The organism is Pseudomonas farsensis, from assembly GCF_014268805.2.
Classification (GTDB): domain Bacteria; phylum Pseudomonadota; class Gammaproteobacteria; order Pseudomonadales; family Pseudomonadaceae; genus Aquipseudomonas; species Aquipseudomonas farsensis.
The window spans coordinates 807,672-864,882 of record NZ_JABWRF020000002.1 but is presented as its reverse complement, the minus strand read 5'-3'; the positions used below and the strand labels follow the sequence as shown (position 1 = coordinate 864,882).

Here is a 57,211-nt window from a genome sequence, read left to right as displayed (position 1 = left end):
CACCGAACTCGTCTTCAAGCGCCTTGAGCGGCTCGTCCAGCAATACCTCGCCGCCTTCGTGGCGCAAGGTCACGTACTTGTGATCGGCAATGAAGTAGATCACCTGCGGCAGCGGGATCAGCTCGATGCCCTTGCGGGTGCGCGCGCTGATGTGGCTGCGCGGCTCGCCACCGCCATCGGCGGCAGGCCGGGTAAGCGCCGCCAGCTGGGTGCGGTTGGGTTTTTCGGCGCGGCGCAGCGCATCGCGCAGGGTCTGCTGCTGGATGGGCTTTTCGACGTGGCTCAGGGCGCTTTCGCTGAACGCCTGGCTGTCATGTTGATCGCCGGTGCAGAACACCAGAGCCGGCGGTGCTTCGCGCTCGCACAGGCGTGCGGCCACTTGCAGCCCGTCCAGGCCCGGCAGGCCGATATCCAGCAGGACCACATCGGGCTTGAGGCTCTCGATCAGGGTCAAGGCCTCCTCGCCATTGGTGGCGCTGGGCTCAAGTACCGTATAGCCCTCAAGCTCGCGCAGCAGTTGCCTCAGGCTTTCGCGGGCTTGGGGTTCGTCATCAACGATCAGGACATTCATAATTGCGCTGGATTCCTGAGTGAGTCTCGCACGGGTGTAGCGTAGACAGGTGTAGGGGACCGTAACGCGGTCACGCTCTAGACCCGTGCGAAGGCCAAAGATTCACTGGCCTGGCAGATTCAGCGCCAGCCCATTGTCCAACTGTAGACGGTCCGTGGAACACTGCCGTTCAATCGCAGAATATCCTTGGCACCCTTGTTACCAGACGATTCTCACGACCGGCGCCCTGCGGCGGCGGGCTCAACCCTGCTATTATCGGCGCCACTTTTATCCGTTCGCGCCTTCCAAGAGTGAATCCATGAGCACCGACAAGACCAATCAGTCCTGGGGCGGCCGCTTCAGTGAGCCCGTCGACGCCTTCGTCGCCCGTTTCACCGCCTCGGTCGACTTCGACAAGCGCCTGTACCGCCACGACATCATGGGTTCGATCGCCCACGCCACCATGCTGGCTGAAGTCGGCGTACTCACTGCCGCCGAGCGCGAAACCATCGTCGATGGCCTCACTACCATCCAGGGTGAAATCGAGGCCGGCAACTTCGACTGGCGCGTCGACCTCGAAGACGTGCACATGAACATCGAAGCACGCCTGACCGACCGCATCGGCATCACCGGTAAAAAACTGCACACCGGCCGTAGCCGCAACGACCAGGTGGCGACCGATATCCGCCTGTGGCTGCGCGACGAGATCGACCTGATCCTCGCCGAAATCACCCGCCTGCAACAAGGCCTGCTGGAGCAGGCCGAGCGTGAAGCCGAGACCATCATGCCCGGCTTCACTCACCTGCAGACCGCCCAGCCGGTTACCTTCGGCCACCACCTGCTGGCCTGGTTCGAAATGCTCAGCCGTGACTACGAGCGCCTGGTCGACTGCCGCAAGCGCGCCAACCGCATGCCTTTGGGCAGCGCCGCGCTGGCTGGCACCACCTACCCGATCGACCGTGAGCTGACCTGCAAGCTGCTGGGTTTCGAAGCCGTGGGCGGCAACTCGCTGGACGGCGTGTCGGACCGCGACTTCGCCATCGAATTCTGCGCGGCGGCCAGCATTGCCATGATGCACCTGTCGCGCTTCTCCGAAGAGCTGGTGCTGTGGACCAGCGCGCAGTTCCAGTTCATCGACCTGCCTGACCGCTTCTGCACCGGCAGCTCGATCATGCCGCAAAAGAAAAACCCCGACGTACCGGAGCTGGTACGCGGCAAGACGGGCCGGGTATTCGGCGCCCTGACCGGCCTGCTGACCCTGATGAAAGGCCAGCCACTGGCCTACAACAAGGACAACCAGGAAGACAAAGAGCCGCTGTTCGACGCCGCCGACACCCTGCGCGACTCGCTGCGCGCCTTTGCCGACATGATCCCGGCCATCAAGCCGAAGCACGCAATCATGCGCGAAGCGGCCCTGCGCGGTTTCTCCACCGCCACTGACCTTGCCGACTATCTGGTACGCCGTGGCCTGCCGTTCCGTGATTGCCACGAGATCGTCGGCCATGCCGTGAAGTACGGCGTCGATACCGGCAAAGACCTGGCCGAGATGAGCCTGGAAGAACTGCGCCAGTTCAGCGACCAGATCGAGCAGGACGTGTTCGCCGTCCTGACCCTCGAAGGCTCGGTCAACGCCCGCAACCACATTGGCGGCACTGCACCGGCCCAGGTGCGCGCGGCGGTGGTACGCGGCAAAGAGCTGCTGGCTTCGCGCTAAGCGGCTATGGGGCTGGCGAGCAAAGCTGTGCCGGCCTCATCGCAGGCTATCGCCAGCTCCCACAGGGATCTGCGCCACACCTCAATATTGGGGCTGTACGCGGCTTCTGTGGGAGATTCTATGGTTTTGTACAAGCCTGTTCCCGCCAGATATATCTCCTTGTGGCGAGCGGGCTTGCCCCGCGTTGGGCTGCGCAGCAGCCCCTTGGGTTTTCAGGGCTGCTGCGCAGCCCAACGCGGGACAAGCCCGCTCGCCACAACTGTCTATCATTTCCCATAGGATTAGGTCCAACCAGCAATGTTGCGGTTGCGCATGGCCTCTGTGGGAGCCTGCGATGAGGCCAGTACAGGCTTGCTCTGCACCTCGGCCCGCTCCCACCGCAGGAGCGGGCTTGCCCCGCGATTTCTTCTGGCCTTAACGCTTGCCGCTCTTGATCAACTCAAGAAACACCGGCATCGCCGCTTCCTTGTCGGCCACGATCCGCGCCATGTGCGGGTTCTTGCCTAGCAGGTCCAACAGCGCTTTGGCCTCAGGGAAGTCTGCCAACCAGTCGACACCCAGCACCTTCTTGCCCACCAGGCACGCAAGGTCGACCGAGAAGCAGAACATCAAGTCGGCAATCGTCATCTGCTCGCCAGCAACGTAGGGCGCAAAGCGGCCATTGCGCTTGAGCGTGGCAAAGCCTGCCAGCAGGTCCGCCCGCGCCCGTTCCTTGATCAGCGGGTCGACCGCCATACCAAAGAACGCCTCGGCGTAGCAGGTACGCGCTGGCAACTCGATATACAACTCGATTTCCCGCAGCAGCTCACGCACCTTGGCCTGGCCGAAGGCGTCGGCAGGCAGCAGCGCCTTGCCCGGTTGGGTCTGCTCGATGTAGTCGAGGATCACCCCGGTTTCGCTGAGAAAGCCATGCTCGGTCTCCAGCACCGGCACCTTGCCGCGCGGGCTGAGCGCGACCGACTGCGGCGAAGAGCCGCCGTAGAACAGCACTTCTTCGAAAGGCAGGCCTTTTTCCAGCAGGGCCAACTTGACCATGTTGTAGTAGTTGCTGACCGAGAATCCATGAAGCTTGAGCATTGAACAGCCTCCAGGCCGTGTGGGGATGGCCCGGCTGTTATAGCCGCCTGGCCCGCCGCTGACCAGCACCATGCCCGACGTCAATGGCCAGGCATTGCCGCCACGGGCGTGGCAAACTGTGTGCCTCAACACAGGAGTAGCGCCATGAGCGAGCAGCACGACATCGACGACAACGATGAAGAAGCCTTTACCGAGTCCACCCTGACCCAGGCGATCGAGAACCAGATCGAAAGCGGCGAACCGGCAGCGGCCAAGGCCACTTTCAACAAACTGACCCTGGTCGGCTACGAGCGTGAAGACATCCTCAACCTCATGGCCCACGTGCTGGCCATCGAGATCGACGCCATGCTCGATGAGGACCGTGCGTTCAACACCGCCTGGTACGAGGAGGCCCTGCGGGCCCTGCCCGAACTGCCACCTGAGGCGGATCAAGGCAATATCGAATAAGCATGACTACACTCCTGACTTCCATCCTTGTCTGGAAGTCAGGAGCCGTACCATGTCCTTCACCCCCGAACTGATCGCCGAACTCGAAGTGCTTGCACTGTTCAACCTGGACAGCCACCAGGAAGGCATCAAGGTCCACAGCAACGCCTCCCCTGCCCTGGTCGCCGCTGCCCAGCGCCTGCATGACAAACAACTCACCGATCAGCCCGATGGCGGCTACCTGACCAGCCTGGGGCTGGATGCCGCGCAAAACGTCCAACAAGTACTGACCATCCTCAAAGCTGCACAGCCTGCCTGACACTGCCCCACGGCCCCGTCCCTGCGTGCCGGCGATGGGGCCTGTTGCAGCGCTGAAAAAATGACGTCAAAAACCCTCGCGCTACTTATCCGACCTGTCCACTCAGGCTAAACTCGCCACAGCTTCCCGGCCTGCCTGAGTGCGCAATGAACCACCCCCACGAAATCCGTCCCGATATCGAGCAGGGCATCGACCGCAAGGAGCTGTCGCGCCTACGCGCGCGCTTTCTCAAGCTTAACCAGGGGCGTTTGCAGCGGGCCATGGGCGGGTTGTCAACGCGCCAGCAACAGGTACTGACGCTGTTGCCGCTGTGCCTTCACGTCAACCACCCGCTGCTGCCGGGCTATGTCTCCGGCAGCACCCCCGCCGGGGTGGCGGGTTTCGAGCCGGATGCCGAGCTGCTGGCCGAAGCCCAGCGCCTGACCCGTTCGTTCACCTACAAACCGCGCCACGGCAACCCACCACAACCCATCCACGGGCTGTTCCTGATGGGCAGCATGGGCACCCTGGCGCAGGCCGAACAGAGCGACATGGACTTGTGGGTGTGCCACGCCCCCGACCTTGGCGAACAAGCGCTGAACGAGCTGCGCCGCAAGTGCCAACTGCTCGAAGCCTGGGCAGCCAGCCAGGGCGCAGAGGCGCACCTGTTTCTGATCGAGCCGCGCAGCTTTGTGCAGGGTGAGCGCGACAGCCAGCTCAGCTCCGATGACTGCGGCACCACACAACACTATCTGCTGCTCGATGAGTTCTACCGCACCGCACTGTGGCTGGCCGGGCGCACGCCGCTGTGGTGGCTGGTGCCGGTGTACCAGGAGCACAACTACCACGCCTACACCCAGACCCTGCAGGCCAAGCGCTTCATCCGCGCCCGCGACGACCTCGACCTGGGCCACCTGGCGCACATCCCGCCCGGTGAATACGTAGGCGCAGGGCTGTGGCAACTGTTCAAAGGGCTGGACTCGCCCTACAAATCGCTGCTCAAGCTGCTGCTGACCGAAGTTTATGCCAGCGAACACCCCGCCGTTCGTTGCCTGAGCCTTGACTACAAGAAGGCGGTATTTGCCAACCAGCTCGACCTCGATGCGCTGGACCCTTACGTGATGGTGTACCGGCGCATCGAGCACTACCTGCAGCAGCGCGGCGAACACGCCCGCCTGGAACTGGTGCGCCGCAGCCTGTACCTGAAGGTCAACAAGAAACTCAGCGGCCTGGGCCGTGGGCGCAGTGGCAGCTGGCAACATCGCCTGCTCGGGCGACTGGTCGATGAATGGGGCTGGGACGAGCGCCAGCTGGCGCTGCTCGACAGCCGCAGCCAGTGGAAGGTACGCCACGTCACCGCCGAACGCCGCGAGCTGGTCGCCGAGCTGAACCAGAGCTACCGCTTTCTGGCGCAGTTTGCCCGTCGCCTGAACGCCAACAGCCGCGCCGATCAACGCGACCTCAACGTACTGGGCAGGCGCCTTTACGCCGCCTTCGAACGGCGCGCCGGCAAAATCGAGGTGATCAACCCAGGCATTGCCCCGGACCTGGCCGAAGACACCCTGACACTGGTGCAGTCGCCCAACCGCAAAGAGCCTGGCACCCACTACTGGAGCCTTTACAACGGCAACCTCGGGGTCACTGAGCTGGAATACACCAGCCCGCTCAAGCGCTGCCGCGAACTGTTGGAACTGCTGGCCTGGGCGCATCGCAATGGCGTGATCGACAACAGCACCCGCATCGCCCTGCACCCTGGCAGCAGCGACCTTAGCGAATTCGAGCTGTTCAACCTGATCGGCAGCCTGCAACAGGTCATTGCGCTGCCGCTGGGGCCCGTCAGCGAGGTCCGCCTGCTGCAACCCAGCGTGGCGGACGACATCCTGTTGCTGGTCAACGTTGGCATCGACCCGCTGCGCCATCACCGTGACCTGAACATCCTGATGACCACCGAGCGCACCGACTCGCTGAGCTATGCCGGCGTGCGCGAGAACCTGGTGCTCACCCTCGACCAGGTCACCGTCAACAGCTGGAACGAAGTGCTGGTGCAGCGCTTCGACGGCGAGCACGCGCTGGTGCGCTGCCTGCGCGACTTCCTCAACAGCCTGGGCACCCGCAGCCACCGCCCACGGGTCAGCGTGCGGTGCTACTGCCATAACCGCGCACCGGCCATCAGCCAACGGGTTGAGGACATCTTTGCCACGGCGCAGTCGCTGCTCGATCAGAATCTTGACCATCGCTACCTGCTGCAGGTAGCGCAGCACACCCATGTGCTCGAATTGCTGCAGGGCCAGGTCACCCTGACCACGCTGGCCAGCCACGACGAAACCGTTGCTGCACTGGGCGAGGAGCGCAATACCTACAGCCCGCTGCATCTGGATGGCAATGCCCTGCAGGACTACGACTTGCCGCTGGTTCTGGAGCAGGGCCAGCCGGGGTGCATCCAGGTGTTCTACCGCCTGCTCGATGGCTGGGCCGACCTGTACGTGCTCGATGAACACAACACGTTATGGCAGCAACGCCTGCCCCTGCAGGACGAGCAGCACCTGCTGCTGCCACTGCAGCGTTTCTTGCAGTCGACCGTGATGCGCCGTGACGCCCAGCTACCGCTTGATAGCCTGCAACAGGCTGCGCTGCAGATTACCTATCAGCAGTTGCTGCCCAACGGCATCGGCAAGGCGCGCAGCCTGGAGCCGCGCCCAGTCCCCCAGGAAAGCCCCAGCCAACCGTACTACGAGGTGCAGGCGATTCTGCAGACGGGCGCCGCAGAGGCGGTGCATGTCACGCTGTACTGCGACCAACAGGAATATTCCCAGCTCGAACACGGCGACCAGCTTTACCGCCTGGTCGCGCGGCAGATTCTCGACCAGCGTCGCAGCGCTGGCAGCTACCGCTGTTACATCACCGACCTCGACCTGTCCGAGTTGCTCGGTGACGAGGTGGGCTCTACCAGCCTGTATCTGCGCTACAAGCGCGAACTGGAGCAGGCCCTGAACGATGCCGTCGACCAGGCCGAGCGCCTTTGAGCCCGCGGGGCGAGCCTTCCAGGTTCATTACCCCGCCCCAACCCCGCACCCTCGCACCTCCTAACCGAGAGGAGTGTGCAACATGAATAAAGCGAACTGGATGGGCAGCATCCCGGACCTGGGCCGCCTGAAGATCCATGAACTGATTCTGCCCGGCAGCCACAACGCGGGGATGGACACGCAGGTCAACGGCGTGATCGCTCAGGAGCTGACCCAGGACGTCCCGTGCATCGAGCAGATCCGCGGCGGCGTGCGGGTACTGGACCTGCGCGTGCGGGCCTATACCGAGTACACCCCGGATCAGCCTTACCGCTACCAGCTTTACCACCTGAGCAGCTCGGGGCGGACATTGTTTGGCGACGTGCTCAACGAGCTGAAAGCGTTCTACCAGGACCCGGCCAACGCCAAAGAAATCGTGATCCTCGACCTGCAATTATTTGACCGCTTCTGGAAAGCGGAGCATGGCTGGCTAAGGGACGCCATGGAGAAGTACTTTGGCCATATGTTCATCCCCCTGTCGCTGTGCGAGCTGACCCTCACTGAGTTGTGGAGCCAACACCCTGGCAGGAACATCGTGGTGGCATACAACCACTATGACCGCGGCATCCACTGGCCAGGCGTGCGCCAGGTGTGGATCGGCGAAAACACCCCGTCGACCGCCGCGCTCAAAGCCTACCTGGACAAACAGCTGCCGGTGGCCACCGAGGCGGGTGAGCTCAGCGCGATCCAGTGCGCCAAATACAACATTGCCGAGCTGGGCCGGGCCGACGACTTCAGCGACAAGATCGATGAGTGGTTCCACTCGCAGGACCTGAACAGCTATATCCAGCGTTTTCGAATCATCCACACCGACTGGACGCTGCGCAGCCGTATCGTCGACAACTGCATCCATGCCTGCCAACTCAAGGCCGAAGACGCCGCGCCGGAGGCCTGACTGGTTCAGAGGTCGAAGTCGCCTGCGGCTTCTGGCTGATACTCGACAGCAAGCAGTTGCAACTTGAGGGTCTTGCCCCCTGGCGCCGGCCAGTCGATCTGTTCACCGACCGATAGCCCGAGCAGTGCGCAGCCGATCGGCGCCAGTACCGACACCTTGCCTTCAGCGCCTGCGTCTTTGGGGTAAACCAGGGTCAAGTGGTAGTCCTTGCCGCTGGCGATTTCGCGGCAGTGCACGCGCGAATTCATGGTTACCACGCCTGCTGGTACCTCTTCGTGGCCGACGACCTGCTCGGCACGATCCAGCTCCTCCTGCAAGGCGAGCACACCCGGCGTGCTTTCATCGAGACGGTCGAGCAACTGCTCGAGACGCTGTACATCCAGGCGGGTGAGGATGAGGGAAGGCTTGGTGCTCATGGTCCAGTCAGACTCCTTAGAACGTGCGGTTTTCCTGAGGCAGATAAAGCAAAACCCCGCCCAAGGGCGGGGTTTGTGAATGCTTTGGCGTCGACGACGCAGAACCCGACACTACCACAGCGGGGCAAATACTCAAGCCCACACGGTATTTGTGGCTAAGCCTGCGAGCGCGCCTGCAACGCCTGGGCCTCGCGGCAGATCTGCCGCCGCCGCTCGTCGTCGGCCGCCCGCCATTCGCGGATATGCTCGACATGCCGGTGGCAACCGGTGCACACCTTGTGTTCATCGAGCCGGCAGATGCTGATGCACGGTGATGGCACCGCAGGGCTGACATTGCTGTAGAGCGGCTTGGCTGGCCGAGGGGCGGTGGTCATCTCAGATCTCGTCGAAATCCAGCTTTTCGCCGGCACGTTCCCAGACGATGCGCTCAAGCATCTCGCCCAGCAGCTCATCGCTCTTCTCGCAGGTCCACTTGCCGCTTTCTTCGTCGTAGTCGAAGTGGAAGCCGCCGGAGCGATCGGCCAGCCACAGCTGACGCAGCGGCTCCTGGCGGCTGAAAATCAGCTGGCTGCCGTTCTCGAACTTGATGGTCAGGACACCCGCCGAGTTCTCCATGTCCAGGTCCATGCCGCTCTCGTCGAACAGGTCTTCAAGGGCCTGTTGGGTCGCGTCGACCAGGTCATGGAACCGCGCTTCACTCAAACTCATTGCTGGGGACCTCGAATAATGACTGCACACATGCAAGCCAGGCACGATAAGGGCGAAACCGCAAAGCCACAAGTCTTGAGCTGCACGCCGCCCGACGGGGCGGCCCTCGCATAGGCAATCGGGTGGTCGCTCGGTATACTCCGGCGTAATACTGCATATTTCTAAGGATTTCACCCATGAAGCGCCTGATTTCCTCCCTCGCGGCGCTGGTCGCGGTTGCCTGCCTCGTTTCGGCCTGCGGTCAGAAAGGCCCGTTGTACCTGCCAGAAGACGGCAAGGACGGCAAAGGCCCGAGTTCCTCGCGTCAGCACCAGCATGCGCACCCCGCCGCTGCCCAACCGCAGGACGATGCGGAACAAGAGCAGCCCGAGGAATAAGGAAGTCCAATGGACGCATTCAACTACCGCGGCGGCGAGCTGTTCGCGGAAGGGGTGGGCCTGGCGGCCATTGCCGAGCGCTTCGGCACCCCCACGTACGTGTACTCACGCGCCCACATCGAGGCGCAGTACCGCAGCTACACCGACGCACTGCAAGGCAGCGAGCACCTGGTGTGCTTCGCGGTCAAGGCCAACTCCAACCTCGGCGTGCTGAACCTGCTGGCCCGCCTGGGCGCAGGGTTCGATATCGTTTCCGGGGGTGAGCTGGAGCGGGTGCTGGCCGCCGGTGGCCGCGCTGACCGCGTGGTGTTCTCAGGCGTCGGCAAAACCCGTGAAGACATGCGCCGCGCGCTGCAAGTGGGCGTGCACTGCTTCAACGTCGAGTCCACCGACGAGCTCGAACGCCTGCAAGTGGTCGCCGCCGAAATGGGCAAGGTGGCCCCAGTGTCGCTGCGGGTGAACCCGGACGTCGATGCTGGCACCCATCCGTACATTTCCACCGGGCTCAAAGAGAACAAGTTCGGTATCGCCATTGCCGATGCCGAAGACATCTACGTGCGCGCCGCGCAGTTGCCGAACCTTGAAGTGGTCGGCGTCGACTGCCACATTGGCTCGCAACTGACCACCGTCGAGCCGTTCCTCGATGCCCTGGACCGCCTGCTGGACCTGATCGACCGCCTTGGCGAATGTGGCATTCACCTGCGCCACCTCGACCTCGGCGGCGGCGTGGGCGTGCGCTATCGCGACGAACAACCGCCGCTGCTGGCCGACTACATCCAGGCCATCCGCGAGCGCGTGGGTGATCGCGACCTGGCGCTGGTCTTCGAGCCTGGGCGCTACATCGTCGCCAATGCCGGCGTGCTGCTGACCCGCGTCGAGTACCTCAAGCACACCGAACACAAAGACTTTGCCGTGGTTGACGCAGCCATGAACGACCTGATCCGCCCGGCCCTGTACCAGGCCTGGATGGGTGTCAGTGCCGTGCAGCCGCGCGAAGGCGAAGGCCGCAGCTACGACATCGTCGGGCCGATCTGCGAAACCGGCGATTTCCTCGCCAAGGAGCGCACGCTGAACCTGGCCGAGGGCGACCTGCTCGCCGTGCAGTCGGCGGGCGCCTATGGTTTTGTCATGAGCTCGAACTACAACACCCGTGGCCGCTGCGCCGAAGTGCTGGTCGATGGCGACCAGGCCTTCGAAGTGCGCCGCCGCGAAACCATTGCCGAACTGTTCGCCGGCGAAAGCCTGCTGCCGGAGTGAACCCATGCTGCTGCGTTTCACCAAGATGCACGGGCTGGGCAACGATTTCATGGTCCTCGACCTGGTCAGCCAGCACGCGCACATCCAGCCCAAGCATGCCAAGCAATGGGGTGACCGCCATACCGGTATCGGCTTCGATCAGCTGCTGATCGTCGAAGCGCCGAACAACCCGGAAGTCGACTTCCGCTACCGCATCTTCAACGCCGACGGCTCTGAAGTGGAGCAGTGCGGCAACGGCGCGCGCTGCTTCGCCCGCTTCGTGCTGGACAAGCGCCTGACCGCGAAAAAACGCATCCGCGTTGAAACCAAAAGCGGCATCATCGAGCTGGATGTACGCAACGACGGGCAGATTTGCGTCGACATGGGGCCGCCGCGCTTCGTGCCGGCCGACATTCCGTTCGTGGCCGATGAACAGGCCCTGAGCTACCCGCTTGAAGTGGACGGCAAGGTCTACCCGATTGCCGCAGTCTCCATGGGCAACCCCCACTCGGTGCTGCGCGTGGATGACATCCACGCAGCGCCAGTGCATGAGCTGGGGCCGAAGATCGAGCACCACCCGCGCTTCCCGCAGCGGGTCAACGCCGGTTTCATCCAGGTAGTCGACCGCCATCGCGCCAACCTGCGGGTGTGGGAACGTGGCGCGGGGGAAACCCAGGCCTGCGGCACCGGCGCCTGCGCCGCTGCGGTGGCGGCCATCGCCCAAGGCTGGATGGATTCACCCGTGACCATCGACCTGCCAGGCGGGCGCCTGAGCATCGAATGGGCTGGCCCCGGCCATTCGGTATTGATGACCGGCCCGGCTGTCCGCGTTTTCGAAGGACAGGTTCGTCTTTAAGCGAGTATCTGCCATGACCGATCAGCCCAAGGTTGTACCCGAGCTCGACGCCGATGCGGTGGTCGCCTACCTGCGCGCCCACCCACGTTTTTTTGCCGAGCATGACGAGCTGCTGCTGGAGCAGCGCATCCCCCACCAGCGCGGCGACAGCGTCTCGCTGGTGGAGCGCCAGCTGACACTGCTGCGTGAGCGTAACATCGAGATGCGCCATCGCCTGTCGCAACTGATGGACGTGGCACGCGACAACGACCGGCTGTTCGACAAGACCCGCAGGCTGATCCTTGACCTGCTCGACGCCAGCAGCCTCGAAGAAGTGGTCATGGCCGTCGAAGACAGCCTGCGCCAGGAATTCCAGGTGCCCTTCGTCAGCCTGATCCTGTTCGGCGAAAACGCAGCGCCAGTCGGGCGCTGGGTGCCCGGCAGCGAAGCGCAGCAAGCCATCGGCGGGCTGATTGGCGGCGGCAAGACTGTCAGCGGCAGCCTGCGTGAGCATGAGCTGGCATTCCTGTTCGGCGACGGGCAGCACAAGGAAGTGGGCTCCAGCGCCGTGGCGACCCTTGAATACCAGGGGCTGCATGGCGTGCTGGCGATTGGCAGCCGCGACCCGCAGCACTATAAAAGCAGCGTTGGTACGCTGTTCCTCAGCTATATCGCCGAAGTGCTCGGCCGCGTAGTGCCGCGCTTCACCAACACGCTACGTTCGGTGCGCTGATGGAACGCCAACTGGACGCTTATTGTGCGCACCTGCGCAACGAGCGCCAGGTGTCCGACCATACCTTGCAGGCCTACCGGCGCGATTTGCTCAAGGTCATCGAGTTCTGCACCAGCCAGCACATCGCCGGCTGGGAGGCGCTGCAGGTGCAGCAGTTGCGCCAGCTGGTCGCCCGTCAGCATCATCAAGGCCAGGCATCGCGCAGCCTGGCGCGCATGCTGTCGGCGGTGCGCGGCTTGTACCGCTACCTCAACCGCGAAGGCCTGTGCCAACACGACCCGGCCACGGGTTTGTCGCCGCCCAAGGGTGAGCGGCGCCTGCCCAAGGTGCTCGACACCGACCGCGCCCTGCAACTGCTCGATGGCGGCGTGGACGACGACTTCATTGCCCGCCGCGACCAGGCCATCCTCGAACTGTTCTACTCCTCGGGCCTGCGCCTGTCAGAATTGACCGGCCTTGATCTTGACCAGCTCGACCTTACTGGCGGCCTGGTGCAAGTGGTCGGCAAGGGCAGCAAAAGCCGCGTGCTTCCGGTTGGGCGCAAGGCCCGCGAGGCCCTGCAGGCCTGGCTGCGCCTGCGCGGTATCGCCGCCCCCGTGGACGGCGCGGTGTTCATCACCCGGCAAGGCAAACGCCTCAGCCCACGCGCTATTCAGTTGCGGGTCAAGACTGCCGGTGAGCGCGAGCTGGGCCAGCACCTGCATCCGCACATGCTCCGCCATTCCTTCGCCAGCCACCTGCTCGAGTCGTCCCAGGACTTGCGCGCGGTGCAAGAGATGCTCGGCCATGCCGACATCAGCACCACGCAGATCTACACCCACCTGGACTTCCAGCACCTGGCCGCGGTGTACGACAGCGCCCACCCTCGGGCCAAACGCAGCAAAGGCACCGACTCATGAGCATTCAGCTGATCACCTTCGACCTCGACGACACGCTGTGGGATACCGCACCGGTGATTGCCAGTGCCGAAGTCGTCCTGCGCGACTGGCTTGCCGCCAATGCGCCGGTACTGGGCGGGGTGCCGGTTGAGCACCTGTTCGCTATCCGCGAGCGCCTGGTGCAGGCCGAGCCTGGCCTCAAGCACCGTATCAGCGCGCTGCGTCGGCGCGTGTTGTTCCATGCCCTTGAAGAGGCCGGGTACAGCGAGAAACAGGCGACTGAGCTGGCCAACGAAGGCTTTGAAGTGTTCCTGCATGCCCGCCACCAGGTCGAAGTGTTCCCTGAAGTGCAGCCGGTGCTGGAGGCCCTGCGCCACAGCTACAGCCTGGGTGTGGTCACCAATGGCAACGCCGATGTGCGCCGCCTGGGGCTGGCGGACTACTTCCGCTTTGCCCTCTGCGCCGAAGACCTGGGCGTTGGCAAACCGGACCCTGCGTTGTTCAAAGAGGCGCTCAGGCTTGGCCAGGTGCAGGCCGGCGGCGCGGTGCATATTGGCGACCACCCCGGCGACGATATCGCCGGGGCTCAGCAAGCCGGGCTGCGTGCGGTGTGGTTCAACCCGCAGGGCAAGGCCTGGACCGCTGAACGCGCCCCGGATGCCGAGATCCAGCGCCTGTCGCAATTGCCCGAGCTACTCGCCCGCTGGCACTGAAACGCGAAAGCGGGCTGGCCCAAGCCCGGAAAAGCGCCCACAAAAAAGCCCGCAGCGACGGCGGGCTTTTTTGCATTCAGCCACTTAGATAGGGCGGCTGCCGTACTTGTTGTCAGGCTTCTTGGGCGGGTCAGCGACCACATTGGCCTCGACTTCCTGCACCTTGCCGCCGCGCGAAAGGAATTCCTCCATCGCCCTGGCCAGTGCATCACGCTCTTTCTGCTTGGCTTCGATGCTCGGCATGTCATCTACCGAAACAGCCGCCTTGGACTTGCCCTTGGCCGCAGGAGCCGGGCTGCTGTCGTCATCGCCGGAGTCTTCAGCGCTATCGTCAGCTGCAGCTTCCAGACCGTCATCAGCCTCGTCATCGTCGCCTACTTCGAGGTCGTCGTTTTCCAGATCGTCGTCGCTCATGTTCTACCTCATGACTTGCGAAAGCAGGTTGGTTATAGACCCGTGCAGCCGTAGACCGGCTGCTACTGGTGAAAATTCAACTGGCCGTGGGTTGGCCATTAACTGGGCTGCCCGCCTCGGGATATGAGGCCGGGACCCTACAGGCCCTGCTTCGCACAGGACCTGGCCGTAAATACGCCCTGCTGGCCACAGGCTACTGCAAGCCTAGCAAAGGGTAGCGAAGTGTGTGGCTACGCGTGCAGCACTCTTCGGCGCGCATTCTAGCGCGCCCGCAGAAAAAGCAAAGCACCACAAACGCCCTATTGGTTGTAAGTTTTTGGCCGAGGTTGCGATAAGGCCATAGAAACCGTTTGCCCGCTACGAAACAGTAAATAACAGGCAAAAAAATGCCCGGCGAGCCGGGCAAGTTTTTTTAGCGTGGCAGTTACAAGTTGTAACCGCGCTCGTTGTGCTGAGCCAGGTCGAGGCCGACCGCCTCTTCTTCTTCGTTGACCCGCAGGCCCATCACCACATCCAGCACCTTGAGGATCACGTAGGTGATGATGGCGGTGTAGACCACAGTGAAGATCACGCCCTTGGCCTGAATCCAGAACTGCGCGCCAATATCGGTGACCGCGCCGAAGCCGCCCAAGGCAGGCGCTGCGAACACACCGGTGAGCAGTGCGCCGACGATGCCGCCGATACCGTGCACACCGAAGGCGTCGAGCGAGTCGTCATAGCCCAGCTTGCGCTTGAGGCTGGTGGCGCAGAAGTAGCAGATGATGCCCGAGGCCAGGCCGATCACCAGGGCGCCCATCGGGCCCACGGTGCCAGCTGCCGGGGTGATTGCCACCAGGCCCGCAACCACACCCGAGGCGATGCCCAGGGCGCTGGGTTTGCCGTGGCCGATCCACTCGGCGAACATCCAGCCCAGAGCGGCGGCGGCAGTGGCGATCTGGGTGACCAGCATGGCCATGCCGGCAGTGCCGTTGGCGGCAGCGGCAGAGCCTGCGTTGAAGCCGAACCAGCCGATCCACAGCATCGCGGCGCCAATCAGGGTGTAGCCCAGGTTGTGCGGCGCCATCGGCGTGGTCGGGTAGCCTTTGCGCTTGCCCAGTACCAGGCAGCAGACAAGGCCCGCGATACCGGCGTTGATGTGCACCACGGTGCCACCGGCGAAGTCCAGTACGCCCCAGTCCCACATCAGCGCGCCGTCACCGCTCCAGACCATGTGCGCGATAGGCGCATAGACCAGCACGAACCAGATGCTCATGAAGATCAGCATGGCCGAGAACTTCATGCGCTCGGCAAAGGCGCCGACGATCAGCGCGGGGGTGATGATGGCGAAGGTCATCTGGAAGGTGATGAACACCGCTTCCGGGAACAGCGCCGTGGCGGAGGTCAGGCTGTCAGGCGTGACGCCGTTGAGGAACGCCTTGCTCAGGCCGCCCACGAAGGAATTGAAGTTGAGCACGCCCTTTTCCATACCGGTGGTATCGAAGGCCAGGCTGTAGCCGAAAATCACCCACAGGAGGCTCATCAGGCCGGTGATGGCGAAACACTGCATCATCACCGAGAGCACGTTCTTGGAACGCACCATGCCGCCGTAGAACAGGGCAAGGCCCGGGATGGTCATGAACAGCACCAGCGCCGTGGCAGTGAGCATCCAGGCGGTGTCACCGGAGTTCAGCGCCGGGGCAGCTTCCTCGGCCAGGGCCAGCCCTGGCATTGCGAGGGACAATAGGGCTCCTAGCCCTGCGATCTTACGCAGAGTCATGTTGTTTTCTCCTGGGGCGTTGGGGTTTGGTGAGGCTTTTTTTGTTGCGCTTAGATCGCGTCGGTATCGGTTTCGCCGGTACGGATGCGGATCGCCTGCTCCAGATTGACCACGAAGATCTTGCCGTCACCGATCTTGCCGGTGTTGGCCGCCTTGGTGATGGCTTCGATTACCCGATCAAGGTCTTTGTCGTCGATGGCGACATCGATCTTCACCTTGGGCAGGAAATCGACCACGTATTCGGCGCCGCGATACAGCTCGGTGTGACCCTTCTGCCGGCCGAAGCCTTTGACTTCGGTCACGGTGATGCCCTGCACGCCGATTTCCGACAGCGACTCGCGCACGTCGTCCAGCTTGAACGGCTTGATGATGGCAGTGACTAGCTTCATGAAACTCTCTCCCGATTTGGTGGACTTGCCCCAGGAAAACAAACCCGTCTCAAGTCTAAGCGCAGCGCCTGGCTTTGTAACGCATCGTCGGCTCCATCCTCCCCGCCGACATGCATCGCGGCTGTGGCGAAGGGCCTTGCGCACCGCATGCTGTCGATGGACTGCATCAGTGCACGGCTCGAACAGGTCATTGCAGAAACCTTGCCACATCGCGCAAAGGCCCCAAAAACAAGTAGTTGCGTAAATCACTCAGGCTTGGCCAGTCGCCATCAGCGAAAACCTGCACCGTTTCGGTGCGCGACCTTTGGCCACGCTGCGCAAAAAGCGTGCAGGCCAAAGCCGCATGACCTGCGTGTTACACTGCCGGCCTTTCCAACGATCAGCGGATAGCCAGACATGCTCGCGCCCAAAGCCTTTCTCGATGCCCTGAGCGACCAGGCCTCGCGCCTGTTCAACAGCGACACCGCACAGCCCCGCGCCGAACTCGAAAGCCAGTTCAAGGTGTTGATGCAGGGCGCGTTCAGCAAACTCGACCTGGTCAGCCGTGACGAATTCGACAGCCAGATGGTCGTGCTGGCCCGCACCCGCGCGCGCCTTGAAGCGCTGGAAAAACAGTTTGCCGAACTGGAGGCACGGATGGCGCCGCCTGCTGCGGAGTCAGTCCTCGCCGAGCGTCAGGAAGACCGCCCCCCTGCAACTGAATGACACCGGCTGCCTGGGTATCGCAACTCGCGATGTTGCAATGTGCTCCAGGCGCCTGATGCCTTCGTCAACGCACCGGGCGCACACGGCGGGTGCCGAAATACACCCCGGCGGCCAGCCCAGCCAACGCCAGAATCGGCAGCGCGATCACAATTAGCCTGATCGAGTCGTTGTTGGCCTGTATTACGCGCTGGTACAGGCCATCGTCGTAAAGCACCTGCCCTTCAAGGGTGGCGAGCTCACGGATGATCACTTGGTCTGCGTGTGGTTCGACAACCAACCTTACTGGAGTGCCCTTGCGCAGGCCGGCCGCGTGGAAGGCTTGTGTGTTGGCGTACACGGGCCTGACCTGGCTGGCTGAGTCACCTGGCAGGGTGAACCGCACGCCAAACTGGGTCAGGGAGCGGTCCGGTTTCCAGGACGAACCATTACTGTTGACCGTTGCGCCCAGCCCGACCCAACTGGCCGGCTCCGGTGCTCGATAGGTCTGCCAGGTCACCAGGTATACACCCGCAACCAGCAGGGCAGTGAGGGCAAAGGACCAACAGCCAAGGGCCTTTGTTTTGCTGGGGAGGTGCCGGTGGGCACTGAGCAGATGCAGCATGGCATTCCTTGGCTGAATGGGCGCACAGGGTTTGAGCGCCCGGACTTTGACAAGATCCGCACCCACCTACTCTACCTTGAAGCGGCAGGCTTGCCAGGCGATACATGCAACTTTGGGAACCTTCCTACAAACAACTCCCAACATTAAACAAGATGAAACTTTCTTAAGTAACACCTTGCCTGTTGACTTACCCGCTATGCTCTCATAAAGTTCACCCGCCCTTGAAACGGGCCTTTATTAATTCTACGAAGAATTCAATGGACACAGTATCTAGTCGCTGCCTGGCCGCTCACTGCTGCCAGGCACCTGAATCAGAACGCCAGGCCCGCCCCCAAGGCCGGTCAAGCCACGCTAGAGCCTGATGCTCCGCCGTAGCTTGCCGCCCCGGGTGCCAGCCCGGCAGGAGGCAAGCTCATGAACTACATCGCAGACATCTGCCGTCGCCTGCACGCCCGCCTAGCGGCGCTGCAAGCCACGCGGCCCAAGGCCTCTGCGCCTAACCCCACATGCCTTCCAGGTGGCTCGCGACTGCGCGCCACCTGGCTGTCGTCGCCTGGCCATCACGGCCCGCGCCTGCACTGGCAGCAAGACGACAGCCAAAAACCACCGAGTCGCTGGGCCGGCCTGTTGTGCTTCGGCTGACCGGTACGGCGCTATTCGAAACCTGACAAACCCACCTTCAAGGCACGGGCTTTTATTATTAAAAGCCTGACGGCAATTTATTACCCATCACTTATCGGGGCAATTAAACCCATGGACTCAGCCAGTAGAAAGTTCGCTGCCGAGAATAACCCCGGCCTTCGCCAGCGAACGGACACATGCCGGAATAACTTGAATTCAAACCGATCGAAAGATCGCGGTTCGACGCACGTCCATTAATTGGCTTTGTGCGCCGCACCGCCTCCTGCGGCAGGAGCACAGCCAATGACCGTAAAAGAACGCAACACCCACACCACCGAAATGCACGCCGCCCGCGAAGCACGCAACGGCCTGGGCGTGACCTTCGCCAACCTCGACACCAGCGAACGGGGCCTGACCGACCACGAAGCCGCCAAGCGCCTGCTGCGCGACGGCCCAAACGAAGTGGCCCATGACCAGCCGCTGCCCGCTGTCGTGCAACTGTTGAAGGCCCTGCACAACCCCTTCATCTATGTGCTGCTGACGCTCGCGGCCATCAGCTTCGTGACTGACTACTGGCTACCGCGCCGAGCGGGCGAGCTGGACGACATGGACCTGACCAAGGTGATCATCATCCTCAGCATGGTCAGCGTCAGCGGCCTGCTGCGCTTCTGGCAGGAATACCGCTCGGCCAAGGCTGCCGAAGCCCTCAAGGCCATGGTCCGCACCACCGCCACGGTGCTGCGCCGCCAGCGCCACGACTGGCCATCGCGCCTGTGCGAGGTGCCGATGAACCAACTGGTAGCCGGCGATATCGTGCAACTGAGCGCCGGTGACATGATCCCCGCCGACATCCGCCTGATCGAGTCCCGCGACCTGTTCATCAGCCAGGCCGTGCTCACCGGCGAAGCGCTGCCGGTAGAGAAATACGACACCTTGGGCAACATCGCGCAGAAGTCAGCCGCACACAGCGGGCAAGACAGCGCCAACCTGCTCGACCTGCCCAACATCGGTTTCATGGGCACCAACGTGGTCAGCGGCCGCGCCCGGGCCGTGGTGGTCGCAACCGGCAAGGGTACCTACTTCGGCTCGCTTGCCAAGGCCATCTCCGGCTCGCGCAGCCAAACTGCTTTCGACCGTGGGGTGAACAGCGTCAGCAGCCTGTTGATCCGCTTCATGCTGGTGATGGTGCCGGTGGTGTTCGTGCTCAACGGGGTGGTCAAGGGCGACTGGAGCGATGCCTTCCTGTTCGCCCTGGCGGTAGCCGTGGGCCTGACGCCCGAAATGCTGCCGATGATCGTCAGCGCCAACCTGGCCAAAGGCGCAGTGGCCATGGCCCGGCGCAAAGTGGTGGTGAAACGCCTGAACGCCATCCAGAACTTCGGTTCGATGGACGTGCTGTGCACCGACAAGACCGGCACCCTGACCCAGGACCGCATCATCCTCGAACACCACCTCGGCGCCGACGGCCTCAGCGACCCGCAACTGCTCGAACTGGCCTGGCTCAACAGCCATCACCAAAGCGGTGTAAAAAACCTGATGGACCAGGCCGTGCTGCGCTTCGCTGGCGAAAGCCAAGGCTTCCAGGCGCCGCTGGGCTTCGCCAAGGTCGATGAACTGCCCTTCGATTTCCTGCGCCGCCGCCTCTCGGTGATCGTCAGGGACCCTCAGGGTGAACACCTGCTGGTGAGCAAGGGCGCCGTCGAAGAAATGCTCGCCATTGCCACCCATGTGCAGCGCGGCGGCGCGTGCGTGGCCCTTGATGATGTGCAGCGCGAGCAACTGCTGGCCACCGCCCGCCGCTACAACCAGGACGGTTTCCGCGTGCTGCTGGTCGGCACCCGCGCCATCGAAGCCCACCAGCACAAGGCGCAGTACCACACCGATGACGAGCAAGGCTTGGTGATTCGCGGCCTGCTGACCTTCCTCGACCCACCCAAGGACAGCGCCGGCCCCGCCATCGCAGCTCTGCGCGACATGGGCGTGCAGGTAAAAGTGCTGACCGGCGATAACCCGGTGGTCACCTGCAAGGTTTGCCGCGAAGTCGGCCTGGAGCCGGGCGAGCCGCTGCTGGGCCAGGACATCGAACGGTTGGACGATAGCCAGCTCAGGGCACAGGTCGAAAGCCGCAGCGTGTTCGCCAAGCTCACGCCCTTGCAGAAGTCGCGCGTGCTCAAGGCACTGCAAGCCAATGGCCACACGGTCGGGTTTCTCGGCGACGGCATCAACGACGCCCCAGCCCTGCGCGACGCCGATGTGGGTATTTCAGTGGACAGCGGCACCGACATCGCCAAGGAATCGGCCGATATCATCCTGCTGGAAAAAAGCCTGATGGTGCTCGAAGAGGGCGTGATCAAAGGCCGCGAAACCTTCGGCAACATCATGAAGTACCTGTGCATGACCGCCAGTTCCAACTTCGGCAATGTGTTCTCGGTATTAGTGGCCAGCGCGTTCATCCCCTTCATGCCCATGCTGGCGATCCACCTGCTGCTGCAGAACCTGCTGTACGACTTCTCGCAGCTGTCGCTGCCCTGGGACCGCATGGACAAGGAGTTCCTGGACCAGCCACGCAAATGGGACGCGCGCAATATCGGCCGTTTCATGCTGTGGATCGGGCCAACCTCGTCGATCTTCGACATCACCACCTTTGCGCTGATGTGGTACGTATTCGCCGCCAATAGCGTCGAAATGCAGGCGTTGTTCCAGTCGGGCTGGTTCATCGAAGGGTTGCTGTCGCAGACGCTGGTGGTGCACATGCTGCGCACCCGGCGGGTGCCGTTCTTCCAGAGCACCGCAGCACTGCCGGTGATTCTCGCCACCGGGTTGGTGATGTGCCTGGGTATTTATATTCCGTTCTCGCCGCTGGGGGCGATGGTCGGGCTGGTGCCGCTGCCGTGGGACTATTTCCCATGGCTGGTGGCCACCCTGCTCGGCTACTGCGTGGTGGCACAGGGCATGAAGACCTTGTACATCCGCCGCTTTGGGCAGTGGTTCTGAACGGTAGGTGCTGATGGTCACCACAGGCCGGGGCCAACCTGCCCCGGCTGCATCGCAGGCGCTGATGACGCGGAATATCAGGCTGTTGTGGTGAGCGGGCTTGCCCCGCGTTGGGTTGCGTAGCAACCCCAGCCATGAACAACGCGATGCATCTAACGCGCTTTTGATGCGGGTTTCAGGGCTGCTTCGCAGCCCAACGCGGGGCAAGCCCGCTCGCCACAAGAAGGTTTCCGCTCGCCCCCCTAAGCCCCCCACCCGAAACTCCGTGACTCACTTTCTGGAAAGCCCGACAGCCCAGCCAATCTATGCTTTGCCCTGCCGCAGGAAGCGGCTTCATTTCTGGCCAACACGGAGTGCCCAATGTCCCTCGCCCTCGTTCACAGCCGCGCCCAGGTGGGCGTGCTGGCGCCCGCCGTCAGCGTCGAGACTCACCTGGCCAACGGCCTGCCCGCGCTCACGCTGGTCGGCTTGCCGGAGGCCACGGTCAAGGAGAGTAAAGACCGCGTACGCAGCGCCATCGTCAACTCTGGCCTGGACTACCCGGCGCGGCGGATTACCCAGAGCCTGGCGCCGGCAGACCTGCCCAAGGACGGTGGGCGCTATGACCTGGCGATCGCGCTGGGCATCCTCGCGGCCAACGGCCAGGTGCCAGTGGCGGCGCTTGAAGACATCGAATGCCTCGGTGAACTGGCGTTGTCGGGGGCGGTGCGGCCAGTGAATGGCGTACTGCCCGCTGCGCTTGCGGCACGCGATGCCGGGCGGGCGCTGGTGGTGCCGCGCGAGAATGCCGAAGAGGCAAGCCTGGCCGGTGGCCTGGTGGTGTACGCGGTGGGGCATCTGCAAGAGCTGGTCGCTCACCTGAGCGGCCAACTGCCGCTGCCGCCCTTTGCCGCCAACGGCTTGCTGCTGGAGCAACGGCCTTACCCCGACCTCAGCGAAGTGCAGGGCCAAAGCGCCGCCAAGCGTGCCTTGCTGGTGGCCGCTGCCGGTGGCCACAACCTGCTGTTTACCGGCCCGCCAGGCACCGGCAAAACCTTGCTCGCCAGCCGCCTGCCGGGGCTGCTGCCGCCGCTGAACGAGCGCGAAGCGCTGGAGGTGGCAGCCATTCGCTCGGTCAGCGGCAGCGCGCCGCTGGACAGCTGGCCGCAGCGCCCCTTCCGCCACCCGCACCACTCGGCCTCGGGGCCGGCACTGGTGGGTGGGGGCAGCCGCCCGCAACCCGGTGAAATCACCCTGGCGCACCATGGCGTGCTGTTTCTCGATGAGTTGCCGGAGTTCGAACGCCGGGTGCTGGAGGTGCTGCGCGAACCGCTGGAATCGGGCGAAATCGTTATTGCACGGGCCAAGGACCGGGTGCGTTTTCCGGCGCGCTTTCAGTTGGTGGCAGCGATGAACCCCTGCCCCTGCGGCTATTTTGGCGACCCCAGCGGCCGCTGCCGCTGCAGCCCCGAGCAGATCCAGCGTTACCGCAACAAACTGTCGGGCCCGCTGCTGGACCGCATCGACCTGCACCTGACCGTCGCCCGCGAGAACACCGTGCTCGGCAACCAGCCCAGCGGTGAAAGCAGCGCCAGCGTGGCCCAAGTGGTGGCTGAGGCGCGGGAGCGCCAGCAATGCCGCCAGGGCTGCGCTAACGCCTTTCTCGACCTCAAAGGCTTGCGCCGCCATTGCGCGCTACCGCAAGCCGATCAAACCTGGCTCGAAACCGCCTGCGAACGGCTGACCCTGTCACTGCGCGCCGCCCATCGCCTGTTGAAGGTGGCGCGAACGCTTGCCGACCTGGAGCAGCTCGATGCCATTACCCGCGCGCATCTGGCCGAGGCGTTGCAGTATCGGCCGGGGTCTTGAGTGCAGGTGGTAGCAGCAGGAGGGCCGCCACCAAGGCCACACAAGCGCCGACCACAAATGGCGATGCCGCGCCGAGCACCGGCAACGTTGGCACCAGCGTGCGGTCGAGCGAGCGGCTGGCGAACAGCTCGGCCCAACCTTGGCATACCGCACCCGCCAGCACCGCCACAGCAGCCACCACCCACGGGCTGCGGTGCAGGCGCATGGCAGCGCATACCCCGCCAATGAACAAGCCTGGTAGCCCGTAAGTGACCAAGCCGCCAAGCATCAGCAGCATGGCCAGGCTGCTATAAATGGCCACCGCTTCGATAGGCCTGCCCGTGAGCGGCGCCGCCAACAAGCCACCAAGCACCGCCGCGAGCCCTGTCAGGGATGGCGCGCACACAAAACCCAGCACTACCCGCCGAGTTGGATAACGCCGCGGCATCATTCACCTGCTGCCGGCAACGACGATGGACGCGGCAATAGCCAAAACCCCATCACCAGCGCCACGCCAGCGGCAAGCACGGTCGGGGTGGCCTGCTCCAGTACCGGCAGCGTCGGGATCGCCCTGTCGGTATCGATCAGGATGCGAAGCAATTGGCCCCACCCATAGCCCACAGCGGCGCCTACCAGGCTCAGGCCAGCCAGCGCGGCCAGGGTGCGGCGCAAGCGCAGCACCACGCACATCACCCCGATCAACCCGGCAGGCAGGCCGTAGTACAACAGGCCGAACAGCATGAACAATGTGCCGAAGTTGAAATAGAACGATGGCTCTTCAGTGGTACCGGTGGTGACCAAGGACGCCAACAGATCGCCTACTACCAGGGCCAACCCCATCAGCGCCGGGGCGAAGACGAACCCGGTGATCACCTTGCCACGCGGGTAACCGTTTTTGCTGGTCATGGCACACACCCTTGCCCGGACGAATAGTTGAGCAGCTTGCAGCCATATTTGATGCGGGAATCGTAATTCAGGATTTCAATGCCGCCGGGCATGGTCTGGTAGTCCTGAAGGGCGCCCTTGACCAGCCCGTTATCGGAATTGGTCATATCCTTGGACCTGTTCACGAACCAGGTGCGGTCCTTCAGATACTTCTCATGCACCGGCTGCAATACCCGCTGCTCGTTCTTCAACTGATTGATGTCCCACTGCACGGGGTCTGCGCCATTGTTGTACAACGACTTGAAGTTGTCGAAGCCTGCCTCGATCAGCGCGGCGCCCGCAGCCTCCCGCCATTCATAGATTTTCGGCGCATGGTAGCCGGTCAATGCCACTGCGCCGCCAAGGAACGTCAGCGACGAACCGTGCCCGTCCGCACCAAGCCCCGTCAAGCTCGCACGCGATACCAGCTCTGCGCCATAGAACCATTTGGCCCCGGAGCCGAGGTTGAACTCGTACTTGTCGCTGGCACCGAAGAAGTCGGCGCGGTTGTCGATGCTATTGACGTAAAGCGGGAAGACGTCCTTGGCATCCTTACCGTTGTACAACTGGTCGAAGGTGGCACCCGAAGAGCGGCCAACATCGCTGTTCATGTAGTCCCAGGCATCCTGCATGGCCACATACTTGATCGCCGTGGTCATGGCATTACGGCAAGCATCACTGCTCGGCGCCACAGTGCACAGGGACTTCATTTCTTTATCGAGCATCTTGCTCAGCGCTTCGGCATCATTGATTGCCTTCTCTTTCTGCGCCTGGGTCGAGCAGGTATCACCGGCCAGGCACGCTTTGACCTCGTCCATTTTCTGGTGAGTGAGGTAGTTGTACTGGGTCGAGTTGGCCGCAACCCAAGCGCCAGTCTGCAGGTTCTTGGGATCGTCGCCCTGGGTTGACGCCACCAGCACGCCGATCACCTGGGAGTTCATGGTCAACAGGCCTTTGCGTTTGGTGTCGTCCATGTCGGCATATTGCTTGGCCAAGGTATCGACCAGCGCCTCGTTGACCCCAGCTGCCAGCGCACCGGTGCGGAAGTCGCCACCGGCCGCTTCTGCCGCCAGGCCGCCCATTACCGCGTGCATGGCGACCTTGCTGACGCTGCCGTTCTTGATGTCCCAACGGTCCGGGCTGCTGACATCGCCGATCAGGTTGAACCCGGCCGCAGCAAAGCTGTTGGCCAGGCTGCTGCGCAGCGCATCACTGAACGAACTGTCGCCGCCCAATGCACGGTCGAGCACAGTCGAGGTGCCGTTTTGCAGCAACTGGTTGCCGGCAAAGCGGCCCATGCCTTCAAGCGATGCCAGGCCGCCAACAGGCGCCACCGGCGCGGTGTCGGGCACAACGCCTGGGGCGCCGGTTTCGGTGCCGAGCCAGCTGTCATACACCCCAGCGGTCAGGCCGGCGGTGATGCCGGTGACCAGGTAGCCCCGCACCGCATCCTTGGACGTGACGTCCTTGAGCACCAGCTCCAGGTTGCCCTTGTTGTTGATGGTGCTGACCGCAGCGCTGCCGGCAGCCGAGGAAATCACTGCCGTGGCCGCCACGTTGGCCCAGCCGGCAGCAGTGGTCGCGGTGGCCGCTGCCCATACCGAGGTGGTGGCAGCGGCGGTCCCGGCGGCCGTGCCAGCTGCGGTACCTGCGGCAGCGGCGCCTGCGGTTGCGCCCGCGGTTGCCCCACCGGCACCGGCCGCACCGGCTACCAAGCCGCTGGCCGCGCCTGCGGTGAAGTAGGCGACCACAATGGCGATCACCATTGCCGCTGCGCCGCCGAGGCTGGAATTGTTGTACTTGAACGAGTCGTGGACTTCCTTGACCCGCTTCCAGTCAACATCGCCGCGCTGCTCCATGTCCTTGAGCCAGCCCATGCTTGGGTCAGCCTGCACCATCGCGTCGATGGTCTGGCTGACCGACTGCTGGTTGACCTCCTTGAGGTCGATGGAAAGGCCGTCGACCGCCTTGACGATGATGTCGCCTCGGGCGCCAAGCTGGCTCTGCAGCACGGTTTCGTCGGTGTTGCCCTTGCCCTTGGAGGACTGCCAGACCACGCTGCTCTTGCTCTTCTCGTGGCTTTCCTGGTCGAGGTCCTTGACCGCCTCGAAGGTGATCGCGCCGCCGCTGTCGAGCAGCAGCCCACCGCCACTCTGCAAGTTGGCGCGCTGGTAGCGCTGGTCGCCGCCGCTGGCCAGCACCAGGTCGCCACCCGTGGTGATCTGGCTGCCCACTGCACGCACTTGGGTGACTTCGTCGCGGCGGGTCTTCTTGCTGCCCCAGGAGCCTTTCTTCTTCATGTCGTAAAGGTGGTAGGTGGTGTTCTGCCCCGCCAGCAGCTCCAGTTGCTTGCCGGCATACAGGTACGCTTCGTTGCCGGCTTTGAGCTGGCTGGCCATCACCAGCAGGTTGCCATCGGCGAGCACGCCAAGGTCGCCACCGGCTTCGATGACGGTCGCTTGCTGCTGCAGGCTGCTGTCCTGGCGCTCGACCTTCTTGCCGCTGCGCTTGTAGCGGTACTCGCTGCTGTCTTCGTTGGCGGCAGCGGCGAGGGTGATGTCCTTGCCGGCGCCCAGGGTCACGTCGCCACCGGCCTTGACCTTGCTGGCGATGATCGCCAGGTTTTCTGCGGCGCTGGCGGCCAGGTTGCCACCCACACTGACGTCGCTGCCGTGCTGCGTGGTCTGGGTGCTGTTCCAGTAGTGGCGCTTGTCCTGGCGCAGGCGATTTTGCTCTTCGACCGCCGAGGTGATGATCAGGTCGCCGCCCGCCTTCAGCTCTGCGTTGCCGCCCGCCTGCAAGCGCGAGCCGACGTTGAGCAGGTCGCCACCGGCCTGCAGCTTGAGGTCGTTGCCGGCCTCGATCACCGACGCCTTGCCGACCACGCTGGTGGTCTGCGCGTAGCCTTTGCCGCTGAGGGTCTGCTGGCTGACGCTGCGCTCGTTGATGATGTCGCCGGTAATGGCCACGGCGCTGACGTCCTTGCCGCTGATAACACCGGCCTGGGCGTTGTGGATGCTTTGCGTGGCCAGCAGTTGCAGGCGCTGGTCGGCCTGCATCAGGCCGGTGTTGAGGATGCCGCTGGCGCTGGCGTCGAGGTTGGCGCTGGCGCGCAAAGTGCCGCTGTTGCTCAGCGAACTACCGCCGATCAAGGTCAGGTTCTGGCCCTGCATCAGCGCGCCGGTTGGCGCCAGGCGGTCACCGGCCTGGGCCAGGTATACCACCGGGGCCAGCACGCGCTGGCCGTTCACTTCGCGCTCTTCGAGCCAGACGATATCGTGGGTCAAAGCCGCGACCTGCTCGGCCGACAGGCCCACGCCCAGCGCCAGGTTCAGCGCCTCCTTGCTGGCCACGGCGTTGTCCATCAGGTAGCGGAACTGCTCCTCGTCATTCTTGAAGCCATCGAGCAGGCGCTTGCCGGTGCGCGCGGCCACCGCCTGTTCGATCAGGCGCTGTTCGTACAGGCCGTCGCCCAGGCGGCGTTGCGCCTGATCGGGGTCGAAGCCCAGTTGGCCGAGCATGTAGTCGGAGCTGACAAAGCGGCCCAGGTCGGCGAATGCCGGGTTGGTTTCTACCAGGTAGTTGTGGCCAGGGTTCTGCACCACCTGGAACAACCCATGCTCGCCACCCGGCAGGCTGAAGCCCGGCAGCCCCAGCGGGTCGACCGCCTGCTGCGCGGTGTCAGCAGGCAACTGCGGGTTGAGGCGAACCACCAAGGTGTCGGTGGCGCTACCCACGCCTGCGTCCAGGCCTTTGCCGCTGCCGTCCTGCGGCGCCTGATGGGCAAGCACGGCGGTGTTTTCCAGCGGCTGGCTGGCCTGGATATGCACGTTGCCACCGGCCTGGATGATCGCCGGGGCCGCGATGCCGAGCGGGGTTTCACGCTGCACATCGCTGACCAGGTTCCAGCGCTCCAGCGCGGTCGGCATGGGCGCAGGTTCGGTCAGGGCGTTGTACGGGTTGATCCAGGCTCTGCGGAAGCGCTTGTCGGTGCCGTTGGTGATGCGCCCGGTGTTGAACGTGCGCTCACGTTCCACTGTGGCAAACGCTGCACCGAGGTTCTCAAGGGTGGTGGCTTCGATGCGGATATCACCACCGGCGCTCAGGGTGCTGTAGTGGTTTTTCACCGCGCCGCCGATCAGGGTCAGGTTGGCGCCGCTGTGGATTCGCGAAGCAGCCGAGTCCGCCAGCACGCGGGTTTCGAATTGCTCGGTGGCAATGTAATCGACGTTATGGTGATCGCCACTGCAGTCGTAGCATTTCACGTCGACGCGGCCAGCGGTCTGCACCAGGCCCCAATCGAACACATCCTTGCGGTTATCCAGGCGCGCCGCGCGGATATCCAGGTTGCCGCGTGATTCGATACTGCCAGACAGGTTTTCCACAAGGGTCAGTGCGCTGCCAGCATCATCACGGGCAATGTCCAGCGCGCCCAGGCTGTAGATATCGCCCAGGCGGTTGGTCAGGCTGGCAGTGCGCAGGGCCATGTCGGCGCCGCTGAAGATCAACCCGCGCTCGTTGCGCAAGGCATCAGCTTGCAGGCGCAGAGCGCCGGCGCTGCCGAGGGTGCCGAAGTTTTGCAGGCTGGCGGCTTTGGCCAGCAGGCTGTCCTTGGCGGTGATGCTGCCTTGGTTGCTCATTACCCCGGTGGTCACCAACTCGGCTGACGCGCCGGCGCGAATGTCGGCAGATGCACCGAAGCTCGCACTGGCGGCCTCGAACAGCAGCTTGCCCAGGCTGTGCAAGCTGCCGTTGCCGCTGTAGTCGCCGCTCAGGCGCAGTTGCAGCGCGCCGTCGGTGGCGATCAGGCCGTCGTTGACCCAACTGCCGCCGGTGGCGACGATGTCCTGGCGCGAGACCAGCGCACCGCTGCTGGTTTGGGTGAACTGGCCGATGTTCAGGGTCAGCCGCTCGGCCTGTAGTTCACTGGTGTTGGTCCAGCTCGCGGCATCCACGGTCAGTTCGCCATTGCTGATAAAGCGCCCGCCCGCCTGGCCGAGGTCGGCCAGGCCCAGGGTGAAGCCTGAGGTGCCCAGGTGGCGCAGGGTGCCGCCTTGGTTGGTAAGGCTGGCGCTGGTCAGCTTGAGCCCGGCGTTGCCCACCTCGACCAGGCCGGCATTGTTGTTGAACAGGCCGTCCACTTGCAGTTGGCTGCTGCCATTGCTGCTCAGTGCGCGCAGGCGGCCTTCGCTGTTGGTCAGGCTGCCAGCGGCCAAGGTCAGGCTCTGCGTGGCTTCGACCAGCCCTTTGCTGTTATCCAGCGCGCCGCTCAGGGCCAGGTCGATGTTGTCCGCCGCCAGCGTGCCGCCTTGGTTGTCCAGGCTGGCGCCGTCGACCTTGAGGGTGTGCTTGGCAAGCATTTCACCGGCCTGGTTGGCGACCGCGCCCCCCGTGATGGTGAGGTTTTTCTGCGAAATGATCTGGCCGTTGGCGTTTTCCAGCCGCTCGGCCTTGAGGGTGCTGGTGCCGGCGCTGACCAGCTTGCCACCGTTGTTATCCAACGTTTTCACGTCGGCATCGAGGGTGCCATGGCTGACCATCTGGCCGCGGTTGGTCACCCGTTCAGCCCCCAGCAGCAACCTACTGTCGGCCACCAACGTGCCGTCGGCCTTGACCCCGGCTTCGACCACACCGGCGTTGTCCAGCGCGCCGCCTTTGACCTCGACCTGCTTGCCCGCCGCCAGGCTCTTGCGCACCACTGTCGTGTCGCTGGCCTGAACCGTGGCCTTGTTGCCGGCATAGGTGTCTTCGCCCAGCTCGATCCGTTGCGCAGTCAGGTTGATGTCACGGCTGGCGGCGACGCGGGCCATGTTGAGCTGGCCATTGGCGTCGATCTGGATATCGCCTGCGCTGGCCGCCATGTCGCCGGCAAGCTTCACGCCCACGCCTTTCTCGGTGCCCACCAAGCGGATGGTGTTGGCGTACATGCCGCCCAGTGCCGAGCTGTCGATGGCCAGGGACGGTTTTTCGCGGCCATCATCGGCCTTGGCGGTGGCGGCCAGGGTGTTGGCGTCGACCTCGTTGCGCCCGGTAATCACGTTCAGTTCGCGGGCATGCAGCTCGGCGTTGATCTGCGTGCTGCGGGTGATCAGGTCGAACTGGTCGACATTGCCCGCATTCAGGCCCCGACCTTCGATGGCAATGGCGCCGCCATCGACGTCGAAACGTTGCAGGCGGCCATCATCGAGCACCGGTTTACCGGTGGTGAGGGTGACCCGCGGCGTGTTGATGAAGCCGCAACCGTCGCAGGAAATGCCGTGCGGGTTGGCCACGATCACCCGCGCCGAGCGCCCGGCAACTTCGGTGTAGCCCTTGAGCTGGGTGGAGTTGGCCCCCGTCACCTCGTTGAGGATCACCCGCGCGCTACCGTTCTTCAGGTTGGCGTTGCCATTGACGTACCCACCCAGCTGGGTCTTGGTCAGCGTCTGGCTGTTGTTGAGGATCAGGCCCTGGCTACCGACGTTGTAGTCGTTGAACTTGTTGTGCGACAAGCCGCTGCCGTTGGGCGTGGCGATGTTGACCACAGGCACGCCGTTGTTGGCCTGGCCCACGCTGGTATTGCCACCGGCGCCACGGTCAACCGCCAGTTGCGCCGCCGTCGCCAGCACCGGGTTGAGTGTCAGCACGCCGGTCAAGGTCAGGGCGATATGCTTGAACAGGGGACTACGCACGTCCATGTCGGTACTCCAGGCGGCCATCCGGCCGGCTTGTCAGAAAAACACGTCGAATCGGAAATACACCGGGCGCTCACCGCGCTCCAACGCATCAGGGCGCTCCAGCGAGCGGGCAAAGCTGACCGACGCCGCCACGTTTTCACCCCGGGCGGCCAGCTCGATGGCGTTGCCGGACATGCGCCCGGACTCGCCCTTGTTGTAGCGCCCGTGCTGAATCACACCGACGTCATAGGCAAAGGCCACGCTGTATTCGTGAACGAACGGGCGTAGCGGCTCCCAGGTGACGGGCCGGCGCCAGCGCAGTTGGTTACGCCAGTAGCCGCCGCTGTCGCCAGACAACGACTCATCCTGAAAACCACGCACCGAGGCCAGCCCGCCAATGCTCACGCGCTGGGGGCTGTACAGCACGTCTTCACTTTTTTGCCCGTAGGCGAGGCTGTCGAAGCTGAAGGCTTCGCCCCACAGCGCGAACGGCTGCAGGTAGCTCAGGGTCAGGGTGTACTTGTTGTAGCGGGCAACCGGCGCGCCGCCACGGGGGTTGCCCTCGCCCTGGGCGTCGAAAGCGCCGATCCCGCGTTGCCAGCCGATATCGCCGTTGACGTAGGCGCTGCCGATACGGCGGCCATGGTTGAAACCCACCTGCATTTCGCTGAGGCGGGTACTGGAGGTGTCGATGCGGTTGCCGAGGATGAAATTGTTGGTGCGCAGGTGGCTCAGGCCCAGGGTCATGCCGGTCTTGCTCACCCCGTCGCGGTGCAGCACGCGGTCGGCGCGCAGGCTGTGGATCTGGCTGTCGCCATCGAATTCGATGTCCGGGCCGTTGTCCTTGAGCACGGTGCGGTAGTAGCTCTGGCTGTAGCTGTAGCTGAGGTTCCACCAGCCATAGGGCACTTGGTACATCAGGCTCTGGCTGTGCGAATGGCGGTCATGGTCGCTGACGGCATCACCGCTGGCGCGCAGGCTGAGTTGGTCGGCCAGGCCCAGCGGGCTGTCCCACTCCAGGCCCACGCCCCATTGCTGCTCGCCGGTACTCTTTTGCCCGTCGTTGTGGCGGCTCAGGGCCACGCGCCAAGGCTTGTCGCGTTCGCCTTGCAGGCCAACGCGGCTGCCACCGACCGCCTCGCCCGGCAGCAGCTCCAGCTGCGCAGGGCGCGAGGGCAAGCGGTTGAGCTGGTCGACCAGTTGCTCCAGCTCGCGCAGGTCGAGCGGCTCGCCCACCTTGCCAGGGAAGGCCATGGCCAGTTCCCGGTCACTGGCCATCGCCGAGCTGTCCAGGCCTTCCAGGCGCCCTTCGACCACGACGATGTTGAGCACGCCGGTGGACAGGTCCTGCTGCGGCAGGTAGGCGCGGGAAGTGACGTAGCCACGGTCGATATAAGCAGTGGTGACCGCCTTGAGCACGTTGTTCAGTTGCCCGGCGCCCAGGCACTGGCCGACAAAGGGCTCCAGCAGTTGCTGCTGCTCGGTTGGGCTGAGCAAGGTGACGCCTTGCAGGCGGATCTCGCCGATCTCGAAACAGCGCTGGTCATCGGCTGGGGCCAACGGTTGCGCGGGGGCTTCACCGGGCAGTTGGCGCAACTCGTCCAGGCGCTTTTGCTGCTCGTCGAGCAGGCGCTGCTGGCGGTCGCGAATCAGGTCGCGGTCGCCGGGAGTTTGGGCCAGGGCCAGTGTTGGAATAAAAAGAGAGAGGCAGACGATGAGTCCACCGAAACGGGCAAACATGCCTTCAGTCCCTTGAATAGCATTTGTGTAGGAAAATTCGCGAGGAATTAGACACTAAGAAGTTTGAACTACGAGATAGTTCAAAGTGCGGGGGATAAATTGTTTAGATATCAAAGTGCCGGTATTGGTAATATTGTTTTGATATTATTTTGATTGCCGGCGTGCAGACTGCGCGGTCTGGTGTAGGAGCGGCCTTGTGCCGCGAAAGGGCTGCAAAGCAGCCCCGGCGATAGTGCAGGTGGCTAACATCCTGGGGCCGCTACGCGGCCCTTTCGCGACGCAAGGCCGCTCCTACACGAGACGGCGTGAAGTGCAAAAACGCCGGGGCAGGTTAAAAACCATCACTTGGCCAACGCCACCGCCACTGCCTCAAGCAACGCCTCTTCAGTGAACGGCTTGCCCAGGCATGCAATCGCGCCCTGCCCCAGCGAGGCATCGCGCGCCGCGGGGTCCCAGTGCGCCGACATACAGATCACCGGCAATGTACAACCCAGCCGGCGCAGCTCGCGCTGGATCTCCTGGCCGCTGCGGCCTGGCATCTTCAGGTCGACCAACGCACAGTCCGCATCATGCGCCTGGGCCGATGCCAGAAACGTATCGCCATCCGCGAAGGGGTAGGCCTCGAACCCCGCCGAGCGCAGCAGGTTGGCCAGGCTTTTACGCACCGAGGCATCATCGTCGACAATGCACACTCGCACTTTGTCGCGCTGCCCCGGCCTGCTCATGCGGCGCCCTGGTCTTCGGCCCGGCCATCGCCTTCAACCAGCCGATGCATGGCCACCAGTTCCACCAGCGAGCGGGACTGCATCTTGTTCATGATGTTCTTCTTGTGCACCTTGGTGGTCACCTCGCTGGTGCCGATTTGCCGGGCAATCTCCTTGTGCGCCAGCCCCGCCACCACCAGTGCGAACACCTCGCGCTCACGCGGGGTCAGGCGCTGGTACTTGTCGCGCACCTGGCGCGCATGGCGCCACTCGCGCCCGGCGCTGACTGCGCGGGCACGCACAGTGCCCAGCAGCGTCAGCAACTGGTACTCGTCGAAGGGTTTGGTAAGAAACTCCAATGCCCCGGCGCGCATGGCCTGGACGGTCAGCGGGATGGTGCCGTAGCCGGTCATGAACACGATTGGCCACGGCAGGTCGAGCCGGCGCAGCGCCCGCTGCAACTCAAGCCCGGACGCTGCTGGCAGGTTGATATCCAGCAGCAGGCAGGCATAGGGAGTGTCCCACTGCTGCTCAAGCAACTCTTCAGCCGAGGCATACAAGCGGTGGGGGATATCTTCGGCGCGGAACAGCCGGCCCAGCGCTGCGCGCACCGACGGGTCATCGTCCACCACCAGCACCGGCACGGCCTGGCCTGCGGGCTCCAGCGCGTGGCTGTCGAGCGGGTAGGCTGCACGGCCAGCGGCCAGCACCGAGGTGTCTGGCGCAAGGTCGGCCTGCAACCGATAGCCGCGGCGTGGCACGGTCTGGATCACCTGCTTGTCGCCCAGCCACTTGCGCAGCAGCGACACCTGCACCTGCAGGTTGTTGTCCTCGACCACGGTGCCCGACCAAACCTGGCTGAACAGTTCATCCTTGCTCACCACCCGCCCGTTTGCGCGCACCAGCGTTGCCAGCACCTCGAACGCGCGGCCGCCCAGCGGGATCGGCTGGCCGTCACGAAACGCCTCGCGCCGCTCCAACGACACCATGGCTTTGCCTATGCGGATCATCGCGTCCTCGACTATCACTGGCTGGGCAATTGTGCGGCCCCGCCACTGTAGGCCGGGACACACGCAGGAACCATTATCCCGAGGGATAACAGGGTGATTTGACTATACACAGCCGCACGCCCCACGCCGTCTGGCGAGGGGGCCATTACGGTCAGAATGGTTCCCGTTCCTGCCAAGCCGCCGCGCACCGGCTTTGCACGCCTGAGCGCTCCGTATACTCAGGCTCGCAAGCCGTCTGGAGGGGCCATGATGCTCGATGAACGCCTCGTTCTCGTGCCCATCGACAACGATCCGTCGATAGACGAACACTGGCTTGGCCGCTGCACCTCGGTGCCCCTCGGCCAGGAGGGTGAGCTGTGCCACTTTCGCCTGTTCGACGCCGCCCGCCGCCAGGCCTGGATCGCCATTCGCGCCCCGGTAGAATCGCCGGCCGCCTGCCTGCGCCTGGAGCGCGACTACCGGCTGGCGCTGGACCCGGCCTGGGCGGTGTTGCCGGCGGCCTTCGTACGCTCGGCAGAAGGCCCGTTGCTGGTGTATCCGGCGGGCCTGTCACTGGCCGACCTGATCAGCCAGGGCCGCCCTACCCTCGACACCTTCTTGCAACTGGCGGTAAACGCAGCCAGCACCCTGGCCCTCGCCCAGCGCGGCAACGCCCTGCACGGTGCCCTGCAAGCACACCATTTTCTGATAGGCGAACAGGCCCAGGTGCGCATCGGCGGCTGGCGCGCAGAGGCTGCCGAAAGCATCGGCAACCCGCTCGGCAACTGGGCGTACCTGGCACCGGAGCAAGTGTGCCCACACGGCAGCAATACTGACCGGCGCAGCGATATCTATGCCCTGGGGGCGATCCTTTATCAGTGGCTGCTCGGCGAGTTGCCACTGGCCGGGCGCGACACCCAGCACTGGCGCCAACTGCACGCCGGCGTGCAACCCCGCCCTGCTGGCGAGGTAGACCCGACGCTGCCTGCGCCCATCAGCCAGATCCTTGCCAAGGCCCTGGCCAAGGAGCCAGACGCGCGCTACCAAAGCGCCGAAGCGCTGGCCATCGACCTTGCCCATTGCCAGCGGCAATGGGCGGCGCATGCCGATATTGCGCCGTTCACCCCCGGCTGCGCCGACCTGGTACCTCCAGCCGGCGAGCGCCTTTACGGGCGCGATGCCGAACAACAGACCATCGCCCGCCTGCTCGACCCGTTGCGCCGCGACAGTACCGCGCAAGGCCTGCTTGTCAGCGGCGCCACGGGCATGGGCAAGTCGAGCCTGGTGCAGGCATCGCTCAAAGCCAGCGCCAGGGGCTACTGGGCCACAGGCAAGTGCAACAGCCTTGAACAGGCGGTGCCCTACGCGCCGTGGGTCGAAATTCTCGGCACCTTGGCGACCCAGTTGCTGGCCCGCAACAGCACCGACCTGGAGGCCATCGGCGAGCACCTGCGCCAGCGCCTCAAGGGCCGTGGCCAACTGCTGGCCAAACTGGCGCCAGAGCTGCAACTGGTCATCGGCGCGAGCGCGGGCTTTCCCGACAAGCCCACGCGCCTGGCGCTGGAAAAAGAACACCACGCCATCGTCGATTTTCTCGAAGCGCTCAGCCCACCCGGCCGGCCACTGGCTATCTTCATCGACGACCTGCAGTGGGCCGACGACGCCAGCCGTCAGCTGCTGCACGCAGTACTGGCACGCCCGCCACGCGGCCTGTTGCTGATACTGGCCCGGCGCTGCGACGACGCGCACCCCACTGCCACGTTTGCTGAGCTGCCGGGCGGCGTGACCGCGCTGCGTTGCCAGCGCCTGGCCTTGCAGCCGTTGCCGGTTGCGGCGGTGGTCGAACTGATCTGCACCCGCTTCCACGTCGAGCCAGCCGCTGCGCAGCCGGTGGCCGAGCTGGTGCACGCTAAAACCGCCGGCAACCCTTTTTTCATCCGGCAGATTCTGCGCGCGCTGGTCGAAGACCGCCTGTTTGCCTTCGACACCCACGCCATGCGCTGGGCCTGGTCGCTGGAGGCGGTGGCCGCCCACCGCTATGCCGACAATGTTGCCGACCTGATGATCCAGCGCCTGACCCGCCTGCCGTCCGGCCAGCGCGAGCTGCTGCGGGTAGCCGGCGCCACCGGCGGGCGCTTCGACACGCAGTTGCTGCGCCGCTTGATCACCCAGCCTTGCGAGCGCCTCGACGGCCGCCTCAAGGCGCTGACCGAAGCAGGTTTTCTAGCCGCTGGCGCCCAAGGCCTGGGCTTTGCCCATGACCGTGTGCAGGAGGCCGCCTACCAGCTGACCCCGGCCTGCGACCGCGCCGCACAGCACGCGCGGATTGCCCGGGCCATGTGGCAGATGGGCCGCGAACACCCGCATGAAGCGGTGTTCGAGCTGGCCAACCAGTTGCAGCGCGCAGCACCTGGCAACTTCACGGCCCAAGAGTGCGCAGACTTTCTGCCGGTGCTGCTCGAAGCCGCTGCGCAAGCCCGCGACGCGGTGGCCCATGAGCAAGCGGCAGGCTTTCTGCAAGCGGCTCGTGCGCTGCAACTACGCTGCCCGCAAGCCGATAGCCATGCCTTTGCCCTGGCCTGCCTGGCCGCCGAATGCGACATGCTGCTGTCACGCATGCCCCAGGCCGAGGCCGGGATCCGCGACTGCCACTACCATGCCAGCACCGCGCTCGAACAGGCCACGGCATACCGCCTGCAAGCCCGCCTCAAGACCCTGTGCTCGGACTACCACGGCGCCATCGACGATGCCCTGAGTGGGCTGCGCCTGCTGGGCATCGAGCTTGCCAGGGGCAATGACCCGCAGCAGGTTGAAGCGCACTACGCGCGGGTGTGGGCGTTGATCGACGCGCAAGGCCGCCACTGCCTGGAGGCACTGCCACGGGCCGAGTGTGCCGAAGTGCAGGCGGCCATTGCTCTGCTCGCAACCCTGTCGTCGTCGTTCTTCGTACCGGATGATCTGCGGTTTCTGCACCTGGCGCATATCCTCGAATTGTCACTCACCCACGGCGTCGCCCCCGGCAGCACCTATGGCCTGGCCTGGTTCGGGGTGATGTGCGCCGAGCGCTTCGGCGCCTATCACGACGCCCACGCGTACTGCCTGGCCGCCGTCAAACTGATCGAGCGCCACGGCCTTGAATGTGACTTGACCAGCTCCCTGTTGGCCTTGGACCAGGTCAGCGCCTGGACCTCGCCCATGGCGTTCGCCCGGCGCACGGCGCTGGATGCAATGGCGTCGGTGGGGGTCTCCGGCGACCTGGCCATGGCCTGCTACGCGCGCAACCACGCGGTGTCCGACGCCTTGGTGATGGGCCAGCCTCTGCCCGAGGTGGGGGCCGAGATTGCCCAGGGCCTGGCCTGCGTGCGCGGCTATGGCTACCGCGATATCGAGCACATTCTGCTGGCCCAGCACGCTTTCGTCGCCGACCTGAGCGACGGCCCGGGCGCCCGTGGCCGCTGCGAAGAGACCGGGTCGTGCACCACGCGGTTCTTCCAGTGCCTGTTCGCCGGCATGGCGGCGTTTTACCTGGGCGATATCCGCCAGGCCAGCGCCACTTTGGAGCGCGCAGGCACCTTGGCCTGGGCAGCTCCGGCGCATATCAACCTGGCCGACCTGCACCTGTTCCAGGCCCTCACCCTGGGCAGCCCGGAAGCGGCCGGCACCCAGCAGCACAAGCTTGCGCGCCTGGCCGAGCTGCGCCAGCGTTTCAGCGACTGGGCGCAGTTCAACCCGGCCACCTTCCGCAACAAGGTGCTGCTGATCGAAGGGCTGATCGCCCGCCTGCAAGGCGACGGGCTTTCGGCCATTCGCTGTTTCGATCAGGCGCAAATTGCCGCCACTGCCGCAGGCTTCATCCACGAGCAGGCGCTTGCCCACGAGCAACTGGCCGAGGTGTGCATCCCCAGCGGGCTGATTTCGGGGGCCAACCTGCACCTGCGCATCGCCCGCGACTGTTTCCACTTGTGGGGTGCCGCCGGCAAGGTGCGCCAGCTCGAAACCCTGCACCCGTTCTTGCGCACCCAGCCTGTGCAGGAAACCTTGCGCAGCGGCACACAGGCCAACCTCGACCTGGAAGCCGGCCTGCAAGCGGCACGGGCGCTGTCGGAGGAGGTGCTGCTCGAAGGTCTGATCGAAACACTGATGGGCCAGTTGGTGCAGCATGCCGGCGCCGACCGTGGCGCGTTGCTGATTGTCAGCGGAGCCGAATTTCAGATGGCGGCGCTGGCCGACATTGACGACGACGGCTTGCGGGTCAGCATGGAGCACTGCCAGAAGTTCATGACCCAGGCGCCGCGCTCGATCATCAACGCCACCTTGCACAGCAAGAAAGCGCTGCTGCTGCACGACGCCCAGGCCGACTGCCCGGAGGCCTTCCGCCAGGACCTGCACGCCCGTGGCGCCCGTTCGGTGTTGTGCCTGCCGCTGGTGATCCAGGGCGTGCCGATTGGCCTGGTGTACCTGGAAAACCGCCTGGTGCCCAACCTGTTCAGCGGCCAGCGCCTGGCGATGCTGGAGATTCTGGCGGCGCAAGCGGCCGTGTCGCTACAGACGGCCAAGTTCTACACCCGCCTTGCCGAAGACAACCAGACCCGCGCACAGATGGAGGCCGAGCTGCGCCGCTCGCGGGCAGAGCTTGCGCGCAGTGCGCACCTGCAGGTGATGAACGAGCTGTCGGTGTCCATCGCCCACGAAATCAGCCAGCCGCTGCTGGGCATCGCCTCCAACGCCGCTGCCAGCCTGCGCTGGCTCAAGCGCGGCAAGCCGGACCTGGACGAGGCCATCGCCGGGCTTGAAGACATACGTGCTGACAGCGAGCGCGCCGCCAATATCGTTCGCGCCTTGCGCGCGCTGGCCAAGCAGGCGCCGATGCAGCTTCAGGCGCTCAAGCTCGACGAGGTGATTGTGCAGGTGGTTCGCCTGGTGTCGGCAGATGCGCACAAGTGTCAGGTGACAGTGCAGGCGCAACTTGACGCCGAGGTGACGGTGCAGGCCGACCCGGTGCAGATGCAACAGTTGGTGTACAACCTGATCACCAATGCGCTTGAGGCACTGGCCGGCTACCGCAGCGATGGCGTGCTGCGCATCAGTTCGGTGCTGGGCAATGGCGAGGTGCTGGTGCGGGTCGAGGACAATGGCCCCGGCATCGCCGCGGATGCGCGTGAGCAGGTGTTCGAGGCATTCCATACGACCAAGAGCAGCGGCCTGGGCATGGGGCTGGCGATCTGCCGGTCGGTGGTGCAGGCCCATGGTGGGCGCTTGCAGGCACTGGCGTCCGAGCTGGGTGGGTGCTGCATCTGTTTCAGTGTGCCGGTTGCGCAGTAACGGCGCACGCAGGCCTGTAGGAGCGGCCTTGCGCCGCGAAAGGGCTGCAAAGCAGCCCCGGCGGTATCTGAGTGATGGACAAATCCTGGGGGCGCTTCGCACCCCTTTCGCGGCACAAGGCCGCTCCTACAGTGCCGAGCGGCCGTAGCTGGATTCAGCGCGCAGTCAGCGCCGAATAGCTGTTCATCAGGTTGCGGTAGTTGGGGATCCGCTGCGACAGCAGGTTGCCCAGCCCTTCGATGTCGTTGCGCCAGTCGCGGTGCAGCTCACAGGCCACCGAGAACCAGTTCATCATCTGCGCGCCAGCCTGGGTCATGCGTGCCCATGCGGCCTGCTGCACAGTCTCGTTGAACGTGCCCGAGGCATCGGTCACAACGAACACTTCAAAGCCCTCGGCCAGTGCCGACAGGGTCGGGAACGCCACGCAGACATCGGTCACCACACCGGCGATGATCAGTTGCTTGCGGCCGGTGGCCTTGATCGCCTTGACGAAATCTTCGTTGTCCCAGGCGTTGATCTGGCCAGGGCGGGCGATGTACGGCGCATCCGGGAACATTTCCTTGAGCTCGGGCACCAGCGGGCCGTTGGGGCCTTGCTCGAAACTGGTGGTGAGGATGGTCGGCAGGCCAAAGAACTTGGCCAGGTCGCCCAGCGCCAGCACGTTGTTCTTGAACTCGTTGGGCGAGAAGTCCTGCACCAGCGAAATCAGGCCGGTCTGGTGGTCCACCAGCAGCACGACGGCATCGTCTTTGTTCAAGCGCTTGTAGTCAGGTTGGCTCACGAGGGTGACTCCTTGGATGGGTGCAACGGCGGTATTGGCCCTGGGGCCTATACCAGTGGATGACATGGATTTAAGGATGCCGCGCCGACTGGCGCCACGCCTTGGGCGGCTGGCCGACCAAACGGCTGAAGGCGCGGGTGAAATGTGACTGGTCGCAGAACCCGCACTCAAGGCTCACATGGGTGATTGGCACTTCGGTGGCCAGCAGGCGCTTGGCCTTTTCCATCCGCGCCCGCAGGCGCCAGGCCTGCGGCGACAGGCCGGTGGTGACTTTGAAGGCGCGCGAGAAGTGGCTGCGGGTGAGGTGGCACAAGCTTGCGATCTCGATGATCGACAGCGGGCTGTGCAGCATCAGTTCCTTGGCCTGGCGCAGGCGCTGTGCGGTCAACGCGCCGGGCGGGGTAAGCCGGTAGTCGGGGGCGGGTTCAGCGGCCATGACGACGCTCCTGTTTCGATGGAGAAAGTCTGGCGCCCGCGACATGACAAAGTCCTGAGCCGAACCTTAATAGTTGTTAATTGCGCTTTACCCTGTGGCGCCAGGGGTGTTGCGCTTGCCCGAGCGTTTTTATCAACATTGCTGGCCCGGCACGCTATACCGATACCTTAAGATGCCGGGCATGTCTGGTTTCAGGCCGCCTGCGCAGGCGGCGATCAAGGTGAATGGTCATGTCCAAAACGGTTGCGATGGTGCTTTTCAACGATGTCCTGATGCTGGATGTCACCGGCCCTTTGGATGCCTTTGCCATCGCCAACCGGTTTCTTGCCCCAGACCAACGCTACCACCTGCTCACCCTCGCCGAGGGCAGCGAACCGGTGCGCGGCTCGTGTGGGCTGCGGGTGCTGGCTGACGCGCAACTGCAAGACCTGCCGCCAGCCGTCGACCTGCTGCTGGTCCCCGGTGGCCCGGGGGCCTATGACGTGGCATTGCCGGGGCTGGAGCGCTGGCTGCCGGGGGCTGCGCGCAGTGCCAGGCGTTTTGGGGCGATCTGCACCGGGGTTTTTCTGCTCGGGCGCGCCGGGCTGTTGGGCGGCTATCGCTGCACCACGCACTGGAATTACGTCGAGCGCCTGGCCCGGCAGTTCCCCCAGGCGCGGGTCGAGACCGAACAAATCTACGTGGTGGACCGCGACCTCATCACCTCCGGCGGCATCACTGCCGGTATCGACCTGGCGCTGGCGGTGGTGGCTGAAGACCACGGCAAGCACCTGGCGCTGGAGGTGGCCAAGGTGCTGCTGGTGGCACGTCATCGCCAGGGCGGGCAGTTGCCCTACGGCCCGCTGCTGGCGGCGGTGCCACGCGATGGTAGCCCCACGGCGCGGGTGCAGGCCTACATCGTCGACCACATCGAGGAGGCTTTCACCGTGCAGAAAATGGCCGAACTGGTGGCCATGAGTGCACGCAACTTTGCCCGGGCGTTCCAGCGCGAGGTAGGGGTTACGCCGTTGCAGTACTTGCAGAATGCGCGCATCGACCATGCCCGCAAGCTGCTCGAAGCGTCCGACCTGCCGCTGAAGGTAGTCGCCGCACGCAGCGGGTTTGGCAGTGACCGGCATATGCGCAAGGTGTTCTGCGAGCGCATCGGCATGACCCCCAACCAGTACCGGGCGCAGTTTGGTGGTGGGGGGTTGGCTTAAACCTGTCAGGGCATCACTCTCGCGGCTGAAAACGAGCTCTGTAGGAGCGGCCTTGCGTCGCGAAAGGGCTGCGTAGCAGCCCCAGCGATATTGCGGCTGGCCGAGATCATGGGGCCGCTACGCAGCCCTTTCGCGACGCAAGGCCGCTCCTACAAAGAACGCGCCCAGCCACGCGTGCGCAGCAGCCCCGACCAGCGCGGCCATGGTCATATCAACAGGACGATGCGTTCACCTTCAGGGCAATTGTCGCAACGCGCCCCGTTACGCAAAATGCGCGACCCCATTACATGACCGCTGCCCCGGCAGTTCACGGAGCCCGCCCCCATGCCACACGAAGGCAGCCTTCTTCAAACCGCAGTTATCTTCCTGCTCGCCGCAGTCATCGCCGTGCCACTCGCCAAACGCCTGCAACTGGGTGCAGTGATCGGCTATCTGCTGGCCGGTGTCGCCATCGGCCCACAGGCGCTCGGACTGATCCGCGATACCGAAAGCGTCTCGCACATCTCTGAACTGGGCGTGGTTCTGCTGCTGTTCATCATCGGCCTGGAGCTGTCCCCTCGACGCCTGTGGCTGATGCGCAAAGCCGTGTTCGGCGTAGGCGCCGCCCAGGTGCTGCTGACCGGTGCAGTGATCGGCGCCATCGCCCTGTTCGGCTTCAGCCAGACGCTACCCGCCGCCATCGTGCTCGGCCTGGGCCTGGCGCTGTCGTCAACCGCCCTCGGCCTGCAGAGCCTGGCCGAAAGCAAGCAGCTCAACGTGCCGCACGGGCGCCTGGCGTTTGCCATCCTGCTGTTCCAGGACATCGCCGCCATCCCGCTGATCGCCCTGGTGCCACTGCTTGCCGCCAGTGGCCCCGACACCAGCCACGGCGACAGCCTGGAACATGGCCTGAAAGTGTTCGCCAGCATCGCCATCGTCATCGTCGGCGGGCGCTACCTGCTGCGCCCGCTGTTTCGCATCGTCGCCCGCACCGGCTTGCCGGAGGTCTCCACCGCCACGGCGCTGCTGGTGGTCATAGGCACCGCCTGGTTGATGGAAGAGGCCGGCATTTCCATGGCCCTGGGCGCGTTCCTCGCCGGGCTGCTGCTGGCCGACTCGGAATACCGGCACGAACTGGAATCGCAGATCGAACCCTTCAAGGGCCTGTTGCTGGGGCTGTTCTTCATCAGCGTCGGCATGGGTGCCAACCTTGGCCTGCTGCTGGAAATGCCGCTGGTGCTGTTGGGCCTGACACTGCTGCTGATCGCCGTAAAGCTTGCCCTGTTGTTCGGCACCGGCCGCCTGGCCGGAGGGCTGAACAGCGCCAGCGCCTTGCGCCTGGGCATGGTGCTGGCGGCCGGTGGCGAGTTCGCCTTCGTGGTGTTCAAGCTGGGCAAGGACCAGGGCCTGTTCGACACCCAGACCTACGACCTGCTGATGATGACCATCACCCTGTCGATGGCCCTGACCCCACTGCTGATGCTCGGCTGCGCCCGCGCCCTGAAGCGCCCGCAGGCGCAGCGTGAGGTGCCGGAGCAGTACAAGCGCATCGATGCCGGCACGCCACGCGTGGTGATCGTCGGCATGGGCCGCATGGGCCAGATCGTCTCGCGCATCCTGCGCGCGCAGAAAATCCCCTTCGTGGCCCTGGAAACCTCGGTGGACGCCATCGAGATGACGCGCATGTTCGAGCAGGCCCCGGTGTTCTACGGCGACCCGCTGCGCCCGGAGGTGCTGCATGCAGCCAAGGTCGGCGAGGCTGAGTATTTTGTGATCACCACCGATGACCCGGAGCTGACCACGCGCACCGCCGAACGGGTCAAGCGCCTGTACCCGCACCTGAAAGTCATCGCCCGGGCGCGCAACCGACAGCATGTGCACAAGCTGCTGGATGTCGGCGCCGAGCCTATCCGCGAGACGTTCTACTCAAGCCTTGAGATGACCCGCCGCGCCCTGGTCGGGCTGGGGCTGAGCACCGCACAGGCCGACGACCGCATCGCCCGCTTCACCGAGCATGACGAACAGGTGCTTGAAGCCCAAGGCCAGGTCCGCGATGACCGCGCCAAGGTGATGCAGACCGCCAAGGAAGCGCGGGTTGAACTGGAGCGGTTGTTTGAGTCGGATGCGGATTGAGGCTCAGGCGAAGGTAAGCCGGGCGATAGGCGGGTGCTCACGTTGCGCAGCCTGCCAAAGGTCGTAGGCGGCCTGCTCGGCCAGGTACTGACGGGCGCTGCCCAGGCCTGCCAGTTCAAGGCGCAAGGCAAGGTCGGCGGAAATGGCCGAGCGGCCGTTGAGCACCGTAGACAGCTGCCCTCGGGAATAGCCGAGATGACGGGCCAAGTTAGAGACGTTCATGCCGATCGCCGGCAGAACGTCTTCGCGCAAGGCTTCGCCTGGGTGGGGTGGGTTGTGCATGGGCATGGCTCTTAGTCTCCTAGTGATAATCCAGATAGTCGATCAGCTCGACATCGGTACCAATAAAGCGGAACACCAGCCGCCAATTGCCCGATACATTAACCGCCCAAAAGCTGCGCAACTCCCCTCGCAGTGGATGAAGCCGATTGCCCGGGCGGTCCAAGTCCGAGGGGCATTGAGCAACCTCAAGAGATGCAAGCAAACGCCTTAGCCTGGCAACATGATCGCCTCTGACCCCTGAGGTATCACCCCGCTGGTACATCAAACGCAGGCCTTTGTGCCTGAAACTGCGAATCATGATCTTTCGACTGTAAGGCCTAACCTTACACCCTTCAAGACTTTTCTATCCATGCTGAACCTCCATGCCACACAAAAAGCCCAGTGTGAGGAAAAGGTCCAAGGGAAACGGAGCCCCGTGGTTCTGAGGCTCATGTCAGAAGGCTCCCATGATCTTGTGGGCAAGCGCGCACCGTTTCAGTCTGCAAGAGCAGCTTTGCACCTGTAGCGGCGGTAGACTGCGAAAATTGGCTTTAGCGTTCTGATTTTTTGGAACGACATGCGCGAGTGGCTTAAAGCCGACATTGTCGGCAAGCCGACTTCAGCTGGGACGCTTGTGGAAGGGGGATCAGGTGATGGGCTCCCTGGTATGGGTGAACAGTCCTCAAGTTACGTAAGGCATTTCCCAATCACCCTCAGCCCGCCCAAATCCGGCTTCCCGGGATGTAAGTTCCTCGGTTTCACGGGGACTAACCTGCATGAAGCGAGTCGATCTTGGAGGCAAAGGGCAGGCGCTGGACGGTGACTTCACCACCACCGGCGCAACCTGTATCGCCAGCGGGAGGCTCTACCAGAGCGACTCTCGCTACGTGCTGCGCAAAGGTGACCGGACAACCGAATGCCCAGCCTGCGGCCAGCCCGGTACCATCGATGAAGGCGTGCCCTGGTTTACATCCGAGGGTCGCCAGGTTGCGATGGATGGCGCACGGGTCGCCTGCGCGTGCCCGGGTGGCAGTAACCGGGTGATTGCGCCGCTCAATCAGAGCACGCCCGTTACCCCAAATGCCCAGGGCCGTACTGCGCAGCCTCATCAACTAAACCCGCATGCGGTTGCCGCTCCCTTGGGCACGCTGGAGCCAGGTTTTTTGTCGTGCCGCGCAGCATGTCTGGCCCCGAGGTCCTGGGCGAGTTACTCGGGCAGCAAGCTTCACTGCCCATCTCCCGGCTCAAGATGCTGAACCCCACGTTCGAACTTGGCTTCAAGGCAGGTGAGATCTTCGTGATAGGCGCCCCCGACAGCCAAAACAGCTGCACGCGGGAAGAAGCGCAGCTGATGGCAGCGGCTGAACATGCACGTACTTCGTTGGCCAGCCTTACTCCTGAAGAAGCCAACTTCATGATGCGCCACCAGGCAGAGATTGCAGGCTTGCTCGGCGACGCGAGCCTGGCGATGGGCGTTACACAAGCGATGCTGGCCAGGTCGCTTGAAGATCTTCAGAACACACTTCGTCACATCGAAGAGCTGCATCAACAGCAGTTTCGTAAACACGGAAACCTGAAAAACCCCGAGTTCTTCACCACGCGTAAACAGCTTTTCAAGAAGCTCAGTACCCAGTTGGAAATAACATTCCTGAAAAAAAGCATGAAGTTGGGAAGTCACGAAACGCTACGCCGTGACCTGGGGATATCGAGCAAGAGCCTTGTTCACCACTGGAGCAAAGCCGGCGGGCCCGGCCAGATCCCAGGCTACGCTACCCACCTGGATAAGCTAGCCAAGGTGTCGAACTACTTGAAGCATGGCGCAAGCGTTGGAATTATCGTGGGAGGCGCTTCATCTGCGTTAAAAATCCAGGACGTTTGCCGAGCTGGGGAAACAGATGAGTGCAAGAAAATCAGATTCACCGAGGCGGGGATTTTTGCAGGTGGATTGAGCGGAGGCGCAGCAGGTGGGTTCATCGGAAAACGGGTCGCCGCCGTAGTCTGCATGGGTTTGGGCCCCGCGGGAGCTTTGACCTGTGGCGTCATCAGCGTCGGTGCAGGGTCTTTGCTGGGAAGCATGTACGGAATGAGCAAAGGCGAAAGCATGGGGGAGTTGATCTATGAGCAGACCGAGCCATCAATTATTTCTGGCGGCCCGAATTGGTAGTGCAGCTAGTGCCTTGGCTACTGATGCTTGCCGGGTTAGGTACTCATGCGTGGGTTGCAAGATCCACACACTTTGAGGCCTTGGTCGCTGCGTTACCGAGTAGCTATTGGTTGCAGATCAGTTTTCTGATGTGGGATGCCAACAGTTATCGGGGCCGATTTCACATAACCACCATGGTCTCGGGGGTGATTTTCTGGCCGATAAAGAACCTCCACATTCGCAAAAATAAACTGGACCCCGCGGACATAGCAAACTTCCCGAAAAACTTGAGAATAATACTACTGCTAGCTAACAGCCTGTTTTGGTCAGGCGGTGTGTTGGCGGTGGTCGCAAACTTTATGTAGCGCTAGATATTCAGACGCACAAAAGCGAAACCCTGAAGGCCGGCAGATCTTGAGGGTTTCAGGTGGGGACATGGGATATCTGGAGCTTGAACGTTCCTTGGACTCACGGGAGCCCCCTTGGGTGCGCTTCCGTTCAGGCCGGCGTTGCCGTCATGAAAAGAGCGGCCTCACGTTTGATCAATCCCTTTGCCTCCTGCGACAACCTGCTCTATTACTACCCACCTGCCCTCCCTCACCGAGAACGCCCATGCTGGCCTTGATCCAGTCCTACCCCTTGCTGCTCGGCTTCTGCCTGCTTGCTCTCGACCTGTTGCTGTGGCAACTGATCCCGCTCGACCGCCGAGCCTGGCGGATCGCTACGCGGCTGGCGATCTTCGTGGTGTTCAGCACAGTGCTGCTGGCCGCTGGCATGAGCCCGTTGCAGCCGCCGCCGTGGGCCGATGATGTGGCGCGCAACTTCATGGGCACGGTGCTGGCAATTGCCTGGTGGCTGTTCGCGGCGCGGACTGTGACGGTGGTGTTCGGGCTGCTGCTGGTGGCGCGTGGCAGCCATGGCGGGCGCCTGCTGCAGGATGTGCTCGGCGCGCTGATCTTTCTGGTGGCCGTGGTGGCGGCGGCGGCCTATGTGATGCAACTGCCAGTCAAAGGGCTGCTCGCCACCTCCGGGGTGATGGCCATTGTCATCGGCCTGGCGTTGCAGAGCACGCTGAGCGATGTGTTCAGCGGCATCGTGCTCAACACCACGCGGCCCTACCAGATTGGCGATTCAATCTCCATTGATGGCACCGAAGGCAAGGTGCTGGATATCGACTGGCGCGCCACCCGCATGATCACCGCCAGCGGCAGCCTGGCGGTGGTGCCCAACTCAGTGGCCGCCAAGGCCCGGCTGCTCAACCACAGCCGCCCGGCCGACCGCCATGGGGTGACGATCAGCGTGGTGGTGCCGGCCAAGATACGGCCACGGCGGGTGTTCGACGCCCTGGAAAAAGCCCTGCAAGGCACCAGCGCGCTACTCGCCACGCCGGCACCGAAAGTTACGGTCAAGGCCTCGACACTTGAGTCGGTGGAGTACGAAGCCAGCGGTTTCATCGCCGACATGGCGCTGAAAAACGAGGTGCGTAACCAACTGTTCGACCTTGCCCACCGGCATCTGGAGGCCAGTGGCATCTTGTGGAACGTCGATGTGGCGTCCGCACCGCGCAGCCGCCAGCGCGAGTTGCTCGACGACGTGCGCGTGTTCCGCTCGCTCAGCCCTGAGGAGCGCGATGCCTTGAGCCAGCGCATGACCGCCGTGGAGTATTTGGCAGACCAGGTGATTCTGGAGATCGGCGATAACGCCGACCACCTGCTGCTGATCGGCAGCGGCGTGGTTCAGGCCTCGGTGCGCAAGGATGAGCAGTTGCTGGAGGCAGGCCGTATGGGGCCGGGTGAGGTGCTGGGCATCGAGGGGCTGGTGGATGAAGAAAACTCGCTGGCCGAATTCCGCACCCTGACCAGTTGCCTGCTGTATCGCATCGACAAGGAGCAGGTGCGCAGTTGCCTGGCGGCACGCGGCGAGGTGAAAGCCGCGCTGACCAAGCTGCAGCTGTATCGGCAGCACAGCCGCGAATCACTGCTGGCGCAGCGCCCGGCGCAGGTGAAGAAGGGCGGTTTCCTGAGCTGGCTGCACCGCTAGGCGCTTGCCTACACCTCGCGCAGGGAGTGGCAACGCCTGAAGCGCGCCTCTAGATTGCGGTCAGGCATCTGGTGGCTGCGCAGGGCATTCAGGGTTTGTTCGACATACTCGCGAGTGGTGCCGTAGCGGCCTTTGGCGCTGGCCAGAATCTGGCTCAGCAAGGTGTCCGGCAGGTCGCCTGCATAGCACGGCAAGTGGCGCTCCAGCACAAAACCCAGTGCCTGCACTTTGCTGCCGTCGTTCAGGCGGCAACTGAGCCAGTGCGGGCGATAGGCCGGGAACGGCATCTCGCGCTGCCACAACGCCATGAGCGAGGCGTCCAGGTTGCTTTCGTCCAACCGGTAGGCAAAGCCACTGCACGAGCCGCCGCGGTCGAGGCCGAAGACCAGCCCCGGGCATTCCGGGGTGCCACGGTGTTCATGGGACCACAGGTACAGGCCGCGATGGAAACCATGCACCCTTGCCCGCTGGCGCTCGACCGAGTTGCATTCTGGCCGCCAGATCAACGAACCATATGCAAACAGCCATACCGGGCCACCGGTATGTTGCGACATGGTCGCTTGCATGGAGTGTTGGAGTTGCTCGGGGGTCAACTGTTCGCCGAAGTCCAGCGACGGCGGATAGGTAATTTGCCAGGATGAACTTTCAAGTGTCGACATAGGCTGCCGCCATTATTCCTGTGAACTGCAAGGATACTGCCGCAGGCCGTGGGAGCGGGCCTGCGCCGCCGAGGGCCTGATGCCTAAGCTAAGGCAAAGGCACTGCATGCTCAACCCCGGAAACAAACTTTCATGCACTGCTGCGCAGCGGGCAAAGAGTATTAACCTGTTCGGCAAGCATGCGCGTTATATATTCACAACTGGATAGCGCAGTTATAAAACCCGGCCAGGCGTTGCGCGAGGCCGGGTGTGTGTTCAACCGCGCGGGGCGTAGGCAAATACGTCAGCACGCATGCGGTGCGCATCCATGCCGGCCTCGACCAACGCGTCGAGGGTGGCGTAGACCATGTTCGGCGAGCCGCTGGCATACACATGCACCTGGTTAAGGTCGCCGATGTCTTCGCAGACCGCTTCGTGCAGCAGGCCGCAGCGCCCTTCCCAGGCGCACAGGTCGCTGACCACCTTGTGCAGGAACAAGTTGGGCAGTTGCTTCCACTCGTGCCAGTGCTCGATGGTGTAGAAGTCTTCGGGCCGGCGCACGCCCCAGTACAGGTGGACGGGGTGCTTGAAGCCCTGGGCGCGGCAGTGCTCGACCAGGCTGTGCATCTGGCCCATGCCGGTGCCAGCGGCGATCAGCACCAGCGGGCCGTCCGGCAGCTCGGCCAGGTGGGCATCGCCAAATGGCAGCTCGACCCGCGCCAGGCCATCGCGCTGCAGCTGCTCGATCAGTTGCACGGCGCTGCTGTCGCGGGCCAGTACGTGCAGTTCGAGGTCGCGCCCAGCATGGGGTGCCGAGGCCAGCGAGAACGCGGCCTTGGACGCGCTGTCTCGTTCGATCATCAGGTATTGTCCGGCGTGATAGCGCGGCGGCTTGCCAGCCGGGGCGCGCAGGCGCACGCGCCAGACATCGCCACCCACGTCGACACATTCGCTGACGCTGCAGGCAAGCCGGCGCACTGGCAGCTCGCCCAGGGCCAGCACGCCGTCCCACAGCAGCACGCAGTCTTCCAAGGGTTCGGCGATGCAGGTGAACAGCTCGCCGTGATCACGCTCCTGGCCTTCCTGGCGCACGCGGCCTTCGACCAGCAGCGCGGCGCAGACATGGCAATTGCCGTTGCGGCAGCTGCTTGGGCAGTCGTAGCCCAAGCGCCGCGCCGCATCCAGAATCCTTTCGCCCGGTTCGACTGCCAATACCGCCCCGGACGGCTGCAACGTTACCTGCATCAATCTATTCCCAACTGATCCCACAGCTCATCGATACGGCGGGTGACGGCCTCGTCCTTGACGATGACGCGACCCCATTCGCGTGTAGTCTCGCCCGGCCATTTGTTCGTGGCATCCAGGCCCATCTTCGACCCCAGGCCCGACACCGGCGACGCAAAGTCGAGGTAGTCGATCGGGGTGTTTTCGATCATTACCGTATCACGCTTGGGGTCCATGCGCGTGGTGATGGCCCAGATCACGTCGTTCCAGTCGCGGGCGTTTACGTCGTCGTCGGTAACGATAACGAACTTGGTGTACATGAACTGTCGCAGGAACGACCAAACACCCAGCATCACGCGCTTGGCGTGGCCTGGGTACTGCTTCTTGATGGTCACCACCGCCATGCGGTACGAACAGCCTTCCGGCGGCAGGTAGAAGTCGACGATCTCGGGGAACTGCTTCTGCAGGATCGGCACGAACACCTCGTTCAGCGCCACGCCGAGAATGGCCGGCTCATCAGGCGGGCGGCCGGTATAGGTGCTGTGGTAGATCGGTTTTTGCCGGTGGGTGATGCGCTCGATGGTGAACACCGGGAAGCTGTCCACCTCGTTGTAGTAACCGGTGTGGTCGCCGTAGGGGCCTTCCGGGGCCACTTCGCCGGGGTGGATCACGCCTTCAAGGATGATCTCGGCAGTGGCGGGCACCTGCAGGTTGCTGCCACGGCATTTGACCAGCTCGGTGCGGTTGCCACGCAGCAGGCCGGCAAAGGCGTACTCGGACAGCGTGTCGGGCACCGGGGTGACCGCGCCAAGGATGGTCGCAGGGTCTGCGCCCAAGGCCACGGCTACCGGGAACGGCTGGCCGGGGTTCTTTTCGCACCACTCGCGGTAGTCCAGGGCGCCGCCACGGTGGCTGAGCCAGCGCATGATCACCTTGTTGCGGCCGATCACTTGCTGGCGATAGATGCCGAGGTTCTGGCGGTCCTTGTTCGGCCCGCGGGTCACGGTCAGGCCCCAGGTGATCAGCGGCGCCACATCGCCCGGCCAGCAGTGCTGGATGGGCAGTTGCGAAAGGTCGACGTCATCGCCCTCCACCACCACTTCCTGGCACACCGCGTCCTTGACCACTTTTGGCGCCATGGACACGACTTTCTTGAAGATCGGCAGTTTCGACCAAGCGTCCTTGAGGCCCTTGGGCGGCTCAGGTTCTTTGAGGAATGCCAGCAGCTTGCCGATTTCGCGCAGTTCTTCGACGGACTCTGCGCCCATGCCCATGGCCACGCGCTCGGGGGTGCCGAACAGGTTGCCGAGCACCGGGATATCAAAGCCGACAGGCTTTTCGAACAGCAACGCCGGGCCTTTGGCACGCAGGGTGCGGTCGCAGACTTCGGTCATTTCCAGGACGGGGGAGATGGGAACCTGGATGCGCTTGAGTTCACCGCGCTGTTCCAGGCCACGGATGAAGTCGCGCAAGTCGCGATACTGCATGCAAGGGCCTCGTGTTGGGCGTATCGGTCGGGGGGCAGAGTGTAGCGCCGTTCGGCCATTTTTTGGGCCGTAAATGAATCGGGGCCGCTTCGCGCCCCACCGCAAGGCAAGCCTGCCCCTACAGACTATGTGTAGGAGTGGGCTCGCCCCGCGATGGGCTGCAAAGCAGCCCCGATTACAGCCTGATGCGCGGTTACTTGCGCTTCATCGACAAGAAGAACTCGTCGTTGGTCTTGGTCTGCTTGAGTTTGTCGGTCAGGAACTCGATGGCGGCGATTTCGTCCATCGGGTGCAGCAGCTTGCGCAGAATCCACATGCGCTGCAGTTCGTCGTCGGCAGTCAGCAACTCTTCACGGCGGGTGCCGGACTTGTTGATGTTGATGGCCGGGAATACGCGTTTTTCGGCGATACGACGGTCCAGCGGCAGTTCCATGTTACCGGTGCCCTTGAACTCTTCGTAGATCACTTCGTCCATCTTCGAGCCGGTTTCAACCAGCGCGGTAGCGATGATGGTCAGCGAACCGCCTTCTTCGATGTTACGAGCGGCACCGAAGAAACGCTTCGGTTTTTCCAGCGCGTGGGCATCGACACCACCGGTCAGTACCTTGCCGGAGCTCGGGATCACGGTGTTGTAGGCGCGAGCCAGACGGGTGATGGAGTCCAGCAGGATGACCACGTCCTTCTTGTGCTCAACCAGGCGCTTGGCCTTCTCGATGACCATTTCGGCAACCTGCACGTGGCGGGTTGGTGGCTCGTCGAAGGTCGAGGCAACCACTTCGCCGCGCACGGTGCGCTGCATTTCGGTCACTTCTTCCGGGCGCTCGTCGATCAGCAGGACGATCAGGTGGCACTCGGGGTTGTTACGGGTGATGTTGGCCGCAATGTTCTGCAGCATGATGGTCTTGCCCGCTTTCGGCGGGGCGACGATCAGGCCGCGCTGGCCCTTGCCGATTGGCGCGCACAGGTCGATGACACGGCCGGTGAGGTCTTCGGTGGAACCGTTACCGGCTTCCATCTTCAGGCGCTTGTTCGGGAACAGCGGCGTCAGGTTCTCGAAGAGAATCTTGTTTTTCGCGTTCTCCGGGCGGTCGAAGTTGATGGTATCGACCTTGAGCAGCGCGAAGTAACGCTCGCCTTCTTTCGGCGGGCGGATCTTGCCGACGATGGTGTCGCCAGTGCGCAGGTTGAAACGGCGGATCTGGCTTGGCGATACGTAGATGTCGTCAGGGCCGGCCAGATAGGAGGCATCGGCCGAGCGCAGGAAACCGAAACCATCCTGGAGAATCTCCAGCACGCCATCACCGGAAATCTCTTCGCCGCTTTTCGCGTGCTTTTTCAGCAGGGCGAAAATCACGTCCTGTTTGCGCGAACGGGCCATGTTTTCGATGCCCGCCTGTTCGGCCATTTCCAGGAGATCGGTAATCGGCTTTTGCTTGAGTTCAGTCAGGTTCATAAGGGGAATGACGTAATCATGTAAGAAGGGAGGAATCAAGCCTTTGGCTTAATGAGGCCGCGCCGCTAGATGGCGACAAGATCGCGTACTGATTCGAATTGGGATGCTTCGGCGACGGCGTGCAGAGGGCACTGGAGAAGCAGTGCGAGGCCGAATGTAACACTTGCTTTTTTCGACGTCTACTGGTTTTGGCCGCTGCCGTTACAGCCATTTTGCGAGCAGGCCCCGTATTCTGGGGATGAACCGCTGTCGCAGAAATTTCCTACGCCAATAAAAGAAAGGCCCCGCATTTGCGGGGCCTTTTCAACATCACAGGTTGGCGTCGAGGAACGCGGCCAGCTGCGATTTGGACAATGCGCCGACCTTGGTCGCCTCGACATTGCCGTTTTTGAACAGCATCAGCGTCGGGATACCACGTACGCCGTGCTTGGCCGGGGTTTCCTGGTTGTCGTCGATGTTCAGCTTGGCGACGGTCAGTTTGCCCGCGTAGGTGGAGGCGATGTCGTCCAGCACTGGAGCGATCATCTTGCATGGGCCGCACCATTCGGCCCAGTAGTCGACCAGCACCGGGCCTTCTGCCTTGAGCACTTCGGCTTCGAAGGTGGCGTCAGTGACGTGTTTGATAAGATCGCTGCTCATGGAAATCTCCAGGTCGTAAGCATAAAAACGTTGCCCATCATAGCTGCACCCTCGTTCGACAGGAAGCCACAGCCGATTGAGTGTAACTATAGTTGTGCAAGACGCCACGAATCGAAACTGTCATATGGCTGTCATAGCATTGCTATGACATTGCCATGCATCAAGCCTTGCGCTGCCGCTCGTTGGCGTATGGCCGCGATCGTGGCACGATTGCCGGGTTACCGACCGAGAACATCCAGACCATGCCGCAAAACTCCGCGAAGAACCTGTCTCTGATCGCTGCCATCGACCTGGGCTCCAACAGCTTCCATATGGTCGTGGCCAAGGCCCACCATACCGAGATACGCATTCTCGAGCGGCTGGGGGAGAAGGTTCAGCTGGCCGCTGGCATCAACGAAGAGCGCCAGCTCAGTGAAGAAGCCATGGAGCGGGGGCTTGAATGCCTCAAGCGTTTCGCCCAGCTGATCCACGGCATGCCGGCAGGCGCCGTGCGTATCGTCGGCACCAACGCCCTGCGTGAAGCGCGCAACCGCAACGAATTCATCCAGCGTGCCGAAGCCATTCTCGGCCACCCGGTCGAGGTGATTTCGGGGCGTGAAGAAGCCCGCCTGATCTACCTCGGCGTGTCGCACACCCTGGCCGACAACCCCGGCAAACGCCTGGTGGCCGATATTGGCGGTGGCAGCACCGAGTTCATCATTGGCCAGCGCTTCGAGCCCTTGCTGCGCGAAAGCCTGCAAATGGGCTGCGTGAGCTTCACCCAGCGCTATTTCCGCGATGGCAAGGTGACCCCGGCGCGCTACGCCCAGGCGTACACCGCTGCGCGCCTGGAGCTGATGAGCATCGAGAACGCCCTGCACCGCCTGACCTGGGATGAAGCCATCGGCTCGTCGGGCACCATCCGCGCCATCGGCGCCGCCATCAAGGCCGGCGGCCTGGGCAACGGCGAGGTGAATGCCGAGGGCCTGGCATGGGTCAAGCGCAAGCTGTTCAAGCTGGGCGAGACCGACAAGATCGACTTCGAGGGGGTCAAACCTGACCGTCGGGCGATTTTCCCGGCGGGCCTGGCCATCCTCGAAGCCATTTTCGATGCGCTGGAGCTGGCGCGCATGGACCACTGCGACGGTGCGCTGCGTGAAGGCGTGCTGTTCGACCTGCTAGGGCGCCACCACCACGAAGACGTGCGCGAACGCACCCTGAACTCGTTGATGGAGCGCTACCACGTTGATCAAGGCCAGGCCGCCAGGGTTGAGCGCAAGGCGCTGCACGCGTTCGACCAAGTAGCGCAGGCGTGGGGGCTTGAGGACGGAAACTGGCGCGATCTACTGAGCTGGGCTGCGAAAATCCACGAAGTCGGCTTGGATATTGCGCATTACCACTACCACAAGCACGGCGCTTACCTGATCGAGCACTCCGACCTTTCCGGGTTCTCCCGCGAAGATCAGCAGATGATGTCGCTGTTGGTGCGCGGCCACCGCCGCAACATCCCCAAGGACAAATTCGCCGAATTCGGTGACGAAGGCGTGCAATTGATTCGCCTGTGCGTGCTGCTGCGCTTTGCCATTCTGTTCCACCATATCCGTGGCACCCAGGCGATGCCCAAGGTGGTGCTGCAGGCGGCAGAAAACAGCCTTGAAGTGGTGTTCCCGGATGGCTGGCTGGAGCAGCACCCGCTGACCCAGGCCGACTTCGCCAACGAGGCAGAGTGGCTGGCGCGGGTCGGGTTTGTGCTTAGCGTTCGCTGAGGCGGCCTTAGCCCGAGGCTGGGTACGCCTGTGATGACCTCATCGCAGGCTATCGCCAGCTCCCACAGTGAATCTGTCCAGCCTCGATATTGTGGGTTGACTCAGACCCCGTGGGAGATTCTATGGTTTCGGGCAAGTCGCTTTTGATTGTGTAGGAGCGGCCTTGTGCCGCGAAAGGGCTGCGAAGCAGCCCCAGCGATTCTGGTGGGTGCTCAGATTCTGGGGCTGCTTCGCAGCCCTTTCGCGGCACAAGGCCGCTCCTACACTGACCGCGTAGACGGCATCGATATGGGGATAGGCGAGCTCTGTGGGAGCTGGCGATAGCCTGCGATGAGGCTATCACAGGGTTGCACAAAACCTGGAATCTCCCACAGAGACCGCTCCTACACACCGCGGCGCTGTTGAAACCGACATCAAGCCCCACACCTAGCGAACGTTCAACACCGGGTTGCTCAGGCGCTCAAGCAAGGTCGCCTGGGCGCTGCGCGGGTTCTGGTTGCCGGTCGGCGTGCTGCGCACGTAGCGCCCGTCCGGCTGCAGGGTCCAGGCCTGGGTGTTGTCGGTCAGGTAACCTTCCAGCTCCTTCTTCACCCGCAGCAACAGCTTCTTGCCCTCGACCGGGAAGCACGTCTCGACGCGCTTATCGAGGTTGCGCTCCATCCAGTCGGCACTCGACAGGTAGATCTGCTCCTCGCCACCGTTGAGGAAGTAGAACACCCGCGTGTGCTCCAGGAAGCGGCCGATGATCGAACGCACGTGGATGTTGTGCGACACCCCGGCAATGCCTGGGCGCAGGCAGCACATACCACGCACCACCAAGTCGATACGCACGCCCGACTGGCTGGCCTTGTACAACGCCTTGATGACCTTGGCATCGGTCAGCGAGTTGAACTTGGCGATGATGTGCGCAGGCTTGCCGTCCAGGGCGAACTGGGTTTCCCGGGCGATCATGTCGAGCATGCCTTTCTTCAGCGTGAACGGTGCATGCAGCAGCTTTTTCATGCGCAGGGTCTTGCCCATGCCGATCAACTGGCTGAACAGCTTGCCGACGTCTTCGGTCAGGGCATCGTCCGAGGTCAGCAGGCTGTAGTCGGTGTACAGGCGGGCGTTGCCGGCGTGGTAGTTGCCGGTGCCCAAGTGTGCATAGCGCACGATCTCGCCCTGCTCGCGGCGCAGAATCAGCATCATCTTGGCGTGGGTCTTGAAGCCGACCACGCCGTAGATCACCACCGCGCCAGCAGCTTGCAGGCGGCTGGCCATCTGCAGGTTGGACTCTTCATCGAACCGCGCGCGCAGTTCGATCACCGCGGTGACCTCCTTGCCGTTGCGCGCCGCATCCACCAGGGCGTCGACGATCTCCGAGTTGGCGCCGGAGCGGTACAGGGTCTGGCGCACCGCGAGCACATGCGGGTCTTTGGCCGCCTGGCGCAGCAGGTCGACCACCGGGGTGAACGACTCGAACGGGTGCATCAGCAGGATGTCCTGCTTGCTGA

47 protein-coding genes (2 of these 47 only partly in view) are annotated in these 57,211 nt (G+C 63.6%); 22 read left to right on the top strand and 25 right to left on the bottom strand.

Annotation, left to right across the window (positions count from 1 at the left end):
• Nucleotides 1–571, bottom strand: partial view of a LytR/AlgR family response regulator transcription factor gene (locus tag HU719_RS13195; RefSeq protein ID WP_186522548.1) — the 5' portion only. Its footprint begins 173 nt before the window's first position; 571 of the gene's 744 nt are visible here — the first part of the coding sequence; it begins with the start codon at nt 569–571; its stop codon lies off the left edge, out of view.
• A gap of 298 nt (nt 572–869) precedes the next feature.
• On the opposite strand from HU719_RS13195, the gene argH reads away from it, so the two are divergent.
• On the top strand, nt 870–2,264 hold the full coding sequence (argH, locus tag HU719_RS13190) for an argininosuccinate lyase (RefSeq protein WP_186537249.1): 1,395 nt from the start codon (nt 870–872) through the stop codon (nt 2,262–2,264).
• A 414-nt stretch (nt 2,265–2,678) separates the two neighbouring features.
• Here the strand turns inward: argH and HU719_RS13185 are convergent, their stop codons facing one another.
• Nucleotides 2,679–3,341 carry a glutathione S-transferase family protein gene (locus tag HU719_RS13185; RefSeq protein ID WP_186520120.1) on the bottom strand — a complete coding sequence of 221 codons (663 nt, stop codon included), beginning with the start codon at nt 3,339–3,341 and terminating at the stop codon, nt 2,679–2,681.
• A gap of 144 nt (nt 3,342–3,485) precedes the next feature.
• Between HU719_RS13185 and HU719_RS13180 the strand changes: the two genes are divergently transcribed.
• The 4 genes from HU719_RS13180 to HU719_RS13165 all read left to right on the top strand — a co-directional run bounded on the left by HU719_RS13180 (nt 3,486) and on the right by HU719_RS13165 (nt 8,022).
• Entirely contained in the window at nt 3,486–3,788 is a 303-nt protein-coding gene (locus HU719_RS13180; RefSeq protein WP_186520121.1) for a hypothetical protein, read from the top strand.
• Between the two features lie 52 nt (nt 3,789–3,840).
• On the top strand, nt 3,841–4,086 hold the full coding sequence (locus HU719_RS13175; RefSeq protein ID WP_186520122.1) for a TIGR02647 family protein: 246 nt from the start codon (nt 3,841–3,843) through the stop codon (nt 4,084–4,086).
• A gap of 146 nt (nt 4,087–4,232) precedes the next feature.
• On the top strand, nt 4,233–7,088 hold the full coding sequence (locus tag HU719_RS13170; RefSeq protein ID WP_186535944.1) for a class I adenylate cyclase: 2,856 nt from the start codon (nt 4,233–4,235) through the stop codon (nt 7,086–7,088).
• 82 nt (nt 7,089–7,170) lie between these two features.
• Nucleotides 7,171–8,022: a PI-PLC domain-containing protein gene (locus HU719_RS13165; protein WP_186520124.1), complete on the top strand. Its 852-nt coding sequence runs from the start codon at nt 7,171–7,173 to the stop codon at nt 8,020–8,022.
• A 5-nt stretch (nt 8,023–8,027) separates the two neighbouring features.
• Here the strand turns inward: HU719_RS13165 and rnk are convergent, their stop codons facing one another.
• The 3 genes from rnk to cyaY form a co-directional block, all read right to left on the bottom strand.
• Nucleotides 8,028–8,438, bottom strand: a complete 411-nt coding sequence (gene rnk / locus HU719_RS13160; protein WP_186520125.1) for a nucleoside diphosphate kinase regulator — start codon at nt 8,436–8,438, stop codon at nt 8,028–8,030.
• A 155-nt stretch (nt 8,439–8,593) separates the two neighbouring features.
• A complete protein-coding gene (locus HU719_RS13155) occupies nt 8,594–8,812 on the bottom strand; it encodes a DUF1289 domain-containing protein (RefSeq protein ID WP_186520126.1) in 219 nt (72 codons plus the stop codon).
• 1 nt (nt 8,813) lies between these two features.
• Nucleotides 8,814–9,146 (bottom strand): iron donor protein CyaY, encoded by a 333-nt coding sequence (gene cyaY, locus HU719_RS13150; RefSeq protein ID WP_186520127.1) that lies wholly within the window; start codon nt 9,144–9,146, stop codon nt 8,814–8,816.
• Between the two features lie 176 nt (nt 9,147–9,322).
• Here cyaY and lptM point away from each other — a divergent pair, with 176 nt between their 5' ends.
• From lptM to HU719_RS13120, 6 genes are read left to right on the top strand one after another with little or no spacing between them, the layout of a single operon-like run.
• The gene (gene lptM / locus HU719_RS13145) at nt 9,323–9,523 is read left to right on the top strand and encodes an LPS translocon maturation chaperone LptM (protein ID WP_186520128.1); all 201 of its coding nucleotides are present in this window, start codon (nt 9,323–9,325) and stop codon (nt 9,521–9,523) included.
• A gap of 9 nt (nt 9,524–9,532) precedes the next feature.
• Nucleotides 9,533–10,780 carry a diaminopimelate decarboxylase gene (gene lysA / locus HU719_RS13140; RefSeq protein WP_186520129.1) on the top strand — a complete coding sequence of 416 codons (1,248 nt, stop codon included), beginning with the start codon at nt 9,533–9,535 and terminating at the stop codon, nt 10,778–10,780.
• A gap of 4 nt (nt 10,781–10,784) precedes the next feature.
• Nucleotides 10,785–11,615, top strand: coding sequence for a diaminopimelate epimerase (gene dapF, locus HU719_RS13135; protein ID WP_186535942.1), 831 nt, complete (start codon nt 10,785–10,787; stop codon nt 11,613–11,615).
• 13 nt (nt 11,616–11,628) lie between these two features.
• Entirely contained in the window at nt 11,629–12,327 is a 699-nt protein-coding gene (locus HU719_RS13130) for a DUF484 family protein (RefSeq protein ID WP_186520131.1), read from the top strand.
• A complete protein-coding gene (gene xerC / locus HU719_RS13125) occupies nt 12,327–13,226 on the top strand; it encodes a tyrosine recombinase XerC (protein WP_186520132.1) in 900 nt (299 codons plus the stop codon). The genes HU719_RS13130 and xerC overlap by 1 nt, the downstream gene beginning before the upstream one ends.
• On the top strand, nt 13,223–13,918 hold the full coding sequence (locus tag HU719_RS13120; protein ID WP_186520133.1) for an HAD family hydrolase: 696 nt from the start codon (nt 13,223–13,225) through the stop codon (nt 13,916–13,918). The genes xerC and HU719_RS13120 overlap by 4 nt, the downstream gene beginning before the upstream one ends.
• 84 nt (nt 13,919–14,002) lie before the next feature.
• On the opposite strand, the gene sutA is transcribed toward HU719_RS13120, so the two are convergent.
• The 3 genes from sutA to glnK form a co-directional block, all read right to left on the bottom strand.
• Nucleotides 14,003–14,332, bottom strand: coding sequence for a dormancy-specific transcriptional regulator SutA (sutA, locus tag HU719_RS13115; RefSeq protein WP_186520134.1), 330 nt, complete (start codon nt 14,330–14,332; stop codon nt 14,003–14,005).
• Between the two features lie 424 nt (nt 14,333–14,756).
• On the bottom strand, nt 14,757–16,088 hold the full coding sequence (locus HU719_RS13110) for an ammonium transporter (RefSeq protein WP_186520135.1): 1,332 nt from the start codon (nt 16,086–16,088) through the stop codon (nt 14,757–14,759).
• A 50-nt stretch (nt 16,089–16,138) separates the two neighbouring features.
• Entirely contained in the window at nt 16,139–16,477 is a 339-nt protein-coding gene (gene glnK / locus HU719_RS13105; RefSeq protein WP_002555808.1) for a P-II family nitrogen regulator, read from the bottom strand.
• 396 nt (nt 16,478–16,873) lie between these two features.
• On the opposite strand from glnK, the gene HU719_RS13100 reads away from it, so the two are divergent.
• A complete protein-coding gene (locus tag HU719_RS13100; protein WP_186535940.1) occupies nt 16,874–17,182 on the top strand; it encodes an accessory factor UbiK family protein in 309 nt (102 codons plus the stop codon).
• Nucleotides 17,183–17,246: 64 nt separating this feature from the next.
• Here the strand turns inward: HU719_RS13100 and HU719_RS13095 are convergent, their stop codons facing one another.
• Nucleotides 17,247–17,678, bottom strand: a complete 432-nt coding sequence (locus HU719_RS13095; protein WP_186535937.1) for a hypothetical protein — start codon at nt 17,676–17,678, stop codon at nt 17,247–17,249.
• A gap of 519 nt (nt 17,679–18,197) precedes the next feature.
• Between HU719_RS13095 and HU719_RS13090 the strand changes: the two genes are divergently transcribed.
• From HU719_RS13090 to HU719_RS13080, 3 genes are all read left to right on the top strand, one after another.
• Nucleotides 18,198–18,425 (top strand): hypothetical protein, encoded by a 228-nt coding sequence (locus HU719_RS13090; RefSeq protein WP_186535934.1) that lies wholly within the window; start codon nt 18,198–18,200, stop codon nt 18,423–18,425.
• A 282-nt stretch (nt 18,426–18,707) separates the two neighbouring features.
• Nucleotides 18,708–21,398 (top strand): magnesium-translocating P-type ATPase, encoded by a 2,691-nt coding sequence (gene mgtA / locus HU719_RS13085; protein ID WP_186535932.1) that lies wholly within the window; start codon nt 18,708–18,710, stop codon nt 21,396–21,398.
• A gap of 360 nt (nt 21,399–21,758) precedes the next feature.
• Entirely contained in the window at nt 21,759–23,246 is a 1,488-nt protein-coding gene (locus HU719_RS13080; protein WP_186535930.1) for a YifB family Mg chelatase-like AAA ATPase, read from the top strand.
• Here HU719_RS13080 and HU719_RS13075 read toward each other — a convergent pair.
• The 6 genes from HU719_RS13075 to HU719_RS13050 all read right to left on the bottom strand — a co-directional run bounded on the left by HU719_RS13075 (nt 23,197) and on the right by HU719_RS13050 (nt 34,259).
• Complete coding sequence (locus tag HU719_RS13075; RefSeq protein ID WP_217843717.1) at nt 23,197–23,676, bottom strand: hypothetical protein; 480 nt, start codon at nt 23,674–23,676, stop codon at nt 23,197–23,199. The two genes, HU719_RS13080 and HU719_RS13075, sit on opposite strands and share 50 nt — an antisense overlap.
• Nucleotides 23,673–24,131, bottom strand: a complete 459-nt coding sequence (locus HU719_RS13070; protein WP_186535927.1) for a hypothetical protein — start codon at nt 24,129–24,131, stop codon at nt 23,673–23,675. The genes HU719_RS13075 and HU719_RS13070 overlap by 4 nt, the downstream gene beginning before the upstream one ends.
• Nucleotides 24,128–30,826 (bottom strand): two-partner secretion domain-containing protein, encoded by a 6,699-nt coding sequence (locus HU719_RS13065; RefSeq protein WP_186535925.1) that lies wholly within the window; start codon nt 30,824–30,826, stop codon nt 24,128–24,130. Before HU719_RS13065 ends, HU719_RS13070 begins: the two co-directional genes overlap by 4 nt.
• Before the next feature lie 33 nt (nt 30,827–30,859).
• Nucleotides 30,860–32,545, bottom strand: coding sequence for a ShlB/FhaC/HecB family hemolysin secretion/activation protein (locus HU719_RS13060; RefSeq protein WP_186535923.1), 1,686 nt, complete (start codon nt 32,543–32,545; stop codon nt 30,860–30,862).
• 341 nt (nt 32,546–32,886) lie between these two features.
• Nucleotides 32,887–33,237, bottom strand: a complete 351-nt coding sequence (locus HU719_RS13055; RefSeq protein WP_186535948.1) for a response regulator transcription factor — start codon at nt 33,235–33,237, stop codon at nt 32,887–32,889.
• A gap of 29 nt (nt 33,238–33,266) precedes the next feature.
• Entirely contained in the window at nt 33,267–34,259 is a 993-nt protein-coding gene (locus tag HU719_RS13050; RefSeq protein ID WP_186535921.1) for a response regulator, read from the bottom strand.
• Nucleotides 34,260–34,508: 249 nt separating this feature from the next.
• Between HU719_RS13050 and HU719_RS13045 the strand changes: the two genes are divergently transcribed.
• Nucleotides 34,509–39,560 (top strand): trifunctional serine/threonine-protein kinase/ATP-binding protein/sensor histidine kinase, encoded by a 5,052-nt coding sequence (locus HU719_RS13045; protein ID WP_186535946.1) that lies wholly within the window; start codon nt 34,509–34,511, stop codon nt 39,558–39,560.
• Nucleotides 39,561–39,714: 154 nt separating this feature from the next.
• Here the strand turns inward: HU719_RS13045 and ycaC are convergent, their stop codons facing one another.
• The gene (gene ycaC / locus HU719_RS13040) at nt 39,715–40,341 is read right to left on the bottom strand and encodes an isochorismate family cysteine hydrolase YcaC (protein WP_172222600.1); all 627 of its coding nucleotides are present in this window, start codon (nt 40,339–40,341) and stop codon (nt 39,715–39,717) included.
• A gap of 70 nt (nt 40,342–40,411) precedes the next feature.
• The gene (locus HU719_RS13035) at nt 40,412–40,777 is read right to left on the bottom strand and encodes a helix-turn-helix transcriptional regulator (protein ID WP_186523605.1); all 366 of its coding nucleotides are present in this window, start codon (nt 40,775–40,777) and stop codon (nt 40,412–40,414) included.
• A 230-nt stretch (nt 40,778–41,007) separates the two neighbouring features.
• On the opposite strand from HU719_RS13035, the gene HU719_RS13030 reads away from it, so the two are divergent.
• Nucleotides 41,008–41,976, top strand: a complete 969-nt coding sequence (locus tag HU719_RS13030) for a GlxA family transcriptional regulator (protein ID WP_437179669.1) — start codon at nt 41,008–41,010, stop codon at nt 41,974–41,976.
• 324 nt (nt 41,977–42,300) lie between these two features.
• Nucleotides 42,301–44,088, top strand: coding sequence for a monovalent cation:proton antiporter-2 (CPA2) family protein (locus HU719_RS13025; protein WP_186535915.1), 1,788 nt, complete (start codon nt 42,301–42,303; stop codon nt 44,086–44,088).
• Nucleotides 44,089–44,091: 3 nt separating this feature from the next.
• Here the strand turns inward: HU719_RS13025 and HU719_RS13020 are convergent, their stop codons facing one another.
• Nucleotides 44,092–44,376: a HigA family addiction module antitoxin gene (locus tag HU719_RS13020; protein WP_186520850.1), complete on the bottom strand. Its 285-nt coding sequence runs from the start codon at nt 44,374–44,376 to the stop codon at nt 44,092–44,094.
• A 13-nt stretch (nt 44,377–44,389) separates the two neighbouring features.
• Nucleotides 44,390–44,668, bottom strand: a complete 279-nt coding sequence (locus HU719_RS13015; RefSeq protein ID WP_186520851.1) for a type II toxin-antitoxin system RelE/ParE family toxin — start codon at nt 44,666–44,668, stop codon at nt 44,390–44,392.
• Nucleotides 44,669–45,125: 457 nt separating this feature from the next.
• On the opposite strand from HU719_RS13015, the gene HU719_RS23770 reads away from it, so the two are divergent.
• From HU719_RS23770 to HU719_RS13005, 3 genes are all read left to right on the top strand, one after another.
• Nucleotides 45,126–45,605, top strand: a complete 480-nt coding sequence (locus tag HU719_RS23770; protein WP_367616448.1) for a PAAR domain-containing protein — start codon at nt 45,126–45,128, stop codon at nt 45,603–45,605.
• Nucleotides 45,518–46,513, top strand: coding sequence for a hypothetical protein (locus HU719_RS13010; protein ID WP_367616447.1), 996 nt, complete (start codon nt 45,518–45,520; stop codon nt 46,511–46,513). Before HU719_RS23770 ends, HU719_RS13010 begins: the two co-directional genes overlap by 88 nt.
• A 591-nt stretch (nt 46,514–47,104) precedes the next feature.
• Entirely contained in the window at nt 47,105–48,532 is a 1,428-nt protein-coding gene (locus tag HU719_RS13005) for a mechanosensitive ion channel family protein (protein ID WP_186535913.1), read from the top strand.
• Nucleotides 48,533–48,540: 8 nt separating this feature from the next.
• Here the strand turns inward: HU719_RS13005 and HU719_RS13000 are convergent, their stop codons facing one another.
• The 5 genes from HU719_RS13000 to trxA all read right to left on the bottom strand — a co-directional run bounded on the left by HU719_RS13000 (nt 48,541) and on the right by trxA (nt 53,973).
• On the bottom strand, nt 48,541–49,191 hold the full coding sequence (locus tag HU719_RS13000) for a gamma-glutamylcyclotransferase (protein WP_186535912.1): 651 nt from the start codon (nt 49,189–49,191) through the stop codon (nt 48,541–48,543).
• A 255-nt stretch (nt 49,192–49,446) separates the two neighbouring features.
• Nucleotides 49,447–50,415: a CDP-6-deoxy-delta-3,4-glucoseen reductase gene (locus HU719_RS12995; RefSeq protein ID WP_186535910.1), complete on the bottom strand. Its 969-nt coding sequence runs from the start codon at nt 50,413–50,415 to the stop codon at nt 49,447–49,449.
• Nucleotides 50,415–51,881, bottom strand: coding sequence for a 4-hydroxy-3-polyprenylbenzoate decarboxylase (gene ubiD, locus HU719_RS12990; protein WP_186535909.1), 1,467 nt, complete (start codon nt 51,879–51,881; stop codon nt 50,415–50,417). The genes HU719_RS12995 and ubiD overlap by 1 nt, the downstream gene beginning before the upstream one ends.
• Nucleotides 51,882–52,074: 193 nt before the next feature.
• Complete coding sequence (gene rho / locus HU719_RS12985; protein WP_186520857.1) at nt 52,075–53,334, bottom strand: transcription termination factor Rho; 1,260 nt, start codon at nt 53,332–53,334, stop codon at nt 52,075–52,077.
• A gap of 309 nt (nt 53,335–53,643) precedes the next feature.
• On the bottom strand, nt 53,644–53,973 hold the full coding sequence (trxA, locus tag HU719_RS12980; protein WP_186520858.1) for a thioredoxin TrxA: 330 nt from the start codon (nt 53,971–53,973) through the stop codon (nt 53,644–53,646).
• A gap of 242 nt (nt 53,974–54,215) precedes the next feature.
• Between trxA and ppx the strand changes: the two genes are divergently transcribed.
• Nucleotides 54,216–55,718: an exopolyphosphatase gene (ppx, locus tag HU719_RS12975; protein WP_186520869.1), complete on the top strand. Its 1,503-nt coding sequence runs from the start codon at nt 54,216–54,218 to the stop codon at nt 55,716–55,718.
• Nucleotides 55,719–56,144: 426 nt separating this feature from the next.
• On the opposite strand, the gene ppk1 is transcribed toward ppx, so the two are convergent.
• Nucleotides 56,145–57,211: the end of a polyphosphate kinase 1 gene (gene ppk1, locus HU719_RS12970; protein ID WP_186520859.1), read on the bottom strand. Its footprint extends 1,165 nt past the window's final position; only the last 1,067 of its 2,232 coding nucleotides appear in the window; the start codon falls outside the window, past its right edge; its stop codon occupies nt 56,145–56,147.

Excerpts from the sequence above, each read along its gene's own strand:
- argH (WP_186537249.1), top strand. The coding sequence starts at position 870 with ATGAGCACCGACAAGACCAATCAGTCCTGGGGCGGCCGCTTCAGTGAG.
- HU719_RS13185 (WP_186520120.1), bottom strand. The coding sequence starts at position 3,341 with ATGCTCAAGCTTCATGGATTCTCGGTCAGCAACTACTACAACATGGTC.
- HU719_RS13180 (WP_186520121.1), top strand. The coding sequence starts at position 3,486 with ATGAGCGAGCAGCACGACATCGACGACAACGATGAAGAAGCCTTTACC.
- HU719_RS13175 (WP_186520122.1), top strand. The coding sequence starts at position 3,841 with ATGTCCTTCACCCCCGAACTGATCGCCGAACTCGAAGTGCTTGCACTG.
- HU719_RS13170 (WP_186535944.1), top strand. The coding sequence starts at position 4,233 with ATGAACCACCCCCACGAAATCCGTCCCGATATCGAGCAGGGCATCGAC.
- HU719_RS13165 (WP_186520124.1), top strand. The coding sequence starts at position 7,171 with ATGAATAAAGCGAACTGGATGGGCAGCATCCCGGACCTGGGCCGCCTG.
- rnk (WP_186520125.1), bottom strand. The coding sequence starts at position 8,438 with ATGAGCACCAAGCCTTCCCTCATCCTCACCCGCCTGGATGTACAGCGT.
- HU719_RS13155 (WP_186520126.1), bottom strand. The coding sequence starts at position 8,812 with ATGACCACCGCCCCTCGGCCAGCCAAGCCGCTCTACAGCAATGTCAGC.
- cyaY (WP_186520127.1), bottom strand. The coding sequence starts at position 9,146 with ATGAGTTTGAGTGAAGCGCGGTTCCATGACCTGGTCGACGCGACCCAA.
- lptM (WP_186520128.1), top strand. The coding sequence starts at position 9,323 with ATGAAGCGCCTGATTTCCTCCCTCGCGGCGCTGGTCGCGGTTGCCTGC.
- lysA (WP_186520129.1), top strand. The coding sequence starts at position 9,533 with ATGGACGCATTCAACTACCGCGGCGGCGAGCTGTTCGCGGAAGGGGTG.
- dapF (WP_186535942.1), top strand. The coding sequence starts at position 10,785 with ATGCTGCTGCGTTTCACCAAGATGCACGGGCTGGGCAACGATTTCATG.
- HU719_RS13130 (WP_186520131.1), top strand. The coding sequence starts at position 11,629 with ATGACCGATCAGCCCAAGGTTGTACCCGAGCTCGACGCCGATGCGGTG.
- xerC (WP_186520132.1), top strand. The coding sequence starts at position 12,327 with ATGGAACGCCAACTGGACGCTTATTGTGCGCACCTGCGCAACGAGCGC.
- HU719_RS13120 (WP_186520133.1), top strand. The coding sequence starts at position 13,223 with ATGAGCATTCAGCTGATCACCTTCGACCTCGACGACACGCTGTGGGAT.
- sutA (WP_186520134.1), bottom strand. The coding sequence starts at position 14,332 with ATGAGCGACGACGATCTGGAAAACGACGACCTCGAAGTAGGCGACGAT.
- HU719_RS13110 (WP_186520135.1), bottom strand. The coding sequence starts at position 16,088 with ATGACTCTGCGTAAGATCGCAGGGCTAGGAGCCCTATTGTCCCTCGCA.
- glnK (WP_002555808.1), bottom strand. The coding sequence starts at position 16,477 with ATGAAGCTAGTCACTGCCATCATCAAGCCGTTCAAGCTGGACGACGTG.
- HU719_RS13100 (WP_186535940.1), top strand. The coding sequence starts at position 16,874 with ATGCTCGCGCCCAAAGCCTTTCTCGATGCCCTGAGCGACCAGGCCTCG.
- HU719_RS13090 (WP_186535934.1), top strand. The coding sequence starts at position 18,198 with ATGAACTACATCGCAGACATCTGCCGTCGCCTGCACGCCCGCCTAGCG.
- mgtA (WP_186535932.1), top strand. The coding sequence starts at position 18,708 with ATGACCGTAAAAGAACGCAACACCCACACCACCGAAATGCACGCCGCC.
- HU719_RS13080 (WP_186535930.1), top strand. The coding sequence starts at position 21,759 with ATGTCCCTCGCCCTCGTTCACAGCCGCGCCCAGGTGGGCGTGCTGGCG.
- HU719_RS13075 (WP_217843717.1), bottom strand. The coding sequence starts at position 23,676 with ATGATGCCGCGGCGTTATCCAACTCGGCGGGTAGTGCTGGGTTTTGTG.
- HU719_RS13070 (WP_186535927.1), bottom strand. The coding sequence starts at position 24,131 with ATGACCAGCAAAAACGGTTACCCGCGTGGCAAGGTGATCACCGGGTTC.
- HU719_RS13065 (WP_186535925.1), bottom strand. The coding sequence starts at position 30,826 with ATGGACGTGCGTAGTCCCCTGTTCAAGCATATCGCCCTGACCTTGACC.
- HU719_RS13060 (WP_186535923.1), bottom strand. The coding sequence starts at position 32,545 with ATGTTTGCCCGTTTCGGTGGACTCATCGTCTGCCTCTCTCTTTTTATT.
- HU719_RS13050 (WP_186535921.1), bottom strand. The coding sequence starts at position 34,259 with ATGATCCGCATAGGCAAAGCCATGGTGTCGTTGGAGCGGCGCGAGGCG.
- HU719_RS13045 (WP_186535946.1), top strand. The coding sequence starts at position 34,509 with ATGCTCGATGAACGCCTCGTTCTCGTGCCCATCGACAACGATCCGTCG.
- HU719_RS13035 (WP_186523605.1), bottom strand. The coding sequence starts at position 40,777 with ATGGCCGCTGAACCCGCCCCCGACTACCGGCTTACCCCGCCCGGCGCG.
- HU719_RS13030 (WP_437179669.1), top strand. The coding sequence starts at position 41,008 with ATGTCCAAAACGGTTGCGATGGTGCTTTTCAACGATGTCCTGATGCTG.
- HU719_RS13025 (WP_186535915.1), top strand. The coding sequence starts at position 42,301 with ATGCCACACGAAGGCAGCCTTCTTCAAACCGCAGTTATCTTCCTGCTC.
- HU719_RS13020 (WP_186520850.1), bottom strand. The coding sequence starts at position 44,376 with ATGCCCATGCACAACCCACCCCACCCAGGCGAAGCCTTGCGCGAAGAC.
- HU719_RS13015 (WP_186520851.1), bottom strand. The coding sequence starts at position 44,668 with ATGATTCGCAGTTTCAGGCACAAAGGCCTGCGTTTGATGTACCAGCGG.
- HU719_RS23770 (WP_367616448.1), top strand. The coding sequence starts at position 45,126 with ATGAAGCGAGTCGATCTTGGAGGCAAAGGGCAGGCGCTGGACGGTGAC.
- HU719_RS13005 (WP_186535913.1), top strand. The coding sequence starts at position 47,105 with ATGCTGGCCTTGATCCAGTCCTACCCCTTGCTGCTCGGCTTCTGCCTG.
- HU719_RS13000 (WP_186535912.1), bottom strand. The coding sequence starts at position 49,191 with ATGTCGACACTTGAAAGTTCATCCTGGCAAATTACCTATCCGCCGTCG.
- HU719_RS12995 (WP_186535910.1), bottom strand. The coding sequence starts at position 50,415 with ATGCAGGTAACGTTGCAGCCGTCCGGGGCGGTATTGGCAGTCGAACCG.
- ubiD (WP_186535909.1), bottom strand. The coding sequence starts at position 51,881 with ATGCAGTATCGCGACTTGCGCGACTTCATCCGTGGCCTGGAACAGCGC.
- rho (WP_186520857.1), bottom strand. The coding sequence starts at position 53,334 with ATGAACCTGACTGAACTCAAGCAAAAGCCGATTACCGATCTCCTGGAA.
- trxA (WP_186520858.1), bottom strand. The coding sequence starts at position 53,973 with ATGAGCAGCGATCTTATCAAACACGTCACTGACGCCACCTTCGAAGCC.
- ppx (WP_186520869.1), top strand. The coding sequence starts at position 54,216 with ATGCCGCAAAACTCCGCGAAGAACCTGTCTCTGATCGCTGCCATCGAC.